Below are 57,671 nucleotides of genomic sequence, written 5' to 3'. Positions count from 1 at the left end.
ATTATAGATGAAGGCCACGGCGTGGCCGCTAAAGCCCTGGAATCTCTCGGGGTAGACGCCGACCGCATTAAACAGGATGTCAGCCGGATGGTTCAACCGGGCTCTAGCCAGGTCAACCCCAACCAGCTGCGGATCACCCCCCGGGTGAAAAAAGTCTTCGACCTGGCCAAGGATGAAGCCGTCCGTTGGGGCGTCAACTATGTGGCCACCGAACACCTCCTCTTGGGGATTATCCGCGAAGGGGAAGGGGTGGCCTTCCAAGTCCTGGTCAACCAGGGCATTACCGCTGACAAGGTCCGGGCCCAGATTATCGCCCTCCTGGGCGGTGGGCAAACCGGTGGCGCCAGCCAAATGCCCGGTCCTGATGGGCAAGTCCCTGAAGGCGGCAATGGCGGCGGCCTGGAAGAATTCGGCACCAACCTGAACAAGGCCGCCAAAGACGGGAAAATTGACCCTGTCATCGGCCGGCAAAAGGAAATCGACAGGGTCATCCAGATTCTGGTCCGCCGGACCAAGAATAACCCCGCCCTCATCGGGGAACCCGGCGTTGGTAAAACCGCCATCGCTGAAGGACTGGCCCAGCGCATTGTTTCCGGCGATGTGCCGGAACTCCTGCGCGACAAGCAAATCATCACCCTGAACCTGAGTAACCTGGTTGCCGGGAGCAAGTACCGGGGTGACTTTGAAGAACGGCTAAAAAAAGTCGTCGAAGAAGTTAAGCAACGGCAGGACGTCATCCTCTTCATTGACGAGCTCCACACCATCATCGGTGCCGGCGCTGCAGAAGGGGCCCTGGACGCCGCCAATATCTTAAAACCTGAACTGGCCCGGGGTGACCTCCAGCTCATTGGGGCCACCACCCTGGATGAATACCGCAAACACATCGAAAAAGACGCCGCCCTGGAACGCCGCTTCCAGCCCGTTATGGTGGATGCCCCCAGCCCGGAAGAATCCATTGACATCTTAAAGGGAATCCGGGACAAGTATGAAGCCCACCACAAGGTCACTATTACCGATGAAGCCATCGATGCCGCTGTCCACCTGTCCGACCGCTACATTGCCGACCGGCAGTTACCGGACAAGGCCATCGACCTTATCGATGAAGCCTGCTCTAAAGTCCGGCTAAAGGCCTATACTGCTCCGCCGGAAGTCAAGGACCTGGAAAACGACATCCGCACCTATGCCCAAGAAAAAGAAAGTGCTGTCGCCGCCCAGGACTACGAAAAGGCTGCCGAATACCGGGACAAGGAAAAGGCCGCCAAGGACAAACTGGCGGACCTCCAAGGTGAATGGAAGAAGGGCCAGACCGGCCAGGCGGAAGAAGTTAATGCTGAAGACGTCGCCGAAGTGGTCTCCACTTGGAGTGGCGTCCCGGTCACCAAGCTCACCGAAACGGAAAGCGACCGGCTCCTCAATATGGAAAGCCTCCTGCACGAACGGGTTATCGGCCAGGATGAAGCCGTCACCGCCGTTTCCAAGGCCGTCCGCCGGGCCCATTCCGGCCTGAAAGACCCCAAACGGCCCATTGGCAGCTTCCTCTTCCTGGGGCCCACCGGGGTTGGTAAAACCGAACTGGCCAAGGCCCTGGCCGAAGCCCTCTTCGATGACGAAGACAACATGGTCCGGATTGACATGAGTGAATACATGGAAAAATTCGCCGTCAGTCGGCTCACCGGGGCGCCTCCGGGATACGTTGGTTACGAGGAAGGTGGCCAACTGACCGAAGCCGTCCGCCGGAAACCCTATAGCGTCATCCTCTTAGATGAAATTGAAAAAGCCCATCCGGACGTCTTTAACCTGCTCCTGCAAGTCCTGGACGATGGCCGTCTCACCGATAGCCAGGGCCGGGTGGTCGACTTCAAGAACACCGTCATCATCATGACCTCCAATATTGGGGCCAAGGAAATCAAAGGCGCCGGCGGTCTGGGCTTTGCGACCCTGGCCGATGGAGAAGATAAGAGCCAAAAAGACTACAGCAGCATGAAGAAAAAAGTTCTGGATGCAGTGAAAAAGGTCTTCCGACCTGAATTCCTCAACCGGATTGATGATACCGTCGTCTTCCATGCCCTGGAAAAAGACCAGCTCAAAGAGATCGTCGGCCTCATGCTCGGCGACCTGCGCAAGCGGCTGGCAGAAATGGACCTTTCCTTAGAATTAACCGATGCCGCTCAAGCCCACATCAGCGAAGTTGGCTATGATCCGGAATACGGCGCCCGCCCCCTGCGCCGGGCCATTCAAAATGAAATTGAAGACCCCCTTTCCGATGCCATCCTGGCCAAGCAGTTTGATGAAGGCAGTACCATTACCGTTGACTACGTAGACGATAAGATTGTTTTAAAATAAGCAGCACTTGTATAAAAACAGGCTATCAAAAGGCGTCCACTGAAAGGTGGGCGCCTTTTTCATTTAGCCCTTACGGGTTTATTATCTTTTTGCAAAAGCCTAAGCCGGGTCAAGACAGGGTTAAAATTTGCTTTTTTTCCTTAGATAGGGGATACTAGATATAGTCTATAGCGCTTTTTATGAGTACGTTTCGATAATTAAAAGGGGTGCAGTGATTGAGAGAATTTTATGCTTGGACCCTGTGCCGGGAGTATGCACAGGACTTGAGACGGGAGTTTAGGGCCTATAATGGGGCGGCTTTTTCTCAGGATGTCATGGCCGGTATTACCGTTGCAGCGGTGGCCCTGCCCCTGGCCCTGGCCTTTGGCGTTGGGGCCGGGGCTTCGGCCGCCGCCGGCCTCGTGACGGCGGTCATTGGCGGCCTGGTCATCAGCAGCCTGTCCGGGGCCAGTTACCAGATATCCGGACCGACCGGGGCCATGATGGCCATTTTACTGTCCCTGGTTGCCAAAGAAGGGCTCACCGGTGTCTTGGTGGCCGGCTTTTTGGCAGGAATTCTTCTGGTCTTAGCCGGACTTTTCCGCCTGGGCCGGCTTATTGCCTTTGTGCCCTCCTCGGTTATTACCGGTTTTACTTCCGGGATTGCAGCGGTCATTGCCCTGGGCCAGCTGGATAACTTTTTGGGCCTCCAATCGGAAGGCGACCTGGCCCTCTTAAAAGTGGCCTCTTATATTCAAACCGGGGCCGTACCGGATGTGAAAACCACTGCCATCGGCCTGGGGGTCATCTTTCTCATGGCTGCCTGGCCTAAAAAATGGAATGCTGTCCTGCCTTCCAGCCTTATCGCCCTGGTGGCCGTCCTGGTCTTTCAGGGGATTTTCCACTGGGAGCTGCCCGTCGTCGGTGATATTCCCCGGACCCTCTTGCTCGAGGACCGGCTGACCCTCGCCGACCTGAACCCCCTGGCCTGGCCCCATTATCTGATGCCGGCCCTGTCCATTGCCCTCCTATGTATGGTTGAAAGCCTCCTCTGTGGGGCCTCGGCGGAAAAAATGACCGACGAGCGGCTCAAGAGTAACCGGGAGCTGGTCGCCCAAGGCATCGGCAACCTGGTCATCCCCTTCTTTGGAGGGATTCCGGCGACAGCAGCCATCGCCCGGACCTCAGTGGCCATTAAGTCCGGCTGCCGGACCAGGCTCACCGGGATTATCCATAGCATTATCCTCCTTTTATCCATGTTTATCCTCACCCCAGTTATGTCCGCCATTCCCCTATCCGCTCTGGCAGGCATCCTTATGGTCACTGCCTGGCGGATGAATGACTGGTCCAATATCCGTTTTATCTTTTCCCACCGCTTTAAAAGCGGCATTGCCAAGTTTACCATTACCCTGGCAGCGACCGTGCTCTTGGACCTGACCCAGGCCATTATCATCGGCGTGGTTTTTTCCCTGGTCCTTATTGTGGCCCGGATGAGCCGGCTGGAAATCAATATTGCCGACGTAGACAATGCCCGGCTCAAGGAAATCGGCATGGGCCTGGACCGGGTGCCCGATATTAATGAAGTCCGGGTGGTCTATATCACCGGCACCCTCTTTTTTGGGGTCGTCGACCGGCTCAAGGATAAACTGCGGACCATGCCCCATAGTGATGTCATCATCCTCTCCATGCGGGGGGTGCCGGTCATCGACCTGTCAGGGGTCCAGGCCCTTATGGAGCTGGCTGAAGACCTAAAAGAGGAGGGGACCCAGCTGTCTGTCTCCAGCGTCCAACCGGCTGTTATGCGTTACCTGGAACGGAGCGGCTTTTTAGACATCATCGGCCGCGACCATCTCTACCCCAGCGCCGAGCAGGCCATCTTGCGGTCTGTCGATGATAGGGCCCCGGTGGTCGATTAAGGTCGTGAGGGAAAGGCCCCTTGCTTCAAGGCATTCAAAAGGAGACCCGGCTTCATTTCTGAGGCAGGGTCTCCTTTTTGGATAGTGCGCTGGAGTTGACGGTGTAAGCCAAAAAGAAAAGCCGCTATTGCCAGCGGCTTTAATCCTATTCCCTTATCATGACTGCTTAATATGGAGGTGAGGGGAGTCGAACCCCTGTCCGAAAGATCAATCCCAGAACCGTCTACGTGTGTAGATGACATACTTAAGATTTAACCGCGCAGCCACCTGTCATCAGGTTGCTTTTGCGGCGAGTCGGATAAAATTCCCCGGCGGCTATCCGGCAGTGACCGTCAGGTAGTCTGATATTTGGCTCTCCGGTCCCGCACCTCAGACACAGCAGGCAGAGAGTTCACGGGTGTTACGCCGCGAAGGCTAAATTATTGTTTTTAGCAGTTATTGTTTTGACTCGTTTTACGAGGCCGGGTCAAACTCGACACGCAGGCAATGGTCTTGCAATCCCCCGTCGAAGCCATTACACCCCCGAAGGATAGGCCATTATTATACCATATAGGGGCCTTTTCTTCAATGCTTGGGCCTTGGCAAAAAAAATTTAGTCAAATAAAGCGATAAAGGGTTGCAATCCTTCCAGGGGCATGTTATCATGTTAACGAACTAAAGCGATGAGAGATGTTTGCAAAATAAATCCAAGGGGGATACCAAGAATGAAAAAGAAAAGTATCTTAGCAATGATTATGGTGGCAGCCTTTGCCCTGACAGCTTGTGGTGGCGGCGGTGGCGATACGTCAGCCCCGGCCGGTGACAGCTCTGCGCCGGCAGCTTCCGGTAACGAGACCTTAATTGTCGGTTTTGACCAAAGCTTCCCGCCCATGGGCTTCAAGGATGCCAAGGGTGAATTCACTGGCTTTGACATCGAACTGGCCAAACTGGCTGCTGAAAAAATGGGCTATGACATCTCTTTACAACCCATTGACTGGGATTCTAAAGATGCTGAATTAGATACCGGCAATATCAACTGCATTTGGAACGGCTTCACTATGACCGGCCGGGAAGATAAGTACACCTTCAGCAAACCCTACATGCAAAACCGCCAGGTTTTAGTGGTGAAAAAAGATTCCGATATTAAGGCTCTGGCGGACTTAAAGGGCAAGACCATCGAACTACAACAGGGATCTACCGCTGAAAACGCCCTTAATGATAATGGGGACTTTAAAGATTCTTTAGGCACCGTCACCATGGTACCGGAAAACATGACCGCCTTAACCGACTTAGAACAAGGTTCTTGTGATGCGGTCTTGATGGATGAGGTCGTTGCGCGGTATAATATCGCTCAGGGCCGGGAATTCAAAGTCCTTGATGAAGCCATGAGTGAAGAAGAATACGCTGTCGGTTTCAAACTCGGCAATGAAGACCTGGCTAAGAAAGTCGATGCAGCCCTTGAAGAACTGGCCAAAGAAGGCAAGCTCAAAGAGCTCTCTGAAAAATACTTCAAGGAAGACATTACCCTGCTCGGCAAGTAAGTGCCAAAAACTCTAACAGGTGGTGGATACCTTAACGGATGGATATGCTGATTGAATTATCTCAGGGGTTTCGCAATACACTGGCTATATTCTTTATAACCCTAGTGTTGGCGATGCCCCTGGGTTTTGTCGTTATGCTGCTGAAGAAGTCGCGCTTTAAACCCATCAGTTTATTGACGACCTTCTATATCTCGGTCATGCGGGGCACGCCCCTCATGCTTCAATTGATGTTTGTTTATTTTGGGCCCTATTACTTATTTGGCCTTTCATCACCGGACCGGTTCCGAGCAGCCATTGTGGCCTTTGTCTTTAACTATGCCGCCTACTTTGCGGAAATCTACCGGGGCGGTTTTGAGGCCATTCCCCGGGGCCAGTTGGAGGCAGCGGAGGTGCTGGGCCTCAGTAAGGCCCAGACCTTCTTTAAAATTCAGCTGCCCCAGGTCATGAAGACGGTCATGCCCTCTATTACCAACGAAGTTATTACCCTGGTTAAGGATACTTCCCTGGCCATGGTCATCTCCGTCAGCGAGACCTTTATTATCGCCAAGGCCATGGCGGCCCGTGAAGCCTCCATGAGCCCTTATCTGGCGGTGGCGGTCTTCTATTATGCGATGAACTACCTGGTGGCCTTTATTATGGACCGGATCGAAAAAGGACTGAACTACTATAGGTAAGCCAATGAAACTATTATCCATGAAACACATCAAAAAATCCTTCGGGGACCGTACCGTCTTAAAGGACATTTCCCTGGACGTCGCCGAAGGGGAAGTGGTGGCCATTATCGGCCCTTCAGGGAGCGGCAAGTCTACCCTGATCCGCCTGGCCACCAACCTGGAAGAGCTCCAGGGAGGCGAAGTTCACTATGGTGACCTCACCCTCTATACGGAAAAAGACGGCTATGCCCCTACGGCAGAAAGGCAGAAGATCAACCGCCTCTACGGGATGGTCTTCCAGCACTTTAACCTCTTTCCCCACCTGTCGGTTTTGGCCAACCTGACCCTGGCCCCCCGGGATGTGCTTAAAGTGAGCAAGGAAGAGGCCGTCCGCACCGCTGAAGGGCTCCTGGCCCGGATGGGCCTGGCCGACAAGGCCCACAACTATCCCTTCGAACTCTCCGGCGGCCAGCAACAGCGGGTCTCAATCGCCCGGGCCCTGGCCATGAAGCCCCAGATCATCTTCTTTGACGAACCAACCTCTGCCCTGGACCCGGAACTAACCCAGGAAGTCCTGGCCGTCATCCAGGAGCTGGCTGAAGAGAACATGGCCATGGTCATCGTCACCCACGAAATGGCCTTCGCCCGCCATGTGGCCGACCGGGTCATCTTCATGGCCGACGGCCTGATAGTCGAAGAGGGCCCACCGGAAGAGGTCCTGGACCGGCCAAAAAATCCACGGACCCAAGCTTTTTTGAATAAAAATTAAATGTATAACGAATCGACCCAGGCATACTCTGCGATGCCTGGGTCGATTCGTTAAATTAAGTTAAATAGCCGGCATTAATATAAAAATGAGCCTTTCTAATTCTTTCTAAATCTTTCGGAGTGAATTTTTCTTGCTGACTGTATATATCGGCGTTTTCAGATAGCCATTGTTCAACTTGACCCTGGTCCAGTAGTTCTTGCTGCTCATCACTTGTATACAGAGCGTGCCGGCTAATCAAATCCTTAACTTGTTCGTCAGAAAAAGTTGTGTTTACTTCTGCTTTAAAGAAGTTTTTAATATCCTTAACAAGTGCAGCCGAGGGTTCCCTGTAGCTTTTGATATAGGGGTCTCTTGTTTTCATAAAGGCTTTTATCCGGTCCTTATTTTTTTCTGACCAACCAGCCTTTGCGAGGTAGACCATGGGCAGGTGTAAGGCGAGATCCTGGCCATTAAGGACAGGCACCCAATCTTCATCAAAAGCCTTATATATATAAGGTGACCAAAGAAGTAAGTAGTCTCCCTTTCCAGCCTGAAAAGCCTTAAGGGCATCTTCAGGTTCCATAGAATTGATGTTAATATCCCGTTCTGTTAAATTAAATTTCTTTAAGTAATGATGCAAAAGAACGGAAGAAGTACTAGCTGTTGTTAATATAAAAGTCTTACCTTTAATTAGCGACTGGCTGCCTGGCAGGCCATCTGTCTTTTGAGATAAAATAGGATCTCCCTGCCTAGCAAAGAGAATGTTTGCAGCACTTTCATCTGAGGCCAGGCCGACTAGCTCAGCTTGTCCTGTGTTTAAAACAAGTAAGGCTGGAAATACACCTAAAGATGCTATTTGCCAATCAGCATTTTGTAACCGAGCGTAAATATCGGTACCTGTTTGATAATAGCTGGGTTTTAGGTCAAAGCCAGCGGCAAGGTCTTCTTTTGCTTGGGCGGCTTGGTATTCAGGCCAGGCATCTAGTTGGACTAGGGAGTGGACAGAGAGCGGTTCTGCTGCTATGTCACGGCCCTGGTTTGAAATGCCTAGTGACGCTTCGGAACAAGCGGCTAGAAAAGCGAGTGCTAAAACACATATGATAGCAGTGATAGGTTTAAAGTAAGCTTTCATATGAGATACTCCTTTCTAGTCAGTTAAGATTTGGCCTGCTCCGCTGGGACTGTCGTCGACACTATCATGTATATAGCTCTTTCCTCTAAACAGGTCAAAAGTCTTCTTGCCTGTCAGTCGGAGTATAACCAGGCAGGCAGCGTAGATGACGAAAGAAATGCCGCCTACAATAAGTATCGTATTAAAGGTTGCCATTGAAGGGTTGGCTGTATAGCCAATAATTGTAGGTACAAAAATATAGGTTGGGAGCATAAACACATTCATAGCGCCCATTTCGGTGGGGGCTGTGGTGCGCAAGTTAGGATCTACAATCCGGATAAGGGCAATACCTGTTGGGCAAGTCCCAGTTAAACAACCCCAAAGGCCTAACGTTCTTTCAAAATCACAGTCGCCGCCTAAGCGTTGGCCTAGGAAAATGGCAACGATAAGAGTGAAAAGGCCTACGATTGCGCACATAATTAGCATCGGGATGATCCACTTGCCAATAATGGCGATCTGAATCGACATAAAGGCGGCACAAATAAGGAAGTCTGTAGACCAACCGGTAATCCGGGTTTGTAAAGCACTATCATGGTATTGAAGAAGATTTAACTTGCCCATAATAAAGCGGACAATATAGGCGACAATCATACCATTTAGGAAGGTCATTGAAGCGAAGGTATCGCCAATAGTCCCAGGAATTAAGGCTTGTAATAATTTTCCTAGATATACCGCTCCAATAAAGCAGAGACCAACTAAACCCATATGAAATGCGAGGACATCAATGCTACCACTATAAGTGGTCACTCGACCATAGTTTTCTTCTTGGTGCATCTTAGGAAATAGGCCGGTGGTAATATGGTCAGATATTTTTTCTGAATACTTGGCTAAGCCACGCTTTAAACCCCACTTTGCCATCGGAACACCAAGGCCGAAAGCAAACAAGAAGCCAATCGCTGCATAAGTAACACCGACTTGTACCGCATCGGGCCAACCATTGGCCTCAATCATACCACCAAAAATAGCTGATTGTCCGGGCCCTTGACAGAATGCGAAAGGAATCATTAAACCATATAAGGGGTTCATATCAAAACTTTTTCCGACAAGTAAGATGATGAAAAAACCCATTAAAGGGGTGAGGACATACATCATATCCCAGATAAACCCCATCCCCATGGATCCTTTAACAATCTGTTTAGCGACAGCACCGGCTCCGCCTTCTCCCTCTGGAGCACCTGTTAATCCGATGGAGATAAAGGAAATCGTAAATAAAAAGCCTACAGCTTGGGTTAGCATGCCTGAAGAGGCTTGAGGTAATAGATTTGCGTTCATGAGACCAAAACCGATGAGGCCACCAATAACACTAGCAGGCATAAGAATATTACCAAGGGGTTTTATCTTAGCACGACAGATCATGCCGACAAGAATCATTGCGCCTACCCAACTAATTGACATCATCATTTCCATAATAAACTCCTCCAAGTTTTTGATGCAGATGTACTTTAATTAAACCGTAGTCAGTTGGAGTGATTTCATTTTTGTCAGTTGCCCGGAATTATATACCAGCTCATCGTTCACAATAGTGGCCATCACCTGAATGTCTTTTATATCCAATGGATTAACATGTAAAGGGTTACGGTCTAAGATGACAAAATCTGCCAGCTTTCCTTTGGCGATAGAGCCCTTTGCATCATCTTCGAAATACTGGTAGGCTGCATCAATGGTATAGCTTTTTAAAGCGGATAAAACATCTACAGCTTGATGACTACCAACAGATTTCCCTTCAAAGCTTCGGCGGTTTACTGCAGCCCAGATACTTAGAAGTGGATTTTGAGGTGTGATAGGTGAATCGCAATGGGTGCTAAAGCGTAGGCCTAGTTGTTTGGCCCAACCGGCAGGATCAATATTGGCACCGCGGTTCGGGCCTAGAAAGCGCTCCATATGCCGTTTGCCCCAGTAGTAGGTGTGTAAAGAGAAGAAAGAGGGGGTTGCACCTAAGGCCTTCATGCGCACCAGCTGGTCATACCGGGCTGTTTGTGCATGGATAACGATAGGTCGATCATCTATACGCGGATAGGTCTTTTGTGCTAAAGTTAAGGCATCTAGAAACATATCCAAGGTTAAGTCACCGTTGCAGTGGCAAACAGCTTGCTGTCCGGCCCGGTAAATATCTAAAACGGTTTGATTAAAATCCTCCTGGCTATATGCAGGGTAACCGGACCAATCCGAATCCCCTTGATAAGGTGTATAGTAGGGTTCACTCATATAGGCTGTATAGGCCTGGATGGAACCATCTTGAACAATTTTGATGCCTTGCAACGTGATATAGTCGCTGGCTCGTTCAGCCAAAGCCGATTCTTCTAAAATCTCAGAGAAGGGGCAAACCGTAACCCGAACTTTCAACAGGCCTCGGCGGTCGGCTTCATAATAGGCTTTAAGGGTACCAATTTTATTAATCCCACCATCATTAGCAGTGGTGACCCCTTGAGCGGCATAAATTTCTGAAGCCTTTTCAAGGGCTTGTATACAGGCTTCACCTTCGCCGGATAAGTCGAAAATCCCACCTATCGGCAGTAAGTACATGGCATGTTCATCCAAATGACCGGTAGGCTCTCCCGTTTCGGCATCTCTTATAATCTTACCGCCCAGCGGGTCTGGGGTATCTCGATTGATCTGGGCGACTTCGAGCATTTTTGAGTTTGCATAGCCAACATGTCCTGAAATATGTGCGACGACGATAGGGATATCTGTTGAAACCTTATCGAGGTCATAACGGGTCAGGTGACGCTTTTCACTGATTAAGCTATCATCATAGCCCCAGCCGACGATTACTTTACAGGTTGGGAAAGCTTGGGCCTTGGCCTTCAATGCAGAAATGACATCTGCAATGGAGGAGAGGTTGCCTATAGGTGGACAGGATAACTGGACAGCATTTAAGGCAGTACCACCAACAACACTAAAGTGGCTATGGGAGTCATAAAAACCGGGCATCAGGGTAAAGCCTTTTAAATCAATGACCTGGGTATCGGGCCCTTGATATCGCTTCATTTCGTTATCACTACCGATAGCAGTGATACGACCATTTTTTACGGCGATGGCTTCTGCTACTGGTAAGCGATCTTCCATCGTGAGAATCGTACCATTTTTATAAATTGTGCTGGCATAGTCCATAGTAAACGTCCTTTCGTGAGCGAACAATGCAGCACCGGCCGGTGGGAACTGATAAAGTTCCTTTATTTATAAATAATATTAATGCCTGTCATTTTATTTGTGAAATACGTTTTGCGGAAATCTGTTATAGCTTTGAGGCAATAAGGAGCTGACTAATCATGGAATTATTACAATATTACTACTTTAATAAGATGGCTGAATTTGAAAATTTATCTCGTGCAGCTGAGGCCCTTTATGTTTCTCAACCTTCTTTAAGTAAAATGCTCTCTCGGATTGAAAATGAGGTGGGATTTGCCTTATTTGATCGACATGGTAAAAGTTTGCAACTGAATGAATATGGGAAAATATTTTTGACACATTCACAACAGATAGTGAATCATTCTGAGTCCATTCAGGAGGCGCTGAATCAGGTTGCTCATACAGCTAGCCGGCGGTTACGCATGGCCTCTTCAAATACCAGCCTACTGAACAGGTGGTTGTATGATTTTATCAAGAAAGCCCCAGACTTAGGTTTAAGGCATACGATTCTTAATGATAATCAGGCCATTATGCAATTATTAAGCGGAGAGATTGATTATGCCATCACCTTGGGCCGGTTGGCTCACCCAGAGCTCACGTCTCAGTTGTTGTGGACAGATTCTTACCAGGTGGTTGCCAATGCCCACAGTAAGTATGCTCACTTGAAAGAAGTCTATTTTTATGAATTAAAAGAAGCCAATTTTTTTGCCCTTCCACAAAAACCGGATTTTCCACGGTACATTGACCAATTGGCCAGACAGGCTGAATTTGTGCCCCGTATTATTTTTGAGAGTGAGATAGAACTTATTTTAGAAATCTTACCTTCATTGGATGCTTTAATTGTTTGCTTGGAGCAGTCGGATACCTTTTATTCTCGCTTAGAGGGTATTTCTGCCATTCGCTTGCTGGACCCTTTTGCAGCCTGCGATGTTTTTATTAATTGGCATAAGGATAAACAGCATAATGATGCAGGAAAAATGCTACTTACCTATATAACCGAGGATTTACCTCACTTATTTGTAAAAGAGAGCCAGCTGGGAGAACAAAGGCTTAGAAAACCTCGTTATGCTGAATAATCGGACCTAGTACAAGCACAGGGTCTTATCAATCACGCCAGCTTCAGACCGGTTCACATTGAAGCGGCTTGACAAACAAAGTAAATATTAGGTTCACTTAAACTATTTTGCCTGCCTTTTCAAACACTGGAGAAGGACAGGTTATAGGGGCCTATCCATCAGCTTTTTGTGTCGGTTTTCGAGGGGCTGTGCTATGATAGGTGGAAAGGAGGATGAGGCTGAATATATGTGGCACATCTTGATTGAAACCATTTTGGGCGGCTTAACGGGCTTTGTCACCAATGACATTGCTGTGCGGCAATTATTCCGTCCCGGCGGCATTATTGAAAAAGAGCGGGACGGCTTTATTCATATGATTACGGAGGTCCTGGAAAAGGATATTTTTAGTCCGGAGGTGATGGCGGACCTGGCGGCTAAGCCGGAGACGATTGCGGTCTTCCAGGCCTTGGCGGCCCATTTGCGGCGGGAGGTTCTGCCGGTGATTCTGGCTGATGAGCGGTTGGATGATGGGGATGAGGGGCAGATTTTGCGGACATTGACCCTTTGCCGGTTGGAAAGGGCCAGTTGGATGCCGGTCCGGTTGGCACCGGGCTTTATCGGACGGCGGCTTGATGCGGTCAATGAAGGGCCGCAGGGGTATGCAGGGGTGGTCCATCGGTCGCTGACCCGGTTGGGCCGGGAGACGCCGGATGCCCTTATTTTAGGCGCCCTTTTACCGGCGGATGACCTGGCGGAAAAGTGGGACCGGGACCAGATGACCCAGTTTTTAAGTGGTCACCGCCGGCTCATTACTGAGGAACTCCAGCGCCTGCTGGCGGCCTTTTGTGAGACGGCGGCCTGGCAGGAAAAATCTTTGGCGGCCCTGGTTGGTCAGCGGCCTGAGGAGGGGGCCAAGTACCTAGCGGAAAAAGTGGTCCATATTTTTAACGATATGCAGGATAAGGCCAGGGAGGTCACCGAACCGGCAGACCGGGATGGGGTCATGATGGCTTTAGATGGCTTTTTACAGGGCCGGTTGGAAAACATTTGGGATAGCGTAGTCCCGGACCTTTGGCCGGCGGGGATGGAAATCCTCCAGCATGAGCGGCCGGCCCTGGAGAAGGCCCTCCTGTCAGCCGTATCTGAAACGCTGGGCGATAGCAGCCTGAAAGGACCGGTCCTCCGGGCCATGAAGAGCTATTTTGCCGGCAGTAAGGGGAATAACTGGCTGACCCACCTCTTCATCGAATGGCAAAAAGAGGAGAAACAGGCGGGGTTGAAGGAAGGTTTAATCGGCCAGGTCATGGACCGGGTCAGCCTGAGCCAGCCTTCTAAGGAGGAAGACTTTAGACGGGATATCCAGGAAGAGCCCCTGTCTTCTTTCCTGTCCTCGCTTATTGAAGATAAGTTGACCGGGCTCTTGGCCCGGACGCCGGCCCAGCTGGTCCAGGATACCCTGGGCCCGGACCGGCTGGTCCACTGGCTCTATGAGGCCCTCTACTATATGGTCGATAAGACTGAGATGCCGGCGAAACTGGCCGGCTTTGAAGCCGCCTGGCGGCAGAAGCCCCTAGCGGAGACGGTGCTGACTGTTGACCGGACGGCCCGGCTGAGCCGGTTATCGGCGACCTACTTAGAGGAAAAGGACTGGTCACCGGTATTAGGTCGGCTGGAGGGCCTGTCGCCCCAGCCCCTGATTATGAAGGGGGCCGACCGGTTTCTACACTTGCCCCTGACAGAGATGTGGACGGTCCTGGACCGGGAAACGACTATGAGCCAGCGGCTGGAAGAAGCCTTAACCGGTCGGATCAGTGCCAATGTTTTTGGGGGCATGGCTGCCCACCTGGGGAGCCTGGCCAGGGACCAGCTGAACCAGCTCTCCCATAATGATATGCGGCAGTTGGCCCTGGACCTGCTCGGCCGGGAAATGCGGCCCCTGTCGGCTATTGGCGGGGTCGTTGGTGGGGCTGTGGGTCTGGCCTCCGGGTCGGCGATGACCCTGGCCGGCCTCCAGGCCCCTTCCTTTGAGGAGAGTGAGTTGCTCTTTTCCGCCGCCTTTGCCGGCCGTTGTGCCATGTACGGGGCAGTTGGCTATGGGACCAATGTCCTGGCGGTCCAGGGGCTCTTTAAGCCCTATAGCAAGACCCTGGGTTGGCAGGGGCTCCTGCCGAAAAACCAGCACCGGTTTGCTGAAAAGATGCACGAATTGACCCAGCAATATGTCATCAATGAGGAAATCTGGGCCGGGGTCCAGGAGGGTCTGGCCATCCAGGCCCAAAAGCCGGCCTGGGACCACTTTGCCCCCCTGATGACCGAGATGCGGCTGGGCGGTGCCGCCTTTTTCACTGAGGCCCTGGACCGGGTGGCCGGCCGCTATACCCTGGCCCAGGGGCTGACCCAGCTGACCCCTACAGACCTGGACTTCCTGATCAGTGCCGGCTTTCACCACCGGCCGGAGGGGTCTGTGGCTGCCAAGCTGGTTGCCAGCCTGCCGGCTGCGGGCTTGAAGGCCCTGGAGGCCGGTCAGGACTGGGCGGCCTTTTCTGAAGGTCCTCTCCTGGACCTCCTGGAAAATACCGCCCGGGGGGTGACGGGAAAATTACTGGCCCAAAGGCCGGAAGCCATAGCCTTCCAGCTGGACCAGTGGGCCGGCAACCTCCAGCTACCTGCTGAAGGCCATGGCCTCTACAGCCGCCTGGCTGAGGGGATGATGCTGGCCTATGACCGGCTGCCCGACCAGGTGAAGCCCCATACCGGGCGCCTGGCCAAAAGGCTGTCCAAGCGGATCCGCCGTCACCTGCCCATGTCTGTGGACTTCCTCTTTTCCCTGATGAATGGGGAGGGGCTGATCCGGGAGGTCATCAAAAAGTTCTTATCCAAACAATTACCGGCCTACCTGGCTGACCGCCGGGACTACTACCAGGCCGAGCTGACCGGCCTCCTGGAAAAGACCCTGGCCGGCCGGACGCCCTATGCCCTGGGGATCCGCTTTAATGACCCCCAAACCGTTGGCCAGTTGGCCATCCTCTGGCCAACGGTCAAAAAGGCCATAGAGGGCACCGACCTCCGCCGTTGGCTGGTCAACCACCGTTACTTTTTCCCGGACCCGGGGGTCCTGATGGACCGGCTTCCGGCCATCCTGGCCAAGTGGGGCGAGGCTGACTCACCGGTGCTCAGTTGGGTGTCCAAGCGCCTAGACCGGGTCTACGCCAATGCCAATCCGGCGAAAAAAGAGGCCCTGCTGGGCCTGGTCCGTCGCTTTTTGGCCAGTGCCCCGGTCCAGGTCCTCTGCGACCTGTCCATCCAAGACATCCTGGCTCCTCAGGTTTGGGCCAATTACCGGGATACCCTGGTGGCCCTCCTGACCGACCTCAGCGACCGGGGCTTGGACAAGGCCATCCGGGGCCGGGTCGAGGGCCTGTTCGCCAAGGCCTGGGACCAGCTGGTGCCTCTTTTTGCCTCTTATGGCCAGCTGCTCATTGCTGTGCTGCAACTGCCCCGGGTGGCCCAACGGGAAATCCTCCAGTTGAGCCCGGCCCGGTTGGAAACCATGGTAAGGGCCATTGCCAACCCCTACTTCCGTCATGTTGAACGGATGGGGGCCTTGGGGGCGGTGGTGGCTGTACCGGCCACCCTGCTTGCCCAAGCCTTACAGTAAAGAGAAAGGAAGACCGGATGAAATTATTCCATCTAGGTGATTTGCACATCGGGAAAAAAGTCAATGGCTTTGACCTGCTGGAAGACCAGGCGGTGGTCTTGGACCAGGTTCTGGACCAGGTCCGTCTGGAAAAGCCGGATGCCTTACTTTTAGCCGGTGACCTTTATGACCGGCGCAATCCCAACCCGGAGGCCGTCCACCTATTTGACCGTTTTCTGGCCCGGGTGGTCCTTGAAGAAGGGGTGCCCACCCTGGCCATTGGCGGCAACCACGACAGCGGTGACCGGCTGAACTTTGCCAGCGGCATCCTGGCCCATGCCGGCCTCTACCTGGCCGGCCAACTGACCCTGCCGGTACCGGTAGTCCGCCTGACCGATGCCCACGGGCCGGTCGACTTTCACCTCCTGCCCTATGCCGATGGCCCCCTCCTGGCCCACCTGGATGAGGCCTATGCCGGCCTGGCCTACCCGGACGCCATGGCGGACCTCCTGGCCCGGCTGCCCATGGACCCGGCTGCCCGCCAGGTCCTCATTGCCCATGGGATGGTTGCCTATGCCGGCGGCGACCTGGCCGAGAGCGATTCCGAACGGGAGTTGACCGTTGGTGGTACCGAGTATTGGACTGCCGACGCCCTGGGGGTCTTTGACTATGTGGCCCTGGGCCATCTCCACCGGCCCCAGACCGCCGGAGCCCCCCATATCCGCTATGCCGGGTCCCTCTTGCCCTATTCCTTTTCAGAGGAAAACCATGCCAAGAGCATCAGCGTCATAGAGCTGGATGAAAGCGGTTATGCCGGCACCCGGCTCCTGCCGATACAACCCCGGCATGCCATGCACACGGTTCGGGGGCAGCTGGCGGATATCCTAGCTGGCCTACCCCAAGGCGTGGCCGGCGACGACTACCTCCGCATTGTCCTGACTGACCAGGGGGATGTCCTGGATGCTATGGCCCGGCTGCGGAAGGTCTACCCCAATGTCATGACCCTGGAGCGGGAAATCCGGCCCGAGACTGGCGGGTCGACGGCCATCACTTACAGCCGGGCCAAGGGTCTGAACCCGGTCGACTACGCCACTATTTTTTATGAAGAGATGACCGGTGAGCCGGCCGATGAGGCCATCCGGGCCATTTTTACAGACACCTGGCAGCAGGCGAGAGAGGAGGGGCTATGAGACCATTAGAGTTGGAAATATCGGCCTTTGGCCCCTACGCCGGCCAAACCCTTTTGGATTTTTCCGCCCTGGGCCAGGAAAAGCTCTTCCTGGTGACCGGGCCGACCGGGGCCGGCAAGTCTACAATTTTTGATGCCATGTCCTATGCCCTTTACGGGGAAACCGGCGAGGGGGACAGCAAGGGGGAAAGGCTGGTCAGTGACTTTAATAAGGACCCGGCCCGGCTGTCCTATGTCCGCTTTACCTTCCTCTTAAACCAGCGCCAGTACCGGATTTACCGCCAGCCGGCCCAACAGGTCCTCAAGCGGCGGGGGGATGGCTTTCGCGACCAGGGCCAGGTGGTCCTCTTCGAAGCCCTTGACGACCCCGATTTCGCCCCCCTGACCAAGGTGGACGAGGTCAACCGGGCCGTCATTGACCGGATTGGCCTCAATGCGGACCAGTTCCGTAAGATTGTCATGCTGCCCCAGGGGGAATTCCAGCAGTTCCTCCTGGCTGAAACTAAGGAAAAGACCCCGCTCCTGCGCCACCTTTTTGGCACGGATATTTACCGGCGGATGCGGGACCTCCTGGCCGAATCAGCCCGGCAGCTGAGCCAGGAGGCCCGCACGATAGAAATGAAACTGGAAGAGAAGTGGCTCCAAGTGCCGGCGGCTTTTGGTTGGCCCCTGTCTGAGGGGCCTGACGAAGCCGCCCTGGACCGGTACATCCGGCAGGATCATGACCGGCTGGCCAGCCTGGATCTGGCCCTGGACCGGTTAGATCGGTGCAAACAGGACCTGGGCCGGACCCGGCAGGCCGTCGATGCAGCCAAGCAAGTGCAGGCGCAGATTCAGGAGACCGCGGCCCTCCTCCTGCCCCTGACCCAAAGGGCAGCGGAAGACCGGGCCCTGGCTGACCGGATCCGATTAGCTGAAGCCGCCCAGCCCCTGGCCCAGGAAGAGAAGGCCGTTCAGGACCTGGCCGACCGCTGCCAGGCCGCCAACCAGGCCGCCGACCAGGCCAAGACAGACCTGGCCCAGGCGGAAGCAGCCCAGGCCGGCCTCCAGGCCGAAGCGGCCCGCCTCGCCAATCAGAAGGAGGAGATGGCCGCCTGCCGGGAGGCCCTCCCCCTTTTGCGCCAGGGGGTCCAGCTTTTTGCCCGCTGGCAGGCGGCGACCACCGGTCTCAAGGACCGGCAGGCGGCCCTGACTGCTGCTGAAGACCGGGAGAAGGCCTGCCAGGCAAGGGTCCGGACCCTGACCGACCAGGCCAAGGCCCTCCAGGAAGAGGGCAAGGCCCTGGTCCAGGTTGAGACCCGGCAGGTCAGCCTCCAGGCGGCCTGTGACCAATTGCAAAATAAAAAGACCCTTCTGGGCCAGGCCTGGAAGCTCCTGGCTGCCTATGACCGGGGACTAGCCCAGGTCAAAGAGGAGGAGGACCTGGCCAACCAGGCCCTAGCAGCGGAGCAGGCTGCCTATGCCGCCTGGCAAGCGGCCTACCACCGCCGCCAGGCCCAAAGTGCCGCCTACCTGGCCCGGGACCTGACAGAAGGCCAGCCCTGCCCGGTTTGCGGGGCCAACCACCACCCGGCCCCGGCGGTCTTCAGCGGCCAGGGCCTTGATGATGACCAGTTGGCCTGGCTGGAAAAGACCTGGCAGGACCGGGCACAAGAGGCCCGGACCCGGGCCAGTGACCTGGCCGCCAGCCGGTCCAGCCAGGCAGACCGGGCCCGGCAGCTCCGGGATGACTATCCAGACCTGGCCCCGGCCTTTTGCCAGGCTGAGGCCCCCGATGCCGCCAGTACCCGTCAGCTCATAGCAGATGTGGTAGAGGCCGGTAAGGCCCTGAAGGCAGACCTTCAGGAAAAGACCAGCCAGGCCCAGGTCTTAGCCGTCAAACGCGAGCGGTTGGCGGCAGTGGAAGAGGAAGGCCGGGCCCTGGCTGACCAATTGGCCCTGGCAGAAGAGGACCTGACCCAGGCCGCCGCCGACCGACAGGCCAAGGCCCTGGACCTGGCTGCCGGCCAGGCCGGCAGCCGGGAAATGGCCGACCAGCTCCCCTTTTCCATCGAGGAGGGGCCTGGCAAGGAAGACCAGCTCAAGACCGATGAAGCGAAACTACAAGCCTACGATGCAGCTTGCGACCAGATGGAGGCCCGGCGCCAGGCCGGGGCCAACCGGCTGCTGGCCGCCCAAACCAGCCAGCGGGAAAGGCTCCAAACCCTAACCGAGGCCCAGTCTACCTACCTGGCAGCCCGGGACCGGTGGGTCCAGGCCCGGGAGGCGGTCTTTGACAAGGCTGCCGGCTACCAACAGGCCAAGGCAGACTTGCCCAAGCTCGACCAATGGCGGGCCAGCCTTAATGACAACCGGGCCCGGCGGGCCTACCTCAAGACCGAACTGGCTCGGCTCACGGCCCTCTACCGCCAACATCCGGGTAAGGGCCAAGGCCAGGCCTTGGAAGTTGCTGAAGCAGCCCTCCAGGCCAGCCTGGTAGACCATATTGACCTCCGGGCCACCCTCCGTAACCGGGTTGACCAATTGACCCGGGTCCAGACGGCCATGGCTGACCTCCGCCAGGCCGGCGGCGCCCTCTTAGAAGAATACGGCCGGGTCAACCGGCTCCAGCGGATCGTCTCCGGCGATAATGAGGCCCGGATGGACCTGGAAACCTTTGTCCTGACCCAATACTTTGACCAGGTCCTGGCGCGGGCCAACAGCCGACTGGCTAAAATGACCGAGGGTCGGTACAGTCTCATCCGCCATAAGACGGTAGCCGACAAGCGGAAAAACGCCGGCCTGGACCTGGATGTAGCCGACACTTATACTGGCCGGGCCCGGGCCGTGGGGACCCTGTCCGGCGGCGAGCGGTTTAAGGCTTCCCTGGCCCTGGCCCTGGGCCTGGCCGATGTGGTCAGCGAAGAAAGCGGCGGCCATGCCATGGAAGCTATCTTCATTGATGAAGGTTTTGGCACCCTGGATGAAGACGCCCTGGACAAGACCATTGACGCCCTCTTTGAACTCCAAAGCGGTGGCCGCTTGGTCGGGGTCATTTCCCACGTGGCAGAACTTAGAGACCGGATTCCGGCCAAGCTGGTGGTCACTGCCGATGAAGCCGGGAGTCGGGCTCATTTTGAGGTGCCCAAGTGAACCGGCTGGAGGCTACCATCGGGCCGGAAGATGCCGGCCGCCGGCTGGGTGACTATATGCGGCAGCCCCTGGGTTGCTCCAAGCGGCTCATCCGCCGGTTGAAAACCGACCCCCGGGGGATTATGGTCAATGGCAACCGGGTCACCGTCCGTTACCAGCTGGCCCAGGGGGACCGGGTGTCAGTGGCCCAGGGGCCGACCCGGCCGCTGACCATGCCCATCGAAGACCGGCCCCTGGCCATCGCCTATGAAGATGACCTGGTCCTGGTGGTGGATAAGCCGGCCGACACCCCCATGTATCCCCGCTTTAAGGGAGACCTTGGGGCCCTGTCCGGCCCTGTCCTGGCCCACCTGCAAGCGGCCGGCGGCGCCCCGGGCTTTTTCCCCCTCTACCGGCTTGACCGGGATACCACCGGCCTGGTCCTTTTGGCCAAGTCCGCCTGGGCTGCGGCCCGGCTGGCCCAGAAGCCGCCGGAAAAGATTTATGCCCTGGAGGCCTTTGGCCGCCTGCCCGCTGCAGGCAGCTATAGCCTGCCCCTGGCCAAGGGGGCGGGAGGCCTGGGTCGGATTTGGCCTGTTGCCAAAGGCGGCCGGGAGGCCTGCACCTGCTACCGGCGGGTATTCACTTCAGCTGATGGCCTGGCCAGCGGGGCCCTGGTCTACCTGGCCACCGGCCGCCGCCACCAGATCCGGGCCCACTTTGCCCAGGCCGGCCACCCCCTCTTGGGGGATCCGGCCTACGGGGGCCCGGCCCTGGGCCACGACCGACCGGCCCTCCATGTGCCCTACCTAAGCTTTCACCACCCTGCCGATGGCCGGCTGGTGACCTGCTTTCAGCCCCTACCCATGGCCTGGTCACCGGCCTGGCCGGCCAACTATAGAAAGGAGGACCCCTATGCCCATTACCTTACCGAAAGCCTGTGCAGATATCCTGAAAAAATTGAATGATGCCGGCTATGAATCCTATATTGTAGGGGGGTGTGTACGGGATGCCCTCTTAGGCAAGACCCCGGGGGACTGGGATATATGCACCTCGGCTCAGCCGGAAGAGATGCTGACCGTCTTTCGGGGCTACCGGGTCATCCCGACCGGCATTAAGCATGGGACCCTGACGGTCCTCAGCCAGGGCACCCCCTTTGAAGTGACCAGCTACCGGATTGATGGCGAATATAAGGACCACCGGCGGCCCGAAGCGGTGGCCTATACCCGGGACCTGGCCGAAGACCTGGCCCGGCGGGACTTTACCGTCAATGCCATGGCCTGGCACCCCGAGGAGGGGCTCATTGACCTCTACGGCGGCCGGGCTGACCTGGACCGCCGGCTCATGCGGGCCGTCGGCGATCCCCTGGTCCGCTTTGAAGAAGATGGCCTTCGGCTCATGCGGTTGGTGCGCTTTGCCACCGTCCTGTCCTTTGACTATGAACCGGCCACCGCCGCGGCCGCCAAGGCCTCGGCCCATCTTTTAAAGTATATTTCCAAGGAACGAATCCAGGTGGAGCTAAACAAGATTCTCACCGCCCCTTATGTGGCCAAGGGCCTCCTAGACCTACGGGACTTCGGCCTCCTGGGCCAAGTGGTCCCCTACCTATGCCCGGCCGTCGGCTTTGACCAAAAGACCAGCCGCCACTTCTTAGACGTTTACGAGCACACCGTCCTGGCCACCGGCCTCATCCAACCGGACCTCACCCTCCGGCTGACCATGTTCCTCCATGACATCGGCAAACCCTTTACTTGGACCTTGGGCGAGGGGGGAGAGGATGCCTTCCCGGCCCATGAGGTCCTGGGTGCTGACTTGGCCAACCGGAGCCTTCGCCGGCTTAAGTACGACAATGCCACCCGGCGGGAAGTGGTCAAGCTCATTGCCCACCACAATGACGTCCTCCTGCCCAACCGCCGGCTCCTCCGCCGCCGGCTCCGAGACCTTGGCGGGGAGAGCCTTAAGCGGCTCATCGCCGTCAAGGTGGCAGACATCCAGGCCCACGATGTGAAAGGGGACCGGAGCCGGGTTGATGCCCTCTTCCAAGAAATCAGCGACCTGGTTGATGACATCCTGGCCAGCGGCGAACCCTACCGGATTCAAGACTTGGCCCTGAGCGGCCAAGACCTGCTGGACCTGGGCATTCAGGGCAGGGCCATTGGCGAGACCCTGGACCGGCTCCTGACCCTGGTCGTTGATGACCCCAGTCAAAACACCCGGGAGGCCCTCCTGGGCCACTTATCTCATCCATAAAAAAGAGATATTTCACCTACCCAAAAAGCCCTACATCTGTTAAAATAAGTTTTATTGATGACCAGGAGGATGCATATGGAAAAGACCCGCTTACAAAAATGGATGGCCACTTGTGGTGTTGCCTCTAGACGGCATTCGGAAGCGATTATTGCCCAGGGGCGGGTTACCGTAAATGGCCAAGTCGTAAGAGAGCAGGGCCTGCAGATAGACCTGGAGAAGGACCGGGTCGCTGTTGATGGCCGGGTCCTTGAGGCACCGACCAGCTACGCCTACTACCTTTACGATAAGCCGGAAGGGCTCATCACCACCGCCCATGACCCCCAAGGCCGGCCGACCATCTTTGACGCCCTGCCCGAACTGCGGCAGCAGGTGGTCCCCGTGGGCCGGCTGGACCGGGATACCTCCGGCCTCCTGATCCTCACCAATGACGGTGAACTCACCTACCGCCTGACCCACCCTTCCTACTGCGTTAACAAGCGGTATGAAGTCACGGTCAAGGGCTTCATTTCAGACAAGGCCCTGCGCCAACTGGCCAAGGGGATCGACTTGGAAGACGGTCGAACCGCCCCTGCCGAGGTTCAGCTTATCCACCGGAGCCAGCGCAAGAGCAAGATTGCCCTCACCATCCATGAAGGGCGGAAGCGACAGGTCCGCCGGATGTGCCAGGCTGTTGGCCACCCGGTCCTGGCCCTGCGCCGGACAGAAGTGGCCGGGCTCGGCCTGTCTAAAATCGCTGAAGGTGAAGTGCGGCCGTTAACGGCTCAAGAAGTCCAGCAGCTCTATCAAGCTGTCAACATGTCACTTACTGCAAGGTCGAAAAGGAGAAAATGATGGCTTTTCTAACAGATGTAGCAACCCTATCCCTCACTTGTTTTAACCGGAATGAAATTGAAGATATGATGCAATGGCATGTCCTGCAAGGGGGCAACTTTATTGATACAGCCAAGGGCACCTATGCCCACCTGCATGACCCCGCCCGCCGGCTCCACTTTTTCCACTACCTGGAAGATGACGGCCAAGAGGCCGGTCCTGAGCAAAAAGACGTGCCCTGGCGTTTAGACCTCCACGCCGATACCGGCAAAGAAGGGAATGTCCAAGTGACCATCACAGAGGACATCAAAAAAGACATGGTGGCCAACCAGGATGCCCGCTTTAATAACCTGACTCCGGTTCAGTTACCCGTAGCAGACCGGGAAGAGCCGGTCACCATCTTAGTGGATTTAATTAATAAAAATATGATTCCGGCCGCTGACCAGGTCATTGACCTGAACTTAAATGTCAGCGTCCTGGACATGCAGTTTTTCGCCAACCGGGCAGACTGGGTCAGCCAGGCCGGCCTGAGCCCGGACCAGGCCAAGGATGCCCCGGATATGTTCCCCCTGGGCATTGCCGTCAACCGGATGATGCAGGAGAAGGATACCGAAAATATGGACGACCAGGCCGTCGCCCTCATGCGTTATGCCGCTGAAGACCTGGCCATCAACCCTATCGGGCTCATGAACTTAAATGGCACCGTCGAAAGTGTCGAGCAAATTCACTTGGGCAATGGCCTCTACAACTACCTCCTGGCCCTGAAAACCGACCTGGGCGTCTTTAGAGCGGTCGTACCGGAACGGTTTATCCAAGTGGAAGAAGTCTCCGAAGGCAATTACATCACCCTCATCGGCTTCTTCTCCGGGATCTACATCGGGGAGCCGGCCCAAAAAGAAGACAAGGAAAAGGTCGTTCCTATCCACCCGGTGCACTAAGTCGCACGAAATCATCATACCGGCCTGTCGGCCTTGCCGGCAGCCACCAAGGAAGAAACAAGCGAGTAAGTTAAAGGCTTACTCGCTTTTTCGCTATCCTATACTTTTCTTGTTGGGCTTGCCCGGATATCTTTTTTGTATTACAATCCCCTTAGACAGACACTTATCATGAAGGAGGTAGCTGATGGCTATGGTGAAAAAATTATCCCTGGTTTTCCTGGCCTGCCTGCTTTTATCTTTTGGCCTTGGCAGGGGGGCCTATGCCCAGGAAGTCACCGACTTTTCCGTGTCGACCGGCGCTGAATTTCAGGCGGCCCTTGATGCCATTGCAGTCGGGTCTGCCAGCGAGTACACCATAGCGCTGGAAAAGGATATTGACTTAAAAGACCAGTACCGGTATGACCGCCACCGGATTAGCCGGGGACAGGTGACCTTAATCGGTAACGGGCACACCCTGACCCAGATCTATACCATCAAAATCGGCCCTGGGGCTACCCTCCAGCTGGGCAAGGAAGATGGGACCGATCGGCTGACTATTGATGGGGCCTACAGGGGGATTGTTCCCCAGCCCCTCTTTCAAGCCCTGGGCGGCCAGCTGGTCATCCGGGATGGGGTGACGATTTGCAACCGCAAGACCAACCATACCAGTAGTTTCGGTACCATCGTTTTAATTTCCAGTGGCGGGGCCTGCACTATGACCGGGGGCGAGATTAAAGATAACCTAATCGAGAACTCAGCCCTAGGCGGTGGTGGCGGCTTTAATGGCATGGTCACCCTTTTAGGGGCAGATACAAGCTTTACCATGACCGGAGGAAAGATCATCAATAATTCCGTCACTTCCCACTATGAGCCGACACCTGGCTGGTTATATTTTCAAGAAGTGGTCTACGGGACGGCCATTTCATCTGTCGGTGGTAGGGTTAACATTCAAAATGCTGAAATCTCTGGCAACAAGGCCCTAGGCCAATACGGCATGGGGGCCGGGATTTGTATCTTTAACGGGGACCTTACAGTTGATTCTTCAGTGATTGCCGGTAACCACAGTGACTGGCGTGGCGGGGGCATTTATGTGGAAGAACCCTATGATATTCCCTTTTACCCCATTACTTTTGGCGGCGGGGCTGGCCCAATGACGATTCCGGCCCGGCCCTCAAGGCTAGCCATTAGCCATTCCCTGGTCGCCTTTAATACCGCCGGCCAAGCCGGGGCAGACCTGGTCATCGACCAGGGTAACGCGGCCCCGACCCTGCCGACCGTCCAAGAGATGAAGGCCTTTGCCGGCAGCAAGAACCTGGCCTATGACCTGACCAAGTTGGTGGACTGGCACCAGGACGGTCCTTCTAAGCGTTATACCGGGGCTGATCCGACAGAGGTTATAGATGTCCGCCAGCCCATGGCCCTGCCCCAGTACCTGGTCGCAGCAGGCCAGGTAAAAAGCTACACCCTTTCCTTTGATGCTAATGGTGGGACCGGGACCATGGCCCCGGTAGAGACCGAGGCGGAAAGTTATAGCCTGCCGGTACCGGCCTTTACCCCGCCGGCCGGGATGCACTTTGCCCATTGGTTGGTCCTGGGTCAGGCCAAGCAGCCCGGGGAGACCATTCAGCTGACTGAGGACCTGGTTATCCAGGCCATTTGGGCCAAGGATGCCGCCCAGCCCAGGCCGGGCGGCGGGGGAACCACGGTCATCCATGAGCGGGAGCCGGCCTATTTTTACGGTTACCCGGACGGCAGCATCAGGCCTGATGCGCTGATGACCCGGGCCGAGGCCATCGCCCTCCTGGTCCGGCTGGAAAAATGCCCTGCCGGCAGCCCGACCAAGCCTCCCTTTGCCGATACAGCCGCCGGTGGCTGGTATAATACCGCCATCAATGCGGCCCTTCAGGCCGGTTATTTAGACCAAGAGCCGGCCGAGGCCATCCGGCCCAATGACCCGATCACTAGGGGGGAACTGGCCCGGCTCATCGCCCATATTCCCGGGAAGACCCGGCTGGAAGGGCCGGCCCCCTTTACTGACCTGGTCGAGGCCCCTGACCGGGCGGCCATTGAAGATGGCTATGCCAAGGGCCGGATCAAGGGTTACCCGGATGGGACCTTCCGGCCGGCCAAGCCCATTAGCCGGGCAGAAGTGGTTACGATTTTTAACCGGATGTATGGGGTAACAGTGGATAAATATTATATGGCTAAGCACCCAAATCAGCTGACCCGGTTCACAGACCTGCCTGAGGACCACTGGGCCTATGCCGACCTGGTCGCTGCCAGTACCAATCATTTTGTCTTATTCAGAAATGGTGCCGAGACCGGCGCCTGGAGCCGAACCTTTAAGTAAGGGCCGGTGCCATTGACCGCTCGTATTTAACTTATAAAAAGGGCTGTTGCAAAATAGCCCCTCTAACAAACAAAGTCCCAGCTCAAAAAAATGAGGAGGGACTTTTTTTATGGATACATCCATGTAAGCTTATAATATATAGCTAAGGAAAATTTTCTAAATCGATTAGGGCTAAGTTTGTCTATAAGCAAGGAGCTGTGCCGAATGATTTTATTCGTTCTGACACAGCCCCTTTTGCCATGCTTTTATGGGTCCCGGTCGGCCTTATTCAGCCGGCCGGTTTTTTAAGTAGTCGATGAGCCAGTGGAGGGCGTCGATGTAGCCCTGGATGCCCCGGCCCTTGATGGTATGGACACAGGCCGGGCGGACATAGCTTATCCGGCGGAAGGGTTCGCGGGTATCCGGGTCGGTGATGTGGACTTCTACGGTGGGGATGGCCACGGCTTTGAGGGCATCCAGGAGGGCCACGCTGGTGTGGGTATAGGCGGCGGGGTTAAAGATGATCCCATCTACCTGGCCATAGGCCTGGCCAATCCAGTCCACCAGCTGGCCCTCGTGGTTGGATTGGCGGATGGTGAGGTCAACGCCGGCGGCCCGGGCGGCTGTTTCGACCTGGTCACAAAGGGCCGGGTAGCTGGTCTGCCCGTAGAGGGCCGGTTCCCTTAAGCCGAGTAGGTTGAGGTTAGGGCCGTTCAAAACGAGTATCTGCAAAGAAATCCTCCTTAATGGCCGTCAGGGCGGCAGTGAAATCGGTACAGGAGAGGGTGCGGTCGGCAAAGGCTTCGTAGAGCGCCTGGCGGTTTGCCCAGAGCCGGTCCAGGGCCCGGCCCCCCTGGGACAGGGGGCGGTCATCGGTGGCCAGGTCGGCCAGGGGCCGGGTCAGGTGGTAGACCCGGCCATTCTGCCGGAGGAGGAGGTCATTTTCCGACCGGGTGACAATGCCGCCGCCACAGGCGATGACCTGGCCGCTCTCCTGGCCCACTTGGCGGGCCAGGTCGGTTTCCAGACGCCGGAAGGCCGCTTCCCCATGGCTGCGGATGTAGTCGCCGGCCGGGCCATGGGCTTGGGCAAAGGCGGCATCTAAGTCGACGAAGGGGCGGCCCAGGTCGGCGGCCAGGGCCTGGCCCAGGCTGGTCTTGCCCACGCCGGGCATACCGATGAGGATGATATTTTCACGTTCAGCCCGGAGCCGCTGGTAGATGGTGGCCACCTGGTCCACCAGTGGGGCCTGGCCGGTAAAGTAGCCATGAGCATAGACGGCCTGGGCCACCAACATGGCCAGGCCGCCCAGGGCCGGGATACCCAGCCTCTGGGCCTCATAGACCAGGGCCGTCCGCAGGGGGTTGTAGATGACGTCCAGGACCCCTTCCAACTGGGGAAAGTCCGCCGGGTGGACCAGGCCGGCCGGGGCCTGGGGGTACATACCGACCGGGGTGGTATTGATGATCCAACGGGCATCCCGGTGGGCGGGGAGGTCCGCATAGGAAATGCCGTCATGGCGGACAATATGTAGGATTTCACCGGCTCCCCGGTCTGCGAGGACGGCGTGGGCCGTCTTGGCGGTACCGCCGCCGCCCAGGATGAGGCACTTTTTTCCGGCCACATCGCCGGCCAGGGCGTCCAGGAGGTAGGCCAGGCCGTCAAAGTCGGTGTTGTGGCCCATCCAGCGGCCGTCGGCATTCCGGACCAGGCTGTTGACGGCGCCAATGGCCCGGGCGGCAGGGCTTTCCTCAGCCAGGTAGGGCCGGACGGCCTCCTTATAGGGGATGGTGACATTGAGGGCATCCAAGTCCGGCCGGCTTAAAAAAGTAGCCAGGTCATCCGGAGCCACTTCAAAGAGCTGGTAGTTGTCATTGCCCAGCATGGCATGGATGGCCGGCGAATAGCTGTGGCCCAGTTTTTCCCCCAGAAGACCGGTCAGCATGACGGATCCTCGCCCAGGAGGTCCTCCTGGAGCTGGCGGGAAATGGCAAAGAGCCCCTCGTAAAAGGCCCGAACGGCGGCCTGGTCCCGGCCGGCCCGGTCGGCCATGTCAGCCAGGATGGCCTCTTCCCGGTCCCGGTTGAGAATGGGCAGCTGGTGGGCCTTTTTATAGGCAGCCACTTCTCGGGCACAGTCCAGCCGGTCTAAAAAGAGGGGGAGGAGGGCGGCGTCTATTTCATTGATTTTTTGACGGATATCATCTAGGGACATGGCAGGCTCCTTTATCGTAGAGTAGGTCTAAGAGGACGATGGCGGTGACCGCCTCCACCACCGGAATGGCCCGGATGGCGATGCAGGGGTCGTGCCGGCCGGCGATGGTCAGCTTTTCAGGCTGACCGGTGGAGAGGCGGACACTATCCTGGGCCCGGGCAATGGAGGGGGTGGGCTTGAAGGCCACCTGACTGATGATGGGGAGACCGGTGGAAATCCCGCCGAGGACGCCACCGGCCCGGTTGGTCCGAGGGCGGATTTGACCGTCCTCCAGGTCATAGGGGTCGTTATGGACACTGCCCCGCATGGCGCAGGCATCGAAGCCGGCGCCGAAGGCGATCCCCCGGACCCCGGGAATGGCGAAGATGGCCCCGGCCAGCCGGTTTTCCAGGCCATCGGCCATGGGGTTGCCCAGGCCCTGGGGGAGGCCGACTGCGGCACATTCAACCAGGCCGCCGACGGAGTCGCCATCGGCCCGGACCTGGGCCAGGAGGTCTTCAGCCGCCTGCCGGGCCGCTTCATCAGCGATGCCCATGGGGGCGGTTCGTAGGCTTTCCAGGTCCCGGGCAGTGACCGACCGGGCATCGACCGGCGGGGCCTTGACGTCCCCAACCTGGATGAGGTGGGCGCCCACCTCGATGCCGTAGTCTTTCAGGGCCCCGGCACAGATGGCCCCGGCCAAGACCAGGGGGGCGGTGAGCCGGCCGGAAAAGTGGCCGCCGCCCCGCATATCGGCATGGCCGCCGTACTTGACCTGGGCATTGTAGTCGGCATGAGAGGGCCGGGGCAGGTCGGCTAAAGTAGCATAGTCCTTGGACCGGGTGTCGGTATTGGGAATGATAGCGCAGAGGGGGCTCCCGGTGGTACGGTCTCGGTAGACCCCACTGAGGTACTGGGGCTGGTCCGGTTCCCGGCGCTGGGTGACATGGCGGCCACTGCCCGGGGCCCGGCGGGCCATCTGCCGGCCGATGGCCTCATGGTCCAAGGGAATCCCGGCCGGGAGGCCGTCGATAACCAGGCCAATGGCCGGGCCATGGCTTTCGCCGAAGACTTGGACCTGGATATTATGGCCGATGCGAGATGACATGATAGTGACCTCCTAAGTGGGCAAAATCGTCAAAAAAAGCAGGGTAGGACTTGTTGATGGCCTGGGCCTGGTCAATGACCACCGGCCCCTGGCCGGCACAGGCCGCCAGGATGGCCCCGCTCATGACCATTCGGTGGTCGCCATGGCCTTGAACCTGGCCGGGGGTCACCGGGTCGCCGGTGACCTGTAGGCTGTCGGGCCCCTCCTGGACCGAGACGCCCAGGCCCGACAAGAGGTCAGCGGTGGCCTGGAGCCGGTCGCTTTCCTTTAAGCGAAGGCGGCCGGCGTTTTTAAAGCTGGTCGTCCCCTTGGCACAGGCGGCCACCATGGCCAGGATGGGGACCAGGTCCGGAATCTGGCTGACATCCAGGGAAATAGCGGCCAAGTGACCGGGGCTGACGGTGATGGCCCCGTTGTCCTGGCGGACATGGGCCCCGAAGGCCGCTAAAATATCTAAAATGGCCCGGTCTCCCTGCCGGCTGTCTAGGTCCAGGCCGGTCAGAGTGACCGGTTGGCCGATGGCCCCGGCCGCCAAGAAGAAGGCGGCATTGGACCAGTCCCCTTCAATGGTGATGGGCGCTTCCGGCGCTCGGTAGCAGGCCCCTTTTTGAACGGTATAGGTTGATCCTGTGCAGGAAACAGTGACCCCGTAGTCTGCCATGGCATCCAGGGTCATAGCCACATAACCTTCCGATTCAAGGGGGCCCTCGATGGTCAGGGTCAAGCCCTCGGCCAGGAGGGGGGCCATGAGCAAGAAGGCACTGATGTACTGGGAGCTGACATCCCCCGGTAGGGTGACCTGCCGGCCGGTAAAGGCGCCGGAAAGGCTCAGGGGGAGGGTATCAGCGCTGACCTGGCAGCCCCCCCGACGGAGGGCCTCGGTCAGGTCCTTGAGGGGGCGGTCCGGGAGCCGGCCGCTGCCGGTAATCTCAGCTGAAAGGCCCAAGGCAGCGACCAGGGGGAGGAGAAAGCGGCAGGTGGTCCCGCTTTCCCGGCAGTCCAGCCGGACCGGGTGGTCAGTCCTCGACTTGGGAATGGGGGTCACGATAAAGCCCTGGTCCGTCGGGGTAAAAGAGGCCCCGAGGGCGGCCAGGACATCCATGCTGGCCTGCATATCCTCGGAGATAACCGGGCAAACCAGGCTGCTGGGGCCATCGGCCAGGGCGGCGCAAAATAAGTAACGGTGCATCATGGACTTGCTGGGCATGGCCGCCAGGGTCCCGGCTAGGGGGAATGGCGTAATTTCTACCTTCATGACAAGCCTCCCTTTTCTAAAAATCCCGGTAAATCAGTGTAGCTGACCGGGTAGTCGATACAAGACCCAATGGCCACCGGTAAAATCCACCGGACCCCGCCGGCAGTGGCCTTCTTGTCCCGCTGGATGGCCTCGAGCAGGGTTGCCCGGTCATAGCCGGTGGTGACCGGGAGCCCATGAGCGGTCAGAACCCGGATAATCCGGTCACCGTCTTCAGGCGAGAGCCGGCCCAGGTTGACGGCCACCCGGCTGATAAAGGCCAGGCCGATGGCAACGGCATGGCCATGGGCAATGGCATGACCGCTGGCCTGCTCAATGGCGTGGGCCAGGGTATGGCCCAGGTTCAAGTGGGCCCGGATGCCCCTTTCACAGGGGTCGGCCTCGACATAGCGGATCTTATGGCCTACTGCCCGGGCCAGGACCGCCGTCAAGTCCGGGCTGGTCCCGGTCAGGGGGCCTGCCTCCAGGCGGTCGAAGAGGGCCGGGTCAGTGAGGACAGCTGTTTTAACCAGTTCGGCCAGGCCGTTTTGCCAGTCCGTCTGGCTGAGGCTGGCCAGGGTCTCTGTCGGGCAGAAGACCGCCAGGGGCTGCTTGAAGGCCCCGACCAGGTTTTTCCCGGCTGGGAGGTTCAGAGCCGTTTTCCCACCGACAGAGGCATCCAGGGCCGCCAATAAGGTCGTCGGCACCTGGACCATCCGGATCCCTCGGACATAAGAGGCCGCCGCAAAGCCGGCTAAGTCGCCGATGACCCCGCCGCCCAGGGCCAGGACCAGGTCATCCCGGTGGACCTTTTCAGCCGCCCACCGGTTCATCAGGTCCGTCCAGACCGGGATGGTCTTGCTCTTCTCACCAGGTGGGACCAGGTCAGTGGCTACCTGGTAGCCGGCGGCCCTTAAGCCGGCCACCAGGTCTCCTCCATAGAGGGCGAAGACCCTTTCGTCACTGACCAGGCGGACCTGGCGGGGTGGGGCGACCAGGCCGCTGATGGCTGCGGGCAGGTCTGCCAGGGCCAGGCCCAGGTTAACCTCATAGCTGGGGTCTGTCCCGACCGGCAAGACCCTTTTTTCGCTTAGCCCTGCCATCAGCGTAAATGGTCCCGGCAGTAAGCGTGAAGCCCCTTCAGGTCCGCAGCCAGCCGGCTGTATTCGCTGGGGTGGAGGGACTGGGGACCGTCACAGAGGGCCTTTTCCGGATCATTGTGGACCTCAATCATGACCCCGTCAGCACCGGCAGCCACAGCAGCCTGGGCCAGGGGCCGGACCAGGTCATGTTTACCGGCAGCATGGCTGGGGTCGATGATGATGGGCAGGTGGGTCTTCTGGCGGAGGACCGGAATGGCGGAAATATCCAGGGTATTCCGGGTGCCGGTTTCGAAGGTTCGGATGCCCCGCTCACAGAGGATGATGTTTTCATTGCCGTTGCTCATCAGGTACTCCGCACTCATGAGCCATTCCTCATAGGTGGCCGCCAGGCCCCGTTTTAAGAGAATGGGCTTATCAATCTTACTGAGCGCTTTGAGTAAGGCGAAGTTCTGCATATTCCGGGCGCCGACCTGGAGGATGTCCACCTCTTCGAAATAGGGGAGGTCGGCCAGGTCCATGATTTCAGAAATGATCGGCAGGCCGCTGGCCTTTTTGGCCTCTAAGAGGAGCTCAATCCCGTCCGGGCCCAGGCCCTGGAAGGCGTAGGGGGAGGTTCTGGGCTTGAAGGCCCCACCCCGGAGAATTTGGGCACCGGCGGCCTTAACATCGGCGGCCAGGGTCCGCATCTGCTCCTTGCTTTCTACAGAGCAGGGGCCGGCGATGAGGCAGAGCTGGTCCCCGCCGCCAATGACCGCATCCCCAACCCGGATGACCGTATCTTCCGGATGCATCCGGCGGTTTACCCGTTTGTAGGGCTCAGACACCCGGGTGACCTTGGCCGTCAGGGGGTTCGCCTGGAGCCGGTTAATGTCTACATTTGATGTATCCCCAACCAAGCCAACGACGGTTCTCTCTACCCCTTCGATGGGATGAATCATCAGGCCTAAGGCTTCTAATTCCTCGAAAAGGGCCTTTTTTTCTTGTTCAGAAGTACCGTCTTTTAAATGTATAATCATTCTATTTCTCCTTTGTTTGGTCTTTGAGTATATGCACTTTGTTCTTTTCCCGGGTAAGAAAAAAATAACCACAAAAAAGCCCCGCAGAGGGTACACCTCTGCGGGGCCTGTTAGTGCAAATCACTATGCTGCTAACAAATAGCCTGCCCACTGCCGGGGTAACCCAAATAAGCCTTGCCAAAAAAGGCAAAGCTAAAGGTAAAGATATTGGCGTGAGCTTGCTTGGACAACATAGAAATCACCTGGCTAAAGTAATGCAAATGCATTATCATGGTTAAATTTTTATCTAGCTTAACACAGGGGGATGCATTTGTAAAGGCATAATTTTTTTATTCTTCCATCTTGTGGTCCTGGTTTAAGTCCACCTGCTTGAGGGGGATTAGCTTGCCTCCAAACTTAATCTTATGATAGAGGAAGACCACGATAAAGACCGGAATCCCTAAGTAGGTGGTGGCCAGCTGGCGGAGGTTGATTTCACCTTCCAAGAGGGCCGTATCCTGTCCAATAATGACAATGGTGCAGAGGAAGAGGGCGAAAATCGGCCCAAAGGGGAAGAGCTTGGCCCGGTAGACCAGGTCATCCAAGTCCCGGCCCTGGGCCAGGTAGGCCTTCCGAAACCGGTAGTGGCTTAGAGCAATCCCCAACCAGGCAATAAAGCCCGTTAGCCCACTGGCCGCAATGATGTACTCATAAGCATTGGGAGAGCCCAGCTGCATGAGGAAGACCACAACCACCATGACCAGGGTCAGGTAGAGGGCATTGCGGGGGGTGCCGGCCTTGTTGACCTTGGCAAAGGTCTTAGGGGCCATGCCACTTTCCGCCATAGCATGGAGCATCCGGGTCGAAGCATAAAAGCCCGAGTTCCCAGCCGAGAGGATAGAAGTCAGGATGACCGCATTCATGACACTGGCGGCCATGGCTAGGCCCACCTTCTCGAAGACAATGGTAAAGGGCGACTTGGCAATTTCAGAAATATCCTGGGCCCCGAGCAAGTCCGGGCTGGTATAAGGGATAATCAAGCCGATAATGGCAATAGAGAAAATATAGAAGATCAGGATCCGCCAGAAGACCTGGTTGACCGCCTTAGGAATACTTCTTTCCGGGTCTTCCGATTCACCGGCAGCAATCCCGATGAGCTCCGTCCCCTGGAAGGAATACCCGGCAATAAGGAAGACCCCCAAAGCCGCCAAGAACTTACTGGACCAGTGGCTGGTAGAGCCCACAAAGGGCGCATCGCCCACAAACCAGTTCTTTAAGCCGATGTATTCACCGCCAAAAATCCCCAAAATAGTCAGGACCCCGACAAAGATAAAGATAACGACCGTAACCACCTTAATCAGGGAAAACCAGTACTCAGACTCCCCGTAAGCCCGAACAGAAAGCATATTCAGGCCCACAATCACAGCCAGGAAAATCAGGCTCCAGGCCATGGGCGGTAAAAAACGCAAGGGCTCCCAGTAGCTAAAAATAAGAGCCGATAGACTGACATCCGCCGCCACCGTAATAACCCAGTTGAGCCAGTAATTCCAGCCCAGGGCAAAGCCAATCGAGGGGTGGACAAAGCGGGAGGCGTAAGCACTAAAGGACCCGCTGATGGGCAAATAAGTCGCCATTTCCCCCAAAGAAGTCATTAAGAAATACACCATAATACCAATGCAGGCATAAGCCAGCAGGGCCCCACCGGGTCCCGCCGAATGGACAGCCTGGCCACTGGTCATAAAGAGGCCACTGCCGATACAGCCGCCAATGGCAATCATAGATAAATGGCGGGTTTTCAAGGCCCGCTTAACACTTGTCCGGGGACTCCCTTCACCGCCTGAATGCGATTGTGACATAATATACCTCCTGAAAGGGTCTCTGCCCTGATAATTTATCCTTTTTATTATACAGAAACTTCTCTGTTTTGTCTTGTTAAAAACCTTGTAAAAAAAGGAATTCCACCGGGTAGGTAAAAAGTGGGCCAGGGGCGGTTTAGGTTCTTTGATATCCCTTGGCAGCTGGTAGAGCCGGCTTTTAGGCAGGAGAGCCCCTGGCTTTGAAGCCTGGTTGTAGATTTTTTGCTTGTCTTAGGCTTCTATGGCGACGGCGGTGAAGACGGCGGCGCCGATGGGGAGGGCGTCTTCATTTAAGACGACCTTGGGGTTATGGAGGATATTGCAGTCCTGGCTATTGGCGGACCGGGAGCCGATTCGCAGGAAGGCGGCGGGGACTTGGGCGGCGACGAGGGCGAAGTCTTCGGAGGCGTTGAGGAGGCCGCCTTCTTCCAGGCTGAGCCGGTGGGCACTGCCGGCGGCTTCTTCGGCGCTGTTGATGGCTTGGAGGGCGCCTTTTAACTGGCGGACCCGGTCGGGGGCGGTGACGTTGGCCGGGACGCTATAGTCCCAGGTCACCTGGGCAGTGCCGCGGAAGCTTTCGGCGGTGAGCCGGCTGACGGCCTCTAGCCGGTCTTTGAGGAAGGCCCGGACGTCGGGATCCATGGCCCGGAGGGTGCCGGTCAGGCTGGCCTGGTCGGGGATGATGTTGCCGGTGGTGCCGGCGTTGAAGGTGCCGATGGTCAGGAGGGCCTCGGTTTGGTAGTTGATTTCCCGGGCGATGAGGGTTTGCAGGGCCAGGTGGAGGTGGGCGCCGATATTAATCGGGTCGACCCCTTCCTGGGCGGAGGCCCCATGGCAGCCCTGGCCCTGGATGGTGATGGTAAAGCCGTCTACCGAGGGCATGAAGGGGCCTTCGGTTAGGGCGACGGTGCCCACCGGGAGGGTGGGCATATTGTGGACGGCGAAGGCATAGTCGACCTGGTTGTCGGCCAGGATCCCGTCATCAATCATGGACTGGGCGCCGGCAAAGATTTCTTCCGCGGGCTGGAACATAAAGACGATTTTCTGCCGGAGGTCCTTTTCGTGGGCCTTTAAGAGTTGGGCGGCGCCCAGGAGCATGGTGGTATGGAGGTCGTGGCCGCAGCCATGGCTGACGCCGGGTTTTTCTGAGGCAAAGGGCAGGCCGCTTTCCTCTGTCTGCTCCAGGGCGTCCATGTCCGCTCGGAGGAGGAGGGTCTTGTTGCCCTGGCCCAGGCTGGCGGTGACCCCATTTTTCCCGCAGGGCTTGGGGTTATAGCCCATGGCCTTTAACTGGTCACTGACATAGGCGGCGGTTTCTTTGGTGTCCAAGCCCACTTCCGGCTGGCGGTGGATATGGCGCCGCCACTGGACCATTTGCTCTTTTAGGGCCTGGGCTTCTTCTAAGTAACGCATAAGGACCTCCTTGTATTTATTCGCAAAAGGTGTAAGAAACAATAAAAACCGGAGATTGGAATTCCAACCTCCGGCCCGCACCGGTCTAAAGGTAACTTCCGGCGCTGGAGTTTTTGCTTTTGCCTGGGGCAAAAGCCTGGCAAGTCACTAGTCCTTATAATAAATCGTCAATCGTAACATGTCATCAAGTAAACAATCGTAACAACCGGGAGTGCGTACGTTTTGTTGTCTCTAGGAATATCCGGGTTCGTTGTTTAAATGTTAGTGTTCTTGCCGACCAAAGACCCTTACTTCTTCTTCTCCAGGGTCTTTAAATTCACTTCAATTTCCGTCAAGGCATTGGACTGGTCGATGGCCAGGGAAATCTGGTTGACTTCATCCCGGAGGTCTGTTACGACCTCGAGGATTTGATTATAGCCGGGCAGGCCGTATTCCACCAGGCCAACGCCATTTTCAGCGGTATAATTGGCGCCCGGGGCGTTATGGATGCTGGCCAAGGGCTCTAAAAGGCGGAGCCGGCGGCGTTTGGCGGTCACTTCATTGAGGAGGTGGCCGGTGCCGGACTCGCGGTTCTTTTGGTCAATGGCATCTTGCAGGGTCAGGTAGTCCTCTTCCAGGGCCTTCATTCTTTTGAGGGCATTGGCAACAATGGCTTCCTGCTTGCTGGTATCTGCAGGCGGCCCCTGGTTCACGGATAGGGGGTAGTTGTGGAATTGGACAATGGCATTCTTGGTCCGGTCCATCTCTGTCTTGAGCTGGCTCAATTGAAAGATGGCTGCCTGCATGGTCATGGTCATCTTGGCCATATCATCACCTCATTATTATGAATTAGTTACTATCCTCTTGGTCTTCTTCGAAGAGGGGGATTAAATCACTATAGCCTTCCTGGGCCATTTCCCTTAAGGGGATAAAGCGGGTGGCGTAGCCGTTGATGCAGTAGCGGAGGCCGCCGGCCTCCCGGGGCCCATCCGGGAAGACGTGGCCCAGGTGGGCGTCACCAACCCGGCTCCGGACTTCGGTCCGGACCATGCCCAGGGAGTGGTCGTCATGGTTGGTCACCAGGGCCTCGTCCAGGGGCTTGGTAAAGCTGGGCCAGCCACAGCCGGCGTTGTACTGGTCGAGGCTGGAAAAGAGGGGCTCTCCGGTGGTGATATCCACATAGATACCGGGCTCCTGGGCGCCGGCGTGTAAGGGGTGACTGAAGGGGCCTTCGGTGGCCGCGTCCTGGGTAATCCGGTAGGAAAGGGGGGAGAGCTTTTCTTTCAAATAGCTGCCGCTGGGCTTGTGGTAGCGGCGGGGGTCCAGGGAGCTGGTCACCACTTCCGGTGGCCCGGCCTTTACTTCATTATAGAAGGCTTGAGGAATATGGCAATAGCCGCCGGGATTTTTTTCCAGGTAGTCCTGGTGGTAGTCTTCGGCGGAATAGTAGTTTTTCAGGGAGAGGACTTCAACCACCAGGGGCTTTTCGTAGCGGCCTGCTTGGGCGGCGACAAAGGCCCGGACCCGGTCTAAGAGGGCCTCATCCCGGCTGTAGATTCCGGTCCGGTATTGGCTGCCGATGTCGGCCCCCTGGCGGTTGAGGCTGGTGGGGTCAATGATCCGGAAAAAGCCGGTGAGGACTTGTTCCAGGGAGAGGCTATCCGGGTCATAATCCACCCGGACGGTTTCAGCGGCCCCGGTGCGGCCGCTACAGACGGCCTCATAGCTGGGCCCTTCGACCCGGCTTTGGGCATAGCCGACGTCTGTATCCTGGACGCCGGGCATGAGCTTGAAATAATGTTCAACGCCCCAAAAACAACCACCGGCTAAGTAAATGCGTTCTGTTTTTGCTGGCATGGGGACCACCTTTCTTTACTGGGCCAGGAAGGCCTGGTAGGCCCGCATGGTCATGTAGCAGTCGGCCTTGGCGGCCAGTTCGATGGGGGCGTGCATGGAGAGCATGGGGACGCCACAGTCTACCACTTCGGCGCCCCGGTTGGCCAGGATATAGGCGATGGTGCCACCGCCACCCTGGTCGACCTTGCCCAACTCACCCATCTGCCAGAGGACGCCGGCGTCATCGAAGATTTTGCGGATGTCCTGTAAAAATTCAGCATTGGCATCGTTGGACCCGCTCTTGCCCCGGGCCCCGGTGTATTTATTGATGGAGACACCGCGGCCGATGAAGGCGGTGTTCCGCTTGTCCATAACTTCCGGGAAAGTGGGGTCCAGGGCGGCGGTTACATCCCCGGAGAGGACCCGGCTCTGGCTCAGGGTCCGGCGGAGGTCCAGCTCCCTGCCTCCGGTTAGGTTGAGGAGCTCGGCCAGGGCGTTTTCGAAGAAGATGGCACCCATGCTGGTATTGCCGACAGAGCCAATTTCTTCCTTATCAACCAGGAGGGCGGCTGCCCAGCGGCTGGGGGTTTCTTTCATGTTTAAGAGGCCGTCGACGGCGGCAAAGGCGCAGGACCGGTCATCGTGGCCATGGGCCGCAATCATGGACCGGTCCAGGCCCACTTCCCGGGCCCGGCCGGCCGGGACGAGTTCTAATTCGGCTAAGAGGAGGTCTTTTTCCACCAGGCCATAGCGGTCGTGGAGGAGGCTTAAGAGCCGGGCCTTGACCGGGTCTTTGACCTCTTCACCCGCCTCGTCGATGAGGGGTTCCAGGCCAAAGACAGCGTTTAACTGCTCACCGGTCACCCCTTCGGCCAGGGTCTTGGCATTCTGATCCTTGCCCAGGTGGGGGAGGAGGTCGGTGATATAGAAGACCGGGTCATCGGGGTTATCGCCGATGTTGATGGTGACCTCTGTCCCGTCTTCCCGGTAGGCAATCCCGTGGAGGGCCAGGGGGAGGCAGGTCCATTGGTACTTTTTAATGCCCCCGTAGTAGTGGGTCTTGAGGAGGCCCAGGCCCCCGTCTTCATAGAGGGGGTGGCTCTTCAAGTCCAGGCGGGGGGCGTCAATATGGCTGCCCACGATGTCCAAGCCGGCGGTTAAGGGCTCAGTGCCGGGCATAAAGAGGACGACAGCCTTGTTCTTGTGGTTTAAGTAAAAGCCTTGGCCGGCCTTGGGGGCCTCGCCGGCTTTGATGATATCGTCAAAGGACCGGTAGCCGGCCTCCTGGGCCAGGCGGATGATGGTCTTGGCCGCTTCCCGTTCGGTTTTGGCCGCATCTAAAAACTGCATATACCGGTCGGCATATTGTTTCATGTCTTCTTTTTCTTGGGCGTTAATATGGTCCCAAACTGAATTGATTTTATATTCATGTTCCATAAAAGAATCCTCCATTCTACACTACCTATCTTTATACCCAAGTCTTTCCAAAATTATTTGCCAATTGGGGGGGACTTCAGTATCATTGTAAGTAGATACAGACGAGTGCTAAGAAAGGACGTGTAAGCATGCTGGTAGAGACCCACTGCCATTCGGCAGCCTTTTCGCCGGATGCCCGGCAGACCCTGGAGGAGTTGATTGCCGGGGCCCAGGCCCGGGGCTTTGAGGCCCTGGTCTTGACCGACCACTATGACAAGAACTATTTTTCGGATGGGTCCACAGACCAGGTGACCCCCCTGGGCCAGCCGCCGGAAGCCGGGGAATGGATTTTTGACCTGGACCTGTATGCCGACACCGTCCGCCGGGCCCGGGCCGACTTTCCCGGCCTCCTTTTGGGGATTGAAATCGGCTACCGGCCGGAATTGGCCGAGGCCCTGACCCCCTTCCTGGCCCCCTATGGCTTTGACCAGGTCCTGGGCTCCATCCATGCCATTATGGGCCAGGACCTGGGCGCCCGCCGGGACCACCCCCTCTATGACCTACCCAAGCAGGCGGCCTATGAAAGGGTCCTGGAGGCCCATCTTGACATGGTGACCTCAGCCTTCCGCTTCCAGGTCATGACCCACTTTGACTACCTGACCCGGTATGCCCCCTACCCGGACCCTTCCATCACTTACGCCCCTTTTGCCGACCACTTCGACACCCTGTTCAAGGCCCTCATTGAGCGAGACATCGCCCTGGAAATCAACCTGCGGACCCGGTACAAGAGCTTTGACCAAACCGGCCGGGACCCGGGCCTCTGTGACCCGGCTATCCTGCGCCGCTACCGGGACCTGGGTGGTGAGCTCATTACCCTGGCCGGCGATGCCCACCAGCCGGCAGACCTGGGCCGGTTTATGCCGGAAGCCAAGGCCGAGCTCAAGGCCCTGGGCTTTCAATCCGGCTACTATTTTAAAGCCGGTCAGCCCATCCGCTACGCCTTATAGGCCCTTATGAGAGGAGAAAAAACCATGGATTTATTTATTACAGCTGAAGCCCTAAGGGATCACTTCGATGAAGTAACGGTCTTTGACCTGCGCTTCCTCCTGGAAGACCTCTCCTACCACCGGGTGGTCTATGAAGAAGGACATATTCCCGGGGCCTTTTACCTGGACTTTGAAGATGACCTGTCCGACCCCAAGGGGGACTTCGGCGGCGACCACCCCTTCCTCCTACCGGAAGACTTTGCCCGCCTCTTAGAAGGCTTTGGCCTCAAAGACGACAGCACCGTCGTCCTCTATGATGAAGAATCCCTGATGAGTGCCGCCCGCTTTATCTACCAGAGCCAGTTTGCCGGCCTGTCTATTAAAATCCATATCCTCAAGGGGGGCTATGGGGCCTGGCTGGCCGCCGGCGGCGAAGAAGAAACCGCCATCCCCAAGGCGCCGGGTGGGGGCCACTTATCCATCCAGCCTCGGCCGGACCTTATCTGCAAGCAGGATACAGTCAAAGAAAAAATGGATGACCCGACCAGCCTCTTAATCGATAGCCGGGCCCCCCAGCGCTACCTGGGCCAGGTGGAACCCCGCTACCGGATTGCCGGCCACATCCCCGGGGCCGTCAATTACTTCTTTAAAGACGTCATCGCTGAAGATGGCGGCCTAAAAGACCGGGCCTACCTGGAAGACCACTTCGCCGGCCTGGATAAGTATGACGACATCATCCTGTCCTGCGGCAGCGGCGGCAGTGCCTGCGTCAACAGCCTGGCCCTCCAGGCCCTAGGCATCCCCCACCGGCTCTATAACGGCAGCTACAGCGAATGGGTCGCCAACCCGGATAACCCCGTCAACACCGGGGAAGAGGGGAAGTAAGTGACCTTGAGGGGGCCGTCAAGGGGCAGGGCTCGTGCTGACGTCCGGCTTTATTGACGTTAGGGTCACTTCCTGTAGAAAAGTCATGTAGCTGACTTGACCGCATCAGAGGGATATACGAAACAAATCAAGTCCTTCCTCATTTTTGAGGAGGGACTTGATTTGTTTAGAAGGTATTTAAAAAAGACCCCTTATGCACTTATAGGTAGCCGGAGGGGGAAGGGGGTTGACAAGTTAGTTGTCCTTAGGTAACATTGTCATTGAACGAGCGTCGGTCAGGAGGCGGTGAGTTTTGTCTCAAAGAACTATAAAAGCACCGGAAGAAAGAAGAAAGGAACTCATAGAAGTTGCTTCTCATTTATTTGATAAACATGGCTATGAGAAGGTATCTGTGCGTGACATCTTATCCGAAGTGAATGGCGCTCCCGGGATGTTCTATTACTATTTCAAATCAAAAGAAGATATTTTCTTAGCCTGCATGGAAAACTATTTTAACAATAAGTTAAGAGCTAAGTTGGACCTCCTTCAGAATAAAGAAATTGCTTATGAAGAGCGTGTAAGGCTGGTAAGAGACCTTATTGTAAAAGATATTGGTCAGTTTACAACTAGGTATCATTTTTCAACAAACCATTCAATAACCGACCACTCGTATCGCTTGTGGGAGTTAACCCATTACGTTGGGAAGCTTATAGATGCTTATTCTGAATTTATCCTTGAGGGTCTTGAGGATGGCTGGATAGAGAATAAGATGGGGATCAATCGAGAAAATGTCAAAAGTTTTGCAGCCTTTATTTTGTATGGTGCGATGGGAACCATTTATACGGATGCTATTAATAAAGGTGAAAATAAAACCTATTCAAATGAGGCCTTTGAAATTATCAACGTCCTCTTTCCAAGAGGCCAGTCATGAAAATTTAATACCTGTTCTTTAACAAGGAAAACACCAAGTGTGTTTTCCTTGTCTTTGTTTTAGGCAAAAGAACGAACTCGTTCTGTAAAAGGGAGGAAGATTAGTATGAAAAAGAAACCATCTATAGGGGAGGTACTTTCCTATAGCGAAACAGGAAGAGGCGGCCTCCTAGCTGGGATAACTTGCATCAGTCTAGGTACCCTCTTAAGTATAGGGCCTATTTTAGCTATATATGAGGTCATTAAATCCCTATTTGTATCCGGCCGTGTTGACCCTGCAGCCATTCAGTTTTGTATTCTTGGGCTGATAGCTATTATTGCAGCCTATCTTCTAACGTATATCGGTAGTATTGCCTGTCATCGGTTTTCCTACCGGTTGATTGCTAATCTTAAAAAGAAGCTATTACACCATATTGGCGGTTTACCCTTAGGCTTTTTTACAGGCGACCGGCAATCTAAAATGAGGCAGATACTGGGGTCTGATATGAACCAAATAGAAGGCTATTTTTCTCATCAGTTACCAAACCTTGTTTCAACCCTAGTCCTTATGATAGGGATGCTGTTTGTTTTGTTTAAGATGCATGTGATTTTAGGGCTTGTTAGCCTAGGGACTATTCTTTTAGGGCTTGGACTTCAATTTGCAATCATGGCCAAGATTATTAAATCCGGTGGCCTTGCTGAAAATTTTAAGATTCTCGACAGGATTAATTCCGCTACGACCGAGTATGTTAAAGGAATGCCTGAAGTGAAGATATTTGGGAGCAGCGGAAAAGCATTAAAAAATTTTTCAAAGGCCGTTATCGATTATAGAGATTTTACAAGTTCAATGACACGAATGATCAGACCGGGCTTTGTATCTTTTAGGGTATGCATTCTCTCAATTGCTACATTTATTGTACCTGTAGGGATTGCTCTATTATCAAAGCGCTATAGCCTGGATATGGTAACCACCCTTGTCTTTTTTCTGATTATAGCCCCGGCCATGAGTGTGCCGGCTTTAAAGCTTCGTGGTTTTGCGGAAGGGATGAACTTGCTCGGTGAAGTGGTTGCTAGAATGGATGCCCTGGTCAAGGAGCAGGTCATGTTAAGCGGTTCTAATGAGGGGGCTATAAAAGATGCTGGTCTTAGATTTAATAATGTAAGCTTTTCCTATGGCGAAACAAGGGTTTTGAAAAATATCAGCTTTTATGCAAAGCAAGGGGAGGTGACGGCCCTGGTTGGCTATTCCGGGGCTGGAAAGTCTACGATAGGGACCTTGATTCCCAGGTTTTATGATCCCCAAGAAGGTACGATTGAGATAGGTGGCGTAGACATTAAAAATATACCGCTTAACACATTAATGAACCAGATTGCCTTTGTCTTCCAAGACAGCGACCTTATGACAGATACCGTTTTTAATAATATTGCTATGGCCAAGAAGGAGGCCAGTAGGGAAGAGGTCATTGAGGCTGCTAAAAAAGCCCGATGCCATGATTTTATTCAAAAGCTCCCGGAGGGGTATGAAACGCCATTAGGAAAGGGCACTTATCTTTCAGGTGGGGAAAAACAGCGGCTTGCTGTCGCAAGGGCCATTTTGAAAAATGCCCCGATTTTGGTTTTAGATGAAGCGACTAGTTTTGCGGATGCTGAGAATGAATACCTCATGCAAGAGGCCCTGTCGGTGCTGGCGAAGGATAAGACCGTGATTATGATCGCTCATAGACTGAATACCATAGAAAATGCGAATCAGATTTTAGTGATATCTAATGGAAGTATTGTAGAAAGAGGCAAGCATGATGAATTACTGGCTAAAGAGGGCATTTACAAAGGGCTCTTTAATACTTATCAGGAAACAAATCATTGGACAATGGAGATAGAGGGGAGGGAAAAGCAATGATCAGGAATATTACCTTGGGCAGCCCCGGCAATATTAGCAAAGCGCTTATTTTAAATATTTTAGCTTCGGTAGCTAACCTCATCCCCTTTATTGCCTTGGCTAAAATCGTAGAATATCTGTTTTTAAATAGGGCCGGTGGGGCTATAGACACTGGTCTTTTATGGCGGTCTTTTTGCGTTATGGCAGTGTTTCTTATTGCGACCTGGGTTTTTGAGAACTTAGCTGCCAAGTATACCTATGAATTGGGCTACAAGCAGGCCGCCGATGGAAGGATAAAATTGGCAGACCATATCAGAAAACTCCCCCTAGGCGCTCTGGCCGGTAAAAGTTCGTCTGAGATTTTCGATACCTTAATGAATGATTTTTTTAAAATTGAAACGGCAATAACCCATGAATTGCCGCAGTTTTTCAGTGGATTATGTGTTGCTATCTTGTGTTCTGTATTGTTTTTGCTGATTGATCTAAGAATGGGCATCGCCATGCTGGTTGGATTACCCCTAGCGGTTGTACTGTTACGGCTGATGCAAAATTTTCAGCAAAGAATCTACTTAAAAGCCAAAGAAATAAATATTAAAGAAGCGGAAGGCATCAATGAGTATATAAGCACGATAAAGACGCTCAAGGCCTATAGCAGCGTAGAAGATTCATTCAATCTGTTAACCGGTGATATTGAAAATGTCAAAAAAACAAATATAGAGCATGAGAGAGGCCTTGGTTCGTTAATAACCTTATCCGGTATGATTTTAAGGATAGGGCTTCCTTTGATGAGCCTGGTCGGGTCTTACTTGTTTTTAGCCGGCGATTTGGCCATCGACACCTTCTTGATGTTTCTCTTTGTGGGGACCAGAGTCTTCGATCCCTTGGAGCTGGCCCTTGCCAATTATGCGGGCCTTCAGGAGGCATCTGTCTCAGGCGAGCGGATTCTCAATTTATTAAATGCCGAGCCCATGCCCGGCCAGGAAGGGCTGGGTGCTCATAATGATATTGACATTGACCAGCTGTCTTTTTCTTATTGCGATTCAAGCGTACTTGAAGATATCACATTAAGGATTAATGAAAATGAATTAACGGCCTTCGTTGGGCCTTCCGGTTCTGGGAAATCGACCCTGGTTAAGCTCATATCAAGATTTTACGATCCGGATCAGGGGACGATAAAAGTCGGTGGTATTCCCCTAGCAGAAGCCGATCCATCAAAAGTGATGGAAAAATTCTCGGTTGTATTTCAAGAGGCTTATCTTTTTAAGGATACGATTTATAACAATATTAAATTTGGCAGAGAAGATGTGAGCGAAGAGGAAGTCATCAGGGCAGCAAAAATGGCAGGGGCCTATGACTTTATTATGCAAAAGGAAAAAGGCTTTGAAACGATGGTTGGCCAAGCTGGCGCGACCCTATCCGGTGGTGAAAAACAAAGAATATCCATCGCTAGAGCTATATTAAAAGATGCCCCTATCATCCTGCTTGATGAGGCGACTTCCTTTCTTGACCCTGAAAATGAAAGGATTGTACAGCAGGCCATCTCCAATCTCATAAAAAATAAAACGGTTATCGTTGTTGCCCATAAACTAAGAAGTGTCGTGGGGGCTGATAAAATCGTTGTATTGAATCAGGGGCGGGTGGTAGAAGTCGGCAGGCATGATAGCCTTATGGAGAAAGATGGACTTTATAAGGCACTTTGGACTTATCAGGAAAAGTCCAAAACATGGCAGATGACGGCTTAAGGGCTTAAATAGCAGCAGGATAGAAAGCGAATGGCTATTCACTGGGGATAAGAGGCCTTGCCGGAAGGTATCAAAATAGGGGCCTATACCCTGCGTCTCCTGTAAACAGTCCTTGCTTTTCCGATAAGTATTGGCATAAGCATTAGCCCCTCCGTGCATAGTTTGTGGTGACCTTTACTATGCACGAAGGGGCCTTCCTAGAGGCCTGAATGAAAAGAAAAAGCCTCAGGCCCGTCTCACACTGAGACGGGCCTGAGGCTTTTATGGATCGGTTGATGGGGTCCTTTATTTTAATTGAAATGCTGTACTTACTTTTCTTGTTCAGCCTTAATGGTAGCCAGGAGGCCGCCGGCTAAGAGGAGGTCTTCCTGGCGGCTGCCGAGGTCGATTTTTAGGGAGAGGGGCCGGTCGAGGCCTTCTACTTCAACGTCAACCTGGCCGGTCTTGATTTGGGCCGGGAGGTTTTTGAAGGTGAGCTTGGCCCCTTCCTTGACCAGGTCATAGTCGGCCGGGTCGGCGAAGGTCAGGGGGAGGATGCCGTTGTTAATGAGGTTGGCCTTGTGGATCCGGGCAAAGCTCTTGGCAATGACAGCCCGGACGCCCAGGTAGAGGGGGCAGAGGGCAGCGTGTTCCCGGCTGGACCCCTGGCCGTAGTTTTCCCCGGCAACGACCACCGGGGCGGCCCCGGTCATGGCCTTACATTTTTCCGGGAAGTCCGGGTCTGCCGGGGTCAGGCAGAAGTTGGACAGGTAGGGGACATTGGACCGGAAGGGCAGGAGCTTGGCATTGGAGGGGGCGATGTGGTCAGTGGTGATGTTGTCTTCCAGGTGGGTGGCCACTTGCCCTTCCAGGGTTTCCGGTACCGGTTGGCCGACGGGGCAGTCCTTAATGTTGGGCCCCTTGACCAGGTCAGTTTGGCCAATGGCCTCTTCAGATGGCGGAATAAAGAGGTTGTGGTCAATCTGGAAGGCTTCCGGATGCTGGATGCCCTGGAATTTTTCTTCGCCGTAGGGGTCGGTGACCACGCCATGGATGGCGGTCATGGCGCAGGTTTCCGGACTGGCCAGGTAGACATCTGCACTGGCTGTCCCGCTCCGGGCGTAAAAGTTCCGGTTAAAGGACCGGAGGGAGACGCCGTCGGTATTGGGGGCCTGGCCCATGCCGATACAGGGGCCGCAGCCGCATTCGAGGATCCGGGCGCCGGCTTCGATAAAGATGGACAGGAGGCCGTCATCGGCCAGCCGCTTGAGAATCTGTCGGGAGCCCGGGGAGATGACCAGGGACACATTGGGGTTGACCCGGTTGCCCTTTAAGACGGCGGCCACCTTGGCCAGGTCTACATAAGAGGAGTTGGTGCAGGAGCCGATGGCCACCTGGTTGACCTTGAGCCCGGCCTTGTCCGCTACCGGAACGACAGCGTCCGGGCTGTGGGGGCAGGCCAGGAGGGGGCGGAGGTCATTTAAGTTGATTTCAATGGTTTTAGCATACTGGGCATCAGGGTCAGCGGCCAGGGCCTGCCAGTCATCTTCCCGACCGAAGGAGGCCAGGTAGGTCCGGGTCAGGTCATCAGAGGGGAAGATGGAGGTGGTGGCCCCCAGTTCAGCGCCCATGTTGGTGATGGTGGCCCGTTCCGGTACGGTCAGGGTCTGGACCCCGTCGCCGGTGTATTCGTAGACCTTGTTGACCCCACCTTTGACGCTTTCCCGGCGGAGGACTTCCAAGATAATGTCCTTGGCAGCCACCCCGGCAGATAAGCGGCCGGTCAGGCGGACTTCAATGACCTCCGGCATGGTGATGTAGTAGGGGCGGCCGGCCATGGCGGCGGCTACGTCGACCCCACCGGCACCGATGGCAATCATGCCGATCCCGCCACCGGTGGGGGTGTGGGAGTCGGACCCGATTAGGGTCTTGCCGGGGATGCCGAAGTTTTCCAGGTGGACCTGGTGGCAAATGCCGTTGCCGGCCTTGGACAGCCAGATGCCGTAGTCGGCAGCGGCGCTTTGGATAAAGAGGTGGTCGTCAAAGTTTTCCGGGCCGCTTTGCAGCATATTGTGGTCAATATAGGCCACAGAACGTTCCGTCCGGACCCGGGGCGGATCCATAGCTTCCAGCTCCAGGTAGGCCATGGTCCCGGTAGAGTCCTGGGTTAAGGTTTGATCAATTTTAAGGCCGATCTCATTGCCCGGCACCATTTCGCCGTCCACCAGGTGGGCTGCAATGATTTTTTCGGTTAATGTCGCCATAAATACCCTCCATTTCGTGTTGAGCTGCATCTTACATACAGGTAATATCATTTTATACAATGACTACCGACCTCGTCAAGCAAGGGAGGGGGCGGCCCTTGCCAAGGCGGCGGCTTTTTGTTACAATAGGGTCAGGATCAGCAGAGCGGTTTCTGATCGCTCTAGGGATCGGCTTCAGCAACCGGTCCACACTAAGCCACTCTTCGGAGTGGCTTTTTTTATTAGGAGGGGAGTTCAGATGAAAGGCTCTTTTTTAAGGGGGCTCTTGGAAGTCATCCTGCCAACCCCGCGGAACTGCCTCTTTTGCCAGGAGGCCATCGGGGGCTTTGGCCTTTGCGAGACCTGTGCAGCCGCCTATGAGAAAAAAGCCCGGCTCAATGGCCAATGCCAGCGGTGCGGCAGCTTTGGCGTTTGCGGCCGGTCCTGTGACGTTTGCCGGCACTGGCCCAAGTACCTGGTCCGGGTCCGGGCCGTTTGGCCCTATGAAAAAGAGGCTCGGGAGGCCATCCTGGCCTATAAGTACCACCAGCAGCCCTGGATGGCCAAGGGCCTGGCCCAGGCCAGTATCGGTTACCTGCCGGCCGGGGTGGAAGTCCTGGTGCCGGTCCCCCTCCACGCCAGTCGGTACCGGGAAAGGGGCTATAACCAGAGCAGCCTCCTGGCCAAGGCCCTGGCCGCAACCGGCGGGCCGCCGGTGGTTGAAGCCCTTCGTCGGACTAAGGCCACCCCCCACCAGGTGGGCCTATCCAAGGCAGCCCGGCTCCATAACCTGGACGGGGCCATTGCGGTGGCCAGGCCGGAAGCCATTGCCGGCAGGCACATCTGCCTGGTGGACGACGTCATTACCACTGGGTCTACCATTGAGCACTGCGCCCGGGCTTTGCATACCGCCGGGGCCAAAGCGGTCAGCGCCCTGGTCCTGGCCGCCGGTTTTTCGACCCTGGCCGGTCGCTAAATAAAAAATTTGACATATTTTTTGCATAAGGCTTGCATTTTTATGCAAAAAATTGTATAATGCCATCAGACTTTAGAAATAATGAATAGGGGAGAGAAAAAAATGAAGAAAATTTTAGCATCCATCTTGGCGCTCGCCTTGAGCGTATCTGTTTTAACCGCCTGTGGCGGCGGCTCTGGGGACAGCGATAGCACAGCAGCACCTGACGCCAGCTCCAGCGCCCAAAGTTCATCCAATGCCATCGTTGTAGGGACCAACCCGACCTTTGCCCCCTTTGAATTCCAAAATGATAAGGGTGAAATGCAGGGCTTTGACCTGGACCTCTTACGGGCCATCGGGGAAGAAGCCGGCTTTGATGTGGAGTTCAAGAGCCTGTCCTTTGATGCCTTAACCGCTGCTGTCCAAAATGGTGAAATCGACGCCATTGCAGCCGGTATGAGCATCACCCCGGACCGTCAAAAACAACTGCTCTTCTCCAAGCCTTACATGGACGCTTCCTTAGGCATCTATGTAGCCAAGGATACCGATGGTATTAACGGCGTTGGCGACTTAAAAGGCAAAGTGGTTGCTGCCCAACAGGGTACCACCGGTGCCGATGAAGTCCAAGACTTAGCTGACAAACGTCAAATCGGCGAAGCCAAAATCTTGGAAGACTACAACATGTGCTTCTTAGAACTGACCAACGGTGGTGCAGATGCCCTGATCATCGACCTGCCGGTGGCTGAAAACTACATGAAAAACAATGCCGATACCGTTAAAATGGTTGGCGAACCCTATGTTGCTGACTACTATGGGATTGCCATGGCCAAGGACAACACCGAATTAGAACAAAAAATCAACGACGGCTTAGATAAGGTCATCAAGAGCGGCAAATTTGAGGAACTTTGCAAGAAATATGAATTGCCGGTTCCCCAATCCATCATCGATGGCACGGCTAAAGTCGCCTAAGGATCTGGTAAAAAATGAGATGCGAGATTTCTCGCATCTCATTAGTCTTTATAGAGGGAAGGAGTAGCTATGCAGCTTAATTTCTGGGAACACTTTACAGCTGTATTGCCGATTGTCATTAAAGGGGCGGAATTTACCCTGAAGGTCACCGCCATTGCGGTCTTCTTCGGGATCATCATCGGTCTGGCCATGTCTTTAATGAAACTCAGCGGCAATCGGCTCTTAAAAGTTATTGCAAATGTCTATATTGAAGTCTTTCGGGGGACCCCCCTCCTGGTCCAGATCTTCCTCTGGCACTACGGGGTTTCCTCTTTAATCATGGTCATCACCGGGGAAAAATTCTTCTTCCAGGTACTGACCACCGCCTGTGTGGTCCTGGGCTTAAACTCCGGGGCCTATGTGGCGGAAATCTTCCGGGCCGGGATCCAAGGGGTGGATATCGGCCAGGTGGAAGCCGCCCGGTCTCTGGGGATGACCAAGGCCCAGACCCTCCGCCATGTGGTGGTCCCCCAGGCCTGGAAACTGGTTATCCCGCCCCTGGGCAATGAATTTGTGATGCTGTTAAAGGACAGCTCCCTGTTATCTACCATTGGGGCCATGGAAATCATGAAGCGGGGGCAGATTTACATCGGGACCCATGCGGCCCCCTTCCCGGCCTATGTGGCCGTCGCCCTGTGCTACCTGGTCATTACCTTTACCCTGACCCGGTTTATCAATGGCTATGAACGGAAACTCTCCTCCGGCGGCAAGAATGCCCGGAGTATGACGGATATCAGATAGGAGGACCGCCGTGATTGAAATCAAGAACCTGCATAAGTCCTTCGGCAAGTTGGAAGTCCTTCGGGGCATCAATGAAACCATTGCCGATGGTGAAGTGGTCTCCATCATTGGGCCGTCCGGCAGCGGGAAGAGTACCTTCTTACGCTGTCTCAACCTCTTGGAAGAACCCACCGAAGGGCACATTTTAATTAACGGGGAAGATATTACCGACCCCAAGCATGATGTGAATAAGATGCGGGCCCAGGTAGGGATGGTCTTCCAGCGCTTTAACCTCTTCCCTAATAAATCGGTGCTGGAAAACATCACCCTGGCCCCTATTAATGTCCTCAAAATCTCCAAGGCGGAGGCTGAAGACCGGGCCCGGTCCCTGCTGAAAACGGTAGGCCTGTCCGATAAGGCGGACAACTACCCCCACAGCCTGTCCGGCGGCCAGCAGCAACGGGTGGCCATCGCCCGGGCCCTGGCCATGCAGCCCCGTTACCTGCTCTTTGACGAGCCGACCTCAGCCCTGGACCCGGAAATGGTCGGGGAGGTACTGGCCGTTATCAAGGGCCTGACCCAAACGGGGATGACTTTGGTTATCGTCACCCACGAAATGGGCTTTGCCCGGGAAGTTAGTGACCGGGTCTTCTTTATTGACCAAGGTATTGTCATGGAAAAGGGGAGCCCGGAAGATATCTTCGGCAACCCCCAAGTGGACCGGACCAAGGACTTTTTGGCCAAGGTTTTATAAGACAAAGCAAAAGGCTGTATCGAATGATTTTTATTCGATACAGCGTTTTTTTATGGCTTTTCTTTGGCGGTCAGGGCCTGCCAGACCTCTTCAACGGTTTGGCCGGTCAGGGGGTCCCGGTAATAGGGGGCAATCTCCCTTAAAGGCTCTAAGACAAAGGCCCGGTCCCGGTAACGGGGGTGGGGGAGGTAGAGCCGGGGGTTCTCGCTGACCAGGTCCCCGTAAAAAATCATGTCACAGTCCAGGGGCCGGCTGCCCCATTTTTCCTCGCGGACCCGGCCGGCTTGATCCTCCAGGCCCTGGAGGAGGCGGAGGCACTCTCGGGGCAGGAGGCAGGTATCCAGTAAGAGGGCCCCGTTTAAGTAGGGGGCTTCCTGCCGGCGGCCGACGGCCGGGGTCTCAATAAAGGAGGCGATCTTTTTCAGCCGGATGCCCTCGCTGGCCTCTAGGGCTTCAATGGCTGTACAGAGGGTGGCCAGGCGGTCGCCTTCATTGGCCCCCAGGGCCACCACCACCGGGTGCCAGCGGCGGTTGATGGTGATGGAGGCCGTATCCAGGGGGAGGCCAATAGGCGCCCAGGGCTTGGCAATGGTCAATTCCAGCCCATGGACCGGCGGAAAGGTCAGGAGGAGCTGGCGGGCCAACTGCTCGGCAGCGGTTTCCAGAAGCTTGACGGTATGGGCCTGGAAAAAACGCTGGGCTTCATGGCAAACGGCCCCGTAGTCGACTCCCCGGGAGAGGTCATCCCGCATGCCGGCGTGGCTGGTGACCACCTCCAGCTTGAGGCTGATTTCAAAGCGCTGGCCGAGTTTGTTTTCCTCGGGAAACAGGCCATGGTTGGCAAAGACCACCAGACGGTCAATTTTAAGATAATCCATAGCCGTCCCTTTCTATGGCCATGGCTACGTCCAGGGCTTCCTTGTTGACCTTGACATTGTGGACCCGGAAAATCCGGGCCCCCTTGAGGTAGCCATAGACAGTGGTGGCGGCGGTGGCCAGGTCCCGGTCAGGGGCCGGCCGGTCGACAATGCTACCCAGTAGCCGCTTGCGGGAGGTCCCCAGGAGGACCGGGTAGCCCAGGGCCACTAACTCATCAAGCCGGTGGATGACCTCCGCATCTTCCGGCCGGGTCTTAGCAAAGCCCACGCCCGGATCCAGGATGAGCTGGTCCTTTTGGCAGCCGGCCGCCAGGGCCAGGTCTACCTGCTTTTGGATATCGGCCCACACGTCTTGGGGGTAGGCGGTGTAATGAGGGGCCTCATCGTTGTGCATGAGGCAGTAGGCCACGCCGGTTTCTGCAATGAGCGGGGCCATGGCCGGGTCATACTTGAGCCCCCAAATGTCATTGATCAGGTGGGCCCCGACATCAATGGCGGCCCGGGCAGTGCCGGCCCGGTAGCAGTCAATGGAAATGGGGACATCGAAGCGGGCCCTGACGGCCTCAATAATAGGGATAATCCGGCTACATTCCTCATCGATGGAAATTTGCACATGGCCCGGCCGGGTTGATTCGCCGCCAATATCTAAAATGGCGCAACCGTCAGCGAGCATGTCTTCGACATGGGCCAGGGCCCGGTCCATATCATTCCACTTGCCCCCATCCGAGAAGGAATCGGGGGTGACATTTAAGATGCCCATGATATAGGCATCCGGTCCGGTAAAGTCAAAATTTTTCTGACCGATATACATAAGGGGCCTCCATTTCTTGATTAAGGGTCTTAATAGCGGGGGTAGGCGTTTTTGCGGTCGGTTGGCCAGTGGCAGCTATCTGTCGCCGGGCACTGGTAGCAGGGCCGGGACAGGCTATCGGCCAGGGAAAAGGCCTCCAGCAGGTTGCTGGGGGCAGCCGGGCCGCGCCAGCCATGGCCCTCGATGAGCCGGATGACCTCCGGCCGGCGGTCGGCCGGAAAGCCGATGGCTTCCAGCCACTGGTTGGCCAATTGGGCACTGGCAAGGGGGTGGTCGGCCTGGCCCTTGTCCAGCCGGCCCAGGTCATGCATGAGGGCGGCCAGGTAGACCACGTCCTTGTCCGCAGGAATATCAAAATCAGCGCAAATCAGCATGGTCACCCGGGCCACATCGAGGAAGTGGTCCAGGTTGTGCTTGCAGTAAATACGGTCGGCTTCCTGGTTTTCCAGGGCCCTCAAGGCCTGCCGGTAAGATTCTAGGGCCAAGAGGCGGGCGAGGTAACTCATTGACCTATCAGGCTCAAGACCTGGCCTTGGCGGGCGAAGTCATCGGTGAAGATGCCCCGGGTGGCAATGGTGGTGGTCTTGCTGCCCGGTTTCTTGACCCCCCGCATGGTCATGCACATATGCTCGGCGGTGATGACCACCATGACCCCTTCAGTGTGGAGTTCATTCATGATGGCCTCGGCAATCTGGTCACCCATCTGTTCCTGGAGTTGGAGCCGGCGGGCAAAGGTTTCCACCGTCCGGGCCAGCTTGGACAGGCCGACCACTTCATTCCCCGGCAGGTAGGCAATGTGGGCAGTCCCATAAAAGGGGAGGAGGTGGTGTTCGCAGAGGGAGTAGAAGGGGATGTCCTTTTCCAAAAGGAGGCCGGAGCCTTCCACCGGGAACCGTTTGCCCAAGTGGATGGCCGGGTCTTCAGCCCGACCGGCCAGGAGTTCCTGGTACATGGTAGCTACCCGTTTAGGGGTTTCGATGAGGCCGTCCCTATGGATGTCTTCCCCGAGGGCCTCCAGTAAGTCTCTAACTGCTTGTTCGGCTTTTTCCTGGTTGATCATAGCATCTCACTTTCTTCTAGTAGACATTGGCGGGCCGCCTCCAAGTGGGAGAGGGACCCGCAAATGATAAAGTAGTCGTTATCCCGGGCACTGCTTTTAATGTAGCGAATGGCCTCCTCGAGCCGGGGCTTGAGGGTGACTTGGCAGGCCGGGGCCTGGGTCTCGGCCAGGGTGGCCAGGTCTTGGGCCGGCATGGACCGGTCGGTATTGATTTCGGTAATGATGAGTTCGTCGGCCCGGCCATTTAAGAGGGCCAGCATGCCGGCGGCGTCCTTGTCCTTGAAAATATGGAGGAGGACCCGCCAGCGGCCCTGGGGGGCGATATGGTCCATATTGTCCACCAGGACGGCCATGGCCGGGGGGTTATGGGCCCCGTCCAGGTAAAGGGGCCGGCTAAAGGGCAGCCTCTCCATCCGGGCCGGCCAGCTGGTGGCCAAAAGGCCCTGCCGGCAGTCCTTTTCGCTGATGGTATAGCCCAGGTCGCGCAGGACCTCGACACATAAGAGGGCTCCGGCGGCATTGGTGGCCTGGTGGAGGCCCAGGAGGGCCGTCTGGTAAGGCTCTCCCCGGTAGCTAAAGGCCTCCCGGCCATCCACCGGGCCTAGGGCCTTGACCAGGGTGGGCTCTAGGACATAGAGGGGTGCCTGGTTGGCAGCGGCTCTGACCCGGATGACCTCGGCCGCTGCCGCCGCCTGGGGCCAGGAAACCACCGGCACCCCGGGCTTGATAATACCGGCCTTGGCCTCTGCAATGGCGGTCAGGGTCTGGCCCAGGAGGGCCTGGTGGTCCATACCGATGGCCGTCAGGACGGTGAGGATGGGCTTTTCCACCACATTGGTGGCATCCATCTGCCCGCCCAGGCCGGTTTCCATGAGAAAGACCGTCCGGGGCCCCACCGGGGCTAAGAGCCAGGCAGCGGCCAGCTCCATTTCGAAAACCGTCGGATGGGGCAGGCCGTCTTCAGCCATCCGGTCCGCTGCCTGGGCCACCTGGGTCAGGGCCTGGGCAAAGGCTTCGGCCTCCACCGGCTGGCGGCAGACCATAAAGCGGTCCAGGTAGGTCCGGACCTCCGGCGATGTATAGGAGGCCGTGGTATAGCCGGCTGCCTCTAAGATGGCCGCCAGGTGGGCCACCGTTGACCCCTTGCCATTGGTACCGGCAATATGGATGATCTGAAGCCGCCGGTCCGGATGGTCCAGGTAGGCGGTCAGGTGGGTCATGGTGTCTATCCCATAGACGGACCCCCGCCAGCTGTGTTGATCTAAATAAGCCCTTGCTTCTGAATAATTCACCATAGCCTCCATAAAAAAAGTCCTCTCACCTGAGAGGACCTGACTTGATCTGGGAGCGTTCACCATATCGCAGCCTAAGCATTCGTTCAGCGGCACCCCCTCGTCCGGCTGACACTCTTCGGATAATCCGACACGCATGGTGAACTAGGATCTATTAAAATATTGAACTAATCATAGCACTATTGGCAGGCCTATGCAAGGTATTCCGGCCTTGACATCTGGCCAGAAAAGCCTATAGTAAACCATAATAGAGGAAGGAGGGCGATGACATGACCAAAGAAAACAAGCAACCGGCTGCTGACCAGTCCACCAGCTGCCAGCCATCTGATGACCTGACCTGTGCCGAAGAAGTCCGGCTGGGACTCCTGGATTTATTTGCCGCCATAGATGCTGACCCGGCTGCCCAAGCCGCGCCGGCAGACCCGGCGGATGATTCGAATGAAGGTGATCAAGATGCGTAGGTACAGGGATGCCAAGTTGCGGGATATTTTCATGTCCACCCATTATGCCCACCGGGGGATTCACGACAGCCCGGACTGCCCGGAAAATTCCCTGGCGGCCTTTAAAAAGGCTGTGGACCTGGGCTATGGCATTGAACTGGATGTCCAGGAAAGCCATGACGGCAAACTCGTCATCCACCACGACCTGGACCTGGAGCGGATGACCGGCCTGCCCGGCCTGGTTGGGTCCACCTCCTATGCCCACATGCGGGACCGCCGGCTCAAGGAAACAGACCAGCGGATTCCGACCCTGGCAGAAGTCCTGGCCCTGGTGGATGGCCAGGTGCCCCTTCTCATTGAGGTGAAAAGCTTTCTCCGGCCCAAGCGCTTTGCCGAAGAACTGCGGAGCATCTTGCGGGGCTACCAAGGCCCTTATATGATTGAATCCTTTAACCCCTGGTTCCTGCGGCGCTACTACGCCCTGGATAACCGGGTCTGGCTCGGCCAATTGTCCCAGCACTTTCCCGATGTCCTGGGTCGGCTCTTTTTATCCACCCTTTTGTGCAGCGCCGTCAGCAAACCGGACTTTATTTCTTACAGCATTAAAGCCCCGAACCGGTTTGCCCTTTGGGTCTGCAAGACCATCTTGCGCAAGCCCCTCTTCGGCTGGACGGTCAGAGATGACCAGGCCTACCAGGCCCATAAGGGCTTCTTTGACCTTTTCATCTTTGAACATATCCGGCCGGGCAAACCGGACAATGCAGACATGCAGCGGCTCATGGCCCAGTTGGAGGACTAGGCCTTGCCTTTAGGCCGCTAACAGGCTATAGTGGGCTTATATCTTTTGGAGGATATACTTAGAGGAGGAGATTGAAATGAAACTCGGCATTATTCGCTGCCAACAGACAGAAAACCTCTGTCCCGGCACCAAGTGCCTGCGGGGAGCGCAAAACCATAGCTTCATCTTTGAGGAATTTAAGGACGAACCCATTGAACTGGTCGGCATGGTCAGCTGTGGCGGCTGCCCCGGCAAACAGGTGGGCGTCCGGGCCGCAGATATGATCAAGTGGGGGGCAGATACCATTGCCCTGGCCAGCTGCATCACCCGGGGCAACCCTATCGGTTACGCCTGCCCCTTCCAAGCCAAGCAAAAAGAACTCGTCCGCCGGCAACTGGGCGAAAATGGCCGCTTGCTGGAGTACACCCACGAATAAATAAAGCTAGTGATAAGTGAAAAATAAAAGGTTCTCCTACAAGTAAGAAA

General features: G+C 56.0%; 48 protein-coding genes and 1 other RNA gene (1 of these 49 running past the window's edge). 27 read left to right on the top strand and 22 right to left on the bottom strand.

Annotated features, from left to right (window positions below; genetic code table 11):
* Both ACKQTC_RS04845 and ACKQTC_RS04840 read left to right on the top strand, forming a co-directional pair.
* Positions 1–2,343 carry the 3' portion of an ATP-dependent Clp protease ATP-binding subunit gene (locus tag ACKQTC_RS04845; RefSeq protein WP_408977307.1) on the top strand. Its footprint begins 108 nt before the window's first position, so only the last 2,343 of its 2,451 coding nucleotides appear in the window; the start codon falls outside the window, past its left edge; the stop codon is at positions 2,341–2,343.
* Positions 2,344–2,558: 215 nt separating this feature from the next.
* On the top strand, positions 2,559–4,238 hold the full coding sequence (locus ACKQTC_RS04840) for a SulP family inorganic anion transporter (protein WP_408977306.1): 1,680 nt from the start codon (positions 2,559–2,561) through the stop codon (positions 4,236–4,238).
* A gap of 169 nt (positions 4,239–4,407) precedes the next feature.
* Here the strand turns inward: ACKQTC_RS04840 and ssrA are convergent.
* Positions 4,408–4,762, bottom strand: a transfer-messenger RNA (tmRNA) gene (ssrA, locus tag ACKQTC_RS04835).
* 180 nt (positions 4,763–4,942) lie between these two features.
* Between ssrA and ACKQTC_RS04830 the strand changes: the two genes are divergently transcribed.
* Genes ACKQTC_RS04830 through ACKQTC_RS04820 form a run of 3 tightly spaced genes read left to right on the top strand, consistent with a single transcriptional unit; the run spans position 4,943 to position 7,180 of the window.
* The gene (locus ACKQTC_RS04830; RefSeq protein WP_408977305.1) at positions 4,943–5,758 is read left to right on the top strand and encodes an amino acid ABC transporter substrate-binding protein; all 816 of its coding nucleotides are present in this window, start codon (positions 4,943–4,945) and stop codon (positions 5,756–5,758) included.
* 38 nt (positions 5,759–5,796) lie between these two features.
* Positions 5,797–6,432, top strand: a complete 636-nt coding sequence (locus ACKQTC_RS04825; protein ID WP_408977304.1) for an amino acid ABC transporter permease — start codon at positions 5,797–5,799, stop codon at positions 6,430–6,432.
* A gap of 4 nt (positions 6,433–6,436) precedes the next feature.
* Positions 6,437–7,180, top strand: a complete 744-nt coding sequence (locus ACKQTC_RS04820) for an amino acid ABC transporter ATP-binding protein (RefSeq protein ID WP_408977303.1) — start codon at positions 6,437–6,439, stop codon at positions 7,178–7,180.
* Between the two features lie 55 nt (positions 7,181–7,235).
* Here the strand turns inward: ACKQTC_RS04820 and ACKQTC_RS04815 are convergent, their stop codons facing one another.
* From ACKQTC_RS04815 to ACKQTC_RS04805, 3 genes are read right to left on the bottom strand one after another with little or no spacing between them, the layout of a single operon-like run.
* Positions 7,236–8,291, bottom strand: coding sequence for an ABC transporter substrate-binding protein (locus ACKQTC_RS04815; RefSeq protein WP_408977302.1), 1,056 nt, complete (start codon positions 8,289–8,291; stop codon positions 7,236–7,238).
* A gap of 15 nt (positions 8,292–8,306) precedes the next feature.
* Positions 8,307–9,737, bottom strand: a complete 1,431-nt coding sequence (locus ACKQTC_RS04810; RefSeq protein ID WP_408977301.1) for a sodium/glutamate symporter family protein — start codon at positions 9,735–9,737, stop codon at positions 8,307–8,309.
* Positions 9,738–9,776: 39 nt separating this feature from the next.
* The gene (locus ACKQTC_RS04805) at positions 9,777–11,441 is read right to left on the bottom strand and encodes an amidohydrolase (protein WP_408977300.1); all 1,665 of its coding nucleotides are present in this window, start codon (positions 11,439–11,441) and stop codon (positions 9,777–9,779) included.
* 158 nt (positions 11,442–11,599) lie between these two features.
* Between ACKQTC_RS04805 and ACKQTC_RS04800 the strand changes: the two genes are divergently transcribed.
* From ACKQTC_RS04800 to ACKQTC_RS04760, 9 genes are all read left to right on the top strand, one after another.
* Positions 11,600–12,535, top strand: a complete 936-nt coding sequence (locus ACKQTC_RS04800; RefSeq protein ID WP_408977299.1) for a LysR family transcriptional regulator — start codon at positions 11,600–11,602, stop codon at positions 12,533–12,535.
* A 193-nt stretch (positions 12,536–12,728) separates the two neighbouring features.
* Positions 12,729–16,172: a hypothetical protein gene (locus ACKQTC_RS04795; protein WP_408977298.1), complete on the top strand. Its 3,444-nt coding sequence runs from the start codon at positions 12,729–12,731 to the stop codon at positions 16,170–16,172.
* Between the two features lie 17 nt (positions 16,173–16,189).
* Positions 16,190–17,341, top strand: coding sequence for an exonuclease SbcCD subunit D (locus ACKQTC_RS04790; RefSeq protein ID WP_408977297.1), 1,152 nt, complete (start codon positions 16,190–16,192; stop codon positions 17,339–17,341).
* Positions 17,338–20,472 carry an AAA family ATPase gene (locus ACKQTC_RS04785; RefSeq protein ID WP_408977296.1) on the top strand — a complete coding sequence of 1,045 codons (3,135 nt, stop codon included), beginning with the start codon at positions 17,338–17,340 and terminating at the stop codon, positions 20,470–20,472. Before ACKQTC_RS04790 ends, ACKQTC_RS04785 begins: the two co-directional genes overlap by 4 nt.
* Positions 20,469–21,419 (top strand): pseudouridine synthase, encoded by a 951-nt coding sequence (locus ACKQTC_RS04780; protein ID WP_408977295.1) that lies wholly within the window; start codon positions 20,469–20,471, stop codon positions 21,417–21,419. The genes ACKQTC_RS04785 and ACKQTC_RS04780 overlap by 4 nt, the downstream gene beginning before the upstream one ends.
* Positions 21,367–22,701 carry a CCA tRNA nucleotidyltransferase gene (locus tag ACKQTC_RS04775; RefSeq protein ID WP_408977294.1) on the top strand — a complete coding sequence of 445 codons (1,335 nt, stop codon included), beginning with the start codon at positions 21,367–21,369 and terminating at the stop codon, positions 22,699–22,701. The genes ACKQTC_RS04780 and ACKQTC_RS04775 overlap by 53 nt, the downstream gene beginning before the upstream one ends.
* 75 nt (positions 22,702–22,776) lie before the next feature.
* The gene (locus ACKQTC_RS04770) at positions 22,777–23,532 is read left to right on the top strand and encodes a pseudouridine synthase (RefSeq protein WP_408977293.1); all 756 of its coding nucleotides are present in this window, start codon (positions 22,777–22,779) and stop codon (positions 23,530–23,532) included.
* Positions 23,532–24,449 carry a hypothetical protein gene (locus tag ACKQTC_RS04765; RefSeq protein ID WP_408977292.1) on the top strand — a complete coding sequence of 306 codons (918 nt, stop codon included), beginning with the start codon at positions 23,532–23,534 and terminating at the stop codon, positions 24,447–24,449. The genes ACKQTC_RS04770 and ACKQTC_RS04765 overlap by 1 nt, the downstream gene beginning before the upstream one ends.
* A gap of 184 nt (positions 24,450–24,633) precedes the next feature.
* On the top strand, positions 24,634–26,778 hold the full coding sequence (locus ACKQTC_RS04760; protein ID WP_408977291.1) for an S-layer homology domain-containing protein: 2,145 nt from the start codon (positions 24,634–24,636) through the stop codon (positions 26,776–26,778).
* 264 nt (positions 26,779–27,042) lie between these two features.
* Here the strand turns inward: ACKQTC_RS04760 and aroQ are convergent, their stop codons facing one another.
* From aroQ to aroF, 7 genes are read right to left on the bottom strand one after another with little or no spacing between them, the layout of a single operon-like run.
* On the bottom strand, positions 27,043–27,489 hold the full coding sequence (aroQ, locus tag ACKQTC_RS04755; protein ID WP_408977290.1) for a type II 3-dehydroquinate dehydratase: 447 nt from the start codon (positions 27,487–27,489) through the stop codon (positions 27,043–27,045).
* Entirely contained in the window at positions 27,461–28,702 is a 1,242-nt protein-coding gene (locus tag ACKQTC_RS04750; RefSeq protein ID WP_408977289.1) for a shikimate kinase, read from the bottom strand. Before ACKQTC_RS04750 ends, aroQ begins: the two co-directional genes overlap by 29 nt.
* Positions 28,696–28,971 (bottom strand): chorismate mutase, encoded by a 276-nt coding sequence (locus ACKQTC_RS04745; protein WP_408977288.1) that lies wholly within the window; start codon positions 28,969–28,971, stop codon positions 28,696–28,698. Before ACKQTC_RS04745 ends, ACKQTC_RS04750 begins: the two co-directional genes overlap by 7 nt.
* Positions 28,958–30,058 (bottom strand): chorismate synthase, encoded by a 1,101-nt coding sequence (gene aroC / locus ACKQTC_RS04740; RefSeq protein ID WP_408977287.1) that lies wholly within the window; start codon positions 30,056–30,058, stop codon positions 28,958–28,960. Before aroC ends, ACKQTC_RS04745 begins: the two co-directional genes overlap by 14 nt.
* A complete protein-coding gene (aroA, locus tag ACKQTC_RS04735) occupies positions 30,036–31,313 on the bottom strand; it encodes a 3-phosphoshikimate 1-carboxyvinyltransferase (protein ID WP_408977286.1) in 1,278 nt (425 codons plus the stop codon). The genes aroC and aroA overlap by 23 nt, the downstream gene beginning before the upstream one ends.
* Positions 31,310–32,395 carry a 3-dehydroquinate synthase gene (gene aroB / locus ACKQTC_RS04730; RefSeq protein ID WP_408977285.1) on the bottom strand — a complete coding sequence of 362 codons (1,086 nt, stop codon included), beginning with the start codon at positions 32,393–32,395 and terminating at the stop codon, positions 31,310–31,312. Before aroB ends, aroA begins: the two co-directional genes overlap by 4 nt.
* Positions 32,395–33,411 (bottom strand): 3-deoxy-7-phosphoheptulonate synthase, encoded by a 1,017-nt coding sequence (gene aroF / locus ACKQTC_RS04725; protein ID WP_408977284.1) that lies wholly within the window; start codon positions 33,409–33,411, stop codon positions 32,395–32,397. The genes aroB and aroF overlap by 1 nt, the downstream gene beginning before the upstream one ends.
* Positions 33,412–33,536: 125 nt before the next feature.
* Here aroF and ACKQTC_RS04720 point away from each other — a divergent pair, with 125 nt between their 5' ends.
* Positions 33,537–33,689: a hypothetical protein gene (locus ACKQTC_RS04720; RefSeq protein ID WP_408977283.1), complete on the top strand. Its 153-nt coding sequence runs from the start codon at positions 33,537–33,539 to the stop codon at positions 33,687–33,689.
* A 51-nt stretch (positions 33,690–33,740) separates the two neighbouring features.
* On the opposite strand, the gene ACKQTC_RS04715 is transcribed toward ACKQTC_RS04720, so the two are convergent.
* From ACKQTC_RS04715 to ACKQTC_RS04695, 5 genes are all read right to left on the bottom strand, one after another.
* Positions 33,741–35,246 (bottom strand): amino acid permease, encoded by a 1,506-nt coding sequence (locus ACKQTC_RS04715; RefSeq protein WP_408977282.1) that lies wholly within the window; start codon positions 35,244–35,246, stop codon positions 33,741–33,743.
* Positions 35,247–35,477: 231 nt separating this feature from the next.
* The gene (locus ACKQTC_RS04710) at positions 35,478–36,659 is read right to left on the bottom strand and encodes a M20 metallopeptidase family protein (RefSeq protein ID WP_408977281.1); all 1,182 of its coding nucleotides are present in this window, start codon (positions 36,657–36,659) and stop codon (positions 35,478–35,480) included.
* Positions 36,660–36,946: 287 nt separating this feature from the next.
* Entirely contained in the window at positions 36,947–37,465 is a 519-nt protein-coding gene (locus ACKQTC_RS04705) for a hypothetical protein (RefSeq protein ID WP_408977280.1), read from the bottom strand.
* Between the two features lie 22 nt (positions 37,466–37,487).
* Positions 37,488–38,495, bottom strand: coding sequence for a peptide-methionine (S)-S-oxide reductase MsrA (msrA, locus tag ACKQTC_RS04700; RefSeq protein ID WP_408977279.1), 1,008 nt, complete (start codon positions 38,493–38,495; stop codon positions 37,488–37,490).
* A 15-nt stretch (positions 38,496–38,510) separates the two neighbouring features.
* Positions 38,511–39,926, bottom strand: a complete 1,416-nt coding sequence (locus tag ACKQTC_RS04695) for an aminopeptidase (protein ID WP_408977278.1) — start codon at positions 39,924–39,926, stop codon at positions 38,511–38,513.
* A gap of 113 nt (positions 39,927–40,039) precedes the next feature.
* On the opposite strand from ACKQTC_RS04695, the gene ACKQTC_RS04690 reads away from it, so the two are divergent.
* From ACKQTC_RS04690 to ACKQTC_RS04670, 5 genes are all read left to right on the top strand, one after another.
* Complete coding sequence (locus ACKQTC_RS04690) at positions 40,040–40,897, top strand: histidinol-phosphatase HisJ family protein (protein ID WP_408977277.1); 858 nt, start codon at positions 40,040–40,042, stop codon at positions 40,895–40,897.
* Positions 40,898–40,921: 24 nt separating this feature from the next.
* Positions 40,922–41,761 carry a sulfurtransferase gene (locus ACKQTC_RS04685; protein WP_408977276.1) on the top strand — a complete coding sequence of 280 codons (840 nt, stop codon included), beginning with the start codon at positions 40,922–40,924 and terminating at the stop codon, positions 41,759–41,761.
* Between the two features lie 292 nt (positions 41,762–42,053).
* A complete protein-coding gene (locus ACKQTC_RS04680; RefSeq protein WP_408977275.1) occupies positions 42,054–42,671 on the top strand; it encodes a TetR/AcrR family transcriptional regulator in 618 nt (205 codons plus the stop codon).
* A 105-nt stretch (positions 42,672–42,776) separates the two neighbouring features.
* Positions 42,777–44,546 (top strand): ABC transporter ATP-binding protein, encoded by a 1,770-nt coding sequence (locus tag ACKQTC_RS04675; RefSeq protein WP_408977274.1) that lies wholly within the window; start codon positions 42,777–42,779, stop codon positions 44,544–44,546.
* Positions 44,543–46,267: an ABC transporter ATP-binding protein gene (locus tag ACKQTC_RS04670; RefSeq protein ID WP_408977273.1), complete on the top strand. Its 1,725-nt coding sequence runs from the start codon at positions 44,543–44,545 to the stop codon at positions 46,265–46,267. The genes ACKQTC_RS04675 and ACKQTC_RS04670 overlap by 4 nt, the downstream gene beginning before the upstream one ends.
* A 308-nt stretch (positions 46,268–46,575) precedes the next feature.
* On the opposite strand, the gene ACKQTC_RS04665 is transcribed toward ACKQTC_RS04670, so the two are convergent.
* Complete coding sequence (locus ACKQTC_RS04665) at positions 46,576–48,510, bottom strand: aconitate hydratase (RefSeq protein ID WP_408977272.1); 1,935 nt, start codon at positions 48,508–48,510, stop codon at positions 46,576–46,578.
* 238 nt (positions 48,511–48,748) lie between these two features.
* Here ACKQTC_RS04665 and ACKQTC_RS04660 point away from each other — a divergent pair, with 238 nt between their 5' ends.
* The 4 genes from ACKQTC_RS04660 to ACKQTC_RS04645 all read left to right on the top strand — a co-directional run bounded on the left by ACKQTC_RS04660 (position 48,749) and on the right by ACKQTC_RS04645 (position 51,926).
* Positions 48,749–49,465 (top strand): ComF family protein, encoded by a 717-nt coding sequence (locus tag ACKQTC_RS04660; protein WP_408977271.1) that lies wholly within the window; start codon positions 48,749–48,751, stop codon positions 49,463–49,465.
* Between the two features lie 102 nt (positions 49,466–49,567).
* Positions 49,568–50,413, top strand: a complete 846-nt coding sequence (locus tag ACKQTC_RS04655) for a basic amino acid ABC transporter substrate-binding protein (RefSeq protein WP_408977270.1) — start codon at positions 49,568–49,570, stop codon at positions 50,411–50,413.
* 69 nt (positions 50,414–50,482) lie between these two features.
* Positions 50,483–51,193 carry an amino acid ABC transporter permease gene (locus tag ACKQTC_RS04650; RefSeq protein ID WP_408977269.1) on the top strand — a complete coding sequence of 237 codons (711 nt, stop codon included), beginning with the start codon at positions 50,483–50,485 and terminating at the stop codon, positions 51,191–51,193.
* A 10-nt stretch (positions 51,194–51,203) separates the two neighbouring features.
* Positions 51,204–51,926, top strand: a complete 723-nt coding sequence (locus ACKQTC_RS04645) for an amino acid ABC transporter ATP-binding protein (RefSeq protein ID WP_408977268.1) — start codon at positions 51,204–51,206, stop codon at positions 51,924–51,926.
* Positions 51,927–51,976: 50 nt separating this feature from the next.
* Here ACKQTC_RS04645 and folK read toward each other — a convergent pair whose 3' ends face one another.
* Genes folK through ACKQTC_RS04620 form a run of 5 tightly spaced genes read right to left on the bottom strand, consistent with a single transcriptional unit; the run spans position 51,977 to position 55,967 of the window.
* A complete protein-coding gene (gene folK / locus ACKQTC_RS04640) occupies positions 51,977–52,804 on the bottom strand; it encodes a 2-amino-4-hydroxy-6-hydroxymethyldihydropteridine diphosphokinase (RefSeq protein ID WP_408977267.1) in 828 nt (275 codons plus the stop codon).
* Complete coding sequence (folP, locus tag ACKQTC_RS04635) at positions 52,791–53,615, bottom strand: dihydropteroate synthase (protein ID WP_408977266.1); 825 nt, start codon at positions 53,613–53,615, stop codon at positions 52,791–52,793. Before folP ends, folK begins: the two co-directional genes overlap by 14 nt.
* Positions 53,616–53,644: 29 nt before the next feature.
* Entirely contained in the window at positions 53,645–54,121 is a 477-nt protein-coding gene (locus ACKQTC_RS04630) for an HD domain-containing protein (RefSeq protein WP_408977265.1), read from the bottom strand.
* Positions 54,118–54,672: a GTP cyclohydrolase I FolE gene (gene folE / locus ACKQTC_RS04625; RefSeq protein ID WP_408977357.1), complete on the bottom strand. Its 555-nt coding sequence runs from the start codon at positions 54,670–54,672 to the stop codon at positions 54,118–54,120. Before folE ends, ACKQTC_RS04630 begins: the two co-directional genes overlap by 4 nt.
* Complete coding sequence (locus ACKQTC_RS04620; RefSeq protein ID WP_408977264.1) at positions 54,672–55,967, bottom strand: bifunctional folylpolyglutamate synthase/dihydrofolate synthase; 1,296 nt, start codon at positions 55,965–55,967, stop codon at positions 54,672–54,674. The genes folE and ACKQTC_RS04620 overlap by 1 nt, the downstream gene beginning before the upstream one ends.
* 269 nt (positions 55,968–56,236) lie before the next feature.
* Here ACKQTC_RS04620 and ACKQTC_RS04615 point away from each other — a divergent pair, with 269 nt between their 5' ends.
* The 3 genes from ACKQTC_RS04615 to ACKQTC_RS04605 all read left to right on the top strand — a co-directional run bounded on the left by ACKQTC_RS04615 (position 56,237) and on the right by ACKQTC_RS04605 (position 57,621).
* Complete coding sequence (locus ACKQTC_RS04615) at positions 56,237–56,428, top strand: hypothetical protein (protein ID WP_408977263.1); 192 nt, start codon at positions 56,237–56,239, stop codon at positions 56,426–56,428.
* Positions 56,421–57,206, top strand: a complete 786-nt coding sequence (locus ACKQTC_RS04610) for a glycerophosphodiester phosphodiesterase family protein (RefSeq protein WP_408977262.1) — start codon at positions 56,421–56,423, stop codon at positions 57,204–57,206. The genes ACKQTC_RS04615 and ACKQTC_RS04610 overlap by 8 nt, the downstream gene beginning before the upstream one ends.
* A 76-nt stretch (positions 57,207–57,282) precedes the next feature.
* Positions 57,283–57,621: a CGGC domain-containing protein gene (locus ACKQTC_RS04605; RefSeq protein WP_408977261.1), complete on the top strand. Its 339-nt coding sequence runs from the start codon at positions 57,283–57,285 to the stop codon at positions 57,619–57,621.
* The last annotated feature ends 50 nt before the right edge of the window (positions 57,622–57,671 follow it).

This window comes from Peptococcus simiae (genome assembly GCF_046097595.1).
GTDB lineage: Bacteria > Bacillota > Peptococcia > Peptococcales > Peptococcaceae > Peptococcus > Peptococcus simiae.
Note: the sequence above shows the minus strand (reverse complement) of the source record. Positions and strands in the feature narration are given on the sequence as shown.

Coding starts and splice junctions, on each gene's coding strand:
- ACKQTC_RS04830 (WP_408977305.1), top strand. CDS start 4,943: ATGAAAAAGAAAAGTATCTTAGCAATGATTATGGTGGCAGCCTTTGCC.
- ACKQTC_RS04825 (WP_408977304.1), top strand. CDS start 5,797: ATGGATATGCTGATTGAATTATCTCAGGGGTTTCGCAATACACTGGCT.
- ACKQTC_RS04820 (WP_408977303.1), top strand. CDS start 6,437: ATGAAACTATTATCCATGAAACACATCAAAAAATCCTTCGGGGACCGT.
- ACKQTC_RS04815 (WP_408977302.1), bottom strand. CDS start 8,291: ATGAAAGCTTACTTTAAACCTATCACTGCTATCATATGTGTTTTAGCA.
- ACKQTC_RS04810 (WP_408977301.1), bottom strand. CDS start 9,737: ATGGAAATGATGATGTCAATTAGTTGGGTAGGCGCAATGATTCTTGTC.
- ACKQTC_RS04805 (WP_408977300.1), bottom strand. CDS start 11,441: ATGGACTATGCCAGCACAATTTATAAAAATGGTACGATTCTCACGATG.
- ACKQTC_RS04800 (WP_408977299.1), top strand. CDS start 11,600: ATGGAATTATTACAATATTACTACTTTAATAAGATGGCTGAATTTGAA.
- ACKQTC_RS04795 (WP_408977298.1), top strand. CDS start 12,729: ATGATAGGTGGAAAGGAGGATGAGGCTGAATATATGTGGCACATCTTG.
- ACKQTC_RS04790 (WP_408977297.1), top strand. CDS start 16,190: ATGAAATTATTCCATCTAGGTGATTTGCACATCGGGAAAAAAGTCAAT.
- ACKQTC_RS04785 (WP_408977296.1), top strand. CDS start 17,338: ATGAGACCATTAGAGTTGGAAATATCGGCCTTTGGCCCCTACGCCGGC.
- ACKQTC_RS04775 (WP_408977294.1), top strand. CDS start 21,367: ATGCCCATTACCTTACCGAAAGCCTGTGCAGATATCCTGAAAAAATTG.
- ACKQTC_RS04770 (WP_408977293.1), top strand. CDS start 22,777: ATGGAAAAGACCCGCTTACAAAAATGGATGGCCACTTGTGGTGTTGCC.
- ACKQTC_RS04765 (WP_408977292.1), top strand. CDS start 23,532: ATGGCTTTTCTAACAGATGTAGCAACCCTATCCCTCACTTGTTTTAAC.
- ACKQTC_RS04760 (WP_408977291.1), top strand. CDS start 24,634: ATGGCTATGGTGAAAAAATTATCCCTGGTTTTCCTGGCCTGCCTGCTT.
- ACKQTC_RS04750 (WP_408977289.1), bottom strand. CDS start 28,702: ATGCTGACCGGTCTTCTGGGGGAAAAACTGGGCCACAGCTATTCGCCG.
- ACKQTC_RS04745 (WP_408977288.1), bottom strand. CDS start 28,971: ATGTCCCTAGATGATATCCGTCAAAAAATCAATGAAATAGACGCCGCC.
- aroC (WP_408977287.1), bottom strand. CDS start 30,058: ATGTCATCTCGCATCGGCCATAATATCCAGGTCCAAGTCTTCGGCGAA.
- aroA (WP_408977286.1), bottom strand. CDS start 31,313: ATGAAGGTAGAAATTACGCCATTCCCCCTAGCCGGGACCCTGGCGGCC.
- aroB (WP_408977285.1), bottom strand. CDS start 32,395: ATGGCAGGGCTAAGCGAAAAAAGGGTCTTGCCGGTCGGGACAGACCCC.
- aroF (WP_408977284.1), bottom strand. CDS start 33,411: ATGATTATACATTTAAAAGACGGTACTTCTGAACAAGAAAAAAAGGCC.
- ACKQTC_RS04720 (WP_408977283.1), top strand. CDS start 33,537: ATGCTGCTAACAAATAGCCTGCCCACTGCCGGGGTAACCCAAATAAGC.
- ACKQTC_RS04715 (WP_408977282.1), bottom strand. CDS start 35,246: ATGTCACAATCGCATTCAGGCGGTGAAGGGAGTCCCCGGACAAGTGTT.
- ACKQTC_RS04710 (WP_408977281.1), bottom strand. CDS start 36,659: ATGCGTTACTTAGAAGAAGCCCAGGCCCTAAAAGAGCAAATGGTCCAG.
- ACKQTC_RS04705 (WP_408977280.1), bottom strand. CDS start 37,465: ATGGCCAAGATGACCATGACCATGCAGGCAGCCATCTTTCAATTGAGC.
- msrA (WP_408977279.1), bottom strand. CDS start 38,495: ATGCCAGCAAAAACAGAACGCATTTACTTAGCCGGTGGTTGTTTTTGG.
- ACKQTC_RS04695 (WP_408977278.1), bottom strand. CDS start 39,926: ATGGAGGATTCTTTTATGGAACATGAATATAAAATCAATTCAGTTTGG.
- ACKQTC_RS04690 (WP_408977277.1), top strand. CDS start 40,040: ATGCTGGTAGAGACCCACTGCCATTCGGCAGCCTTTTCGCCGGATGCC.
- ACKQTC_RS04685 (WP_408977276.1), top strand. CDS start 40,922: ATGGATTTATTTATTACAGCTGAAGCCCTAAGGGATCACTTCGATGAA.
- ACKQTC_RS04675 (WP_408977274.1), top strand. CDS start 42,777: ATGAAAAAGAAACCATCTATAGGGGAGGTACTTTCCTATAGCGAAACA.
- ACKQTC_RS04670 (WP_408977273.1), top strand. CDS start 44,543: ATGATCAGGAATATTACCTTGGGCAGCCCCGGCAATATTAGCAAAGCG.
- ACKQTC_RS04665 (WP_408977272.1), bottom strand. CDS start 48,510: ATGGCGACATTAACCGAAAAAATCATTGCAGCCCACCTGGTGGACGGC.
- ACKQTC_RS04660 (WP_408977271.1), top strand. CDS start 48,749: ATGAAAGGCTCTTTTTTAAGGGGGCTCTTGGAAGTCATCCTGCCAACC.
- ACKQTC_RS04655 (WP_408977270.1), top strand. CDS start 49,568: ATGAAGAAAATTTTAGCATCCATCTTGGCGCTCGCCTTGAGCGTATCT.
- ACKQTC_RS04650 (WP_408977269.1), top strand. CDS start 50,483: ATGCAGCTTAATTTCTGGGAACACTTTACAGCTGTATTGCCGATTGTC.
- folK (WP_408977267.1), bottom strand. CDS start 52,804: ATGGATTATCTTAAAATTGACCGTCTGGTGGTCTTTGCCAACCATGGC.
- folP (WP_408977266.1), bottom strand. CDS start 53,615: ATGTATATCGGTCAGAAAAATTTTGACTTTACCGGACCGGATGCCTAT.
- ACKQTC_RS04630 (WP_408977265.1), bottom strand. CDS start 54,121: ATGAGTTACCTCGCCCGCCTCTTGGCCCTAGAATCTTACCGGCAGGCC.
- ACKQTC_RS04615 (WP_408977263.1), top strand. CDS start 56,237: ATGACCAAAGAAAACAAGCAACCGGCTGCTGACCAGTCCACCAGCTGC.
- ACKQTC_RS04610 (WP_408977262.1), top strand. CDS start 56,421: ATGCGTAGGTACAGGGATGCCAAGTTGCGGGATATTTTCATGTCCACC.
- ACKQTC_RS04605 (WP_408977261.1), top strand. CDS start 57,283: ATGAAACTCGGCATTATTCGCTGCCAACAGACAGAAAACCTCTGTCCC.